Source organism: Rathayibacter sp. SW19 (assembly GCF_030866825.1).
GTDB lineage: Bacteria > Actinomycetota > Actinomycetes > Actinomycetales > Microbacteriaceae > Rathayibacter_A > Rathayibacter_A soli.
The window spans coordinates 3,441,898-3,498,450 of sequence record NZ_CP133020.1 but is presented as its reverse complement, the minus strand read 5'-3'; the positions used below and the strand labels follow the sequence as shown (position 1 = coordinate 3,498,450).

Genomic DNA, 56,553 nt, shown 5'->3' with positions numbered 1-56,553 from the left:
TTACGCTCGACACAACATGCAAGGAAAGGGCGCCGATGTTTCTGCTCGACGACACAGTGGTCACGAGCGCGAGCGATCTGACCGCCGCCTCCAACTGCGAGTTCGCCTTCTTGCGCACCCTCGACGCAAAACTTGGACGCATCGACCGCGTCGCGACCGTTCCAGATGCGATGTACGAGCGAACCTCTCGACTCGGCGACGAGCACGAACACCGGGTTCTCGAACGCTACCGCGAGCAATTCGGTGAGGGCACCGTGGAGATTCCTCGACCCGAACGGATGTCCCGCGCGGCACTGGATGCGGTCGCCAGTGACACTGATCGCGCGTTCGCGGCCGGGGCGAACGTCGTCTTCCAGGCCACGTTCTTCGACGACGGTGGTACAAACGTCTGCGCGTCGAACGACGCGATCGCTTTCATCGGTTTCGCGGACTTCATCGTGCGACAGCCTGACGGCAGCTACCTGGTGCAAGACACGAAGCTGGCGCGTCATGCGCGGGTGACGGCGCTGCTGCAACTTGCCGCCTACGCCGAACAGCTTGAGCGTATCGGCGTGCAAGCGGCACCGACCGTGCAACTGTTGCTCGGCGACGGCTCGGTCAGCGAGCATCGACTCAGTGACATCACGCCCGTGTTCCACAAGCGCCGCACGAGACTGCACCGCATCATCGCCGAGCGACTGGCCGACCCGAACAATGCCGCGGTCGCCTGGGGCGACTCGCGCTACGCCGTCTGCGGGCAGTGCGACGCCTGCGAGGCCGAGATCCAACGCACCCGCGACGTGCTGCTCGTAGCAGGGATGCGCGTGACGCAGCGTGCGCTGCTGGCGACCGCAGGCATCCGCACGATCGATGAACTTGCAGCATCCGCGGGGTCGATTGACGGCATTGCAGACAAGACCCTCGCCGGCCTGCGCGCGCAGGCGGCATTGCAAACCCAAGCACAACCGGATGCCCCGCCGCCGCTCGATATCTACAATCCCGCGGCGCTTGCCGCGCTCCCACACCCTGACGCGGGTGATATCTTCTTCGACTTCGAGGGCGACCCGTTGTACACCGAGGGTGAGATCAGTGCGAGCGCCGTCGGTGCTGCGGCCGGCGGTAGCACCGCGGGTGCGCCGACGCGCTGGGGGCTCGACTATCTTTTCGGGCTCGTCGAGACGGATGAACGTTTCCGAGCGTTCTGGGCGCACGACTTCGAGCAGGAGAAGACCGCTCTGCGCGGGTTCCTCGATTTCTTGGGGGAGCGGCGTCGACAGCATCCGGGAATGCACGTGTACCACTACGCCGCCTACGAACGCACGCACTTGCTCAGCCTGGCGGCCCGGCACGGAATCGGCGAGGACGAAGTCGATGGCCTGCTGCGGGACAACGTGCTCGTCGACTTGTACCCGCTCGTGCGCAATTCGTTCCGGGTCGGTTCGCGGTCCTACTCGATCAAGAAGCTCGAACCGCTCTACATGGGCGCCGAACTGCGCGAAGGTGACGTGACCAACGCCGCAGACTCCATCACGGAATACGCGCAGGCGCGCGAACTTGACGCGGTCGGCGACACCGAAGCAGGGCAGCGGATGCTCGACTCCATCGCCGATTACAACCGTTACGACTGCGTCTCCACGCTGCGCCTACGCGACTGGATGCTGCGCCACGCGGCCGAGCGCGGCATCCGCATCGGAGACGGCCGCAGCATCGAGCCGCCGGACGACCTCGAGCCGTCACCATTGCGTGACGGACTGCTCGCACTGGCTGCGCGCGGTGAGATAACCGGCGGCGCAGTGGGCGGCCACACTGCAGCGAGTGGCAGGCGCACAGCTGACCAGACCGCAGCGGCGTTTGCCGCCGCGGCGATCGATTATCACCGGAGGGAGCAGAAGAGTTTCTGGTGGGCGCACTACGCGCGGCTGATCGACCCGATCGAGGAGTGGGAAGACACCCGCGATGTGTTCGTCGTCGAACAGGCGACCCTCGAGCGCGATTGGTTTCGCGAGGGCAGGCAGCGGCGCAATCGCCGCCACCTGCGCCTGCGCGGCCGGTTGGCGCCAGGAAGCAGCATCCAGCCGGGCGACCAAGCCGGGCCATTCCTGTTGTATGAGTATCCGGGGCCGTTCGCAGTGCCCGGTGCCGAGCCCGGCGCCCGCACCGCGCGCGAGGTGACCGTGCTCGAGATGGGTGACGACGGCAGCTTCCTCATCGAAGAATTGCAACCGCAAGACGTCGAACCGTATGACGCGCTGCCCAGCGCCCTCACACCGGCGAAGCCGCCGCCCGCCGGAGCACAGAAGCCGGCGATCGACGAGTGGGCACAGACGATTCTGGACGCGCAGCCCGGCTGGCCCGCCGACCCGATGACGGACATTCTGCGACGCGTTCCACCCCGCACCCAATCCGGCACGCTGGCGGAGGCGGCATCACTTGAGGATCGAATCGCCGCGGTGACTGCGTCCGCACTCGAGCTGGATCAGTCATACCTGGCCGTGCAAGGTCCGCCCGGCACAGGCAAGACTTACCTTGGGGCGCACGCGATCGCCGCGCTCGTGCGCGACCATCGCTGGAAGATCGGTGTCGTCGCCCAGTCCCATCGCGTCGTCGAGACGCTGCTGACCGCGGTCGTGGCAGCCGGACTCCCTGCGGAACTGGTCGGCAAGGTGCCGCAGCGCGGCTCGGGCACGTCTTCCCACACGTTCACAACGCTTCCGCAGAACGGTCAGCTGCTCTTTGCCGTCGACAATGCCACCACGGGGTTCGTCGTGGGCGGCACAGCGTGGGACTTCAGCAATCCTGCCCGAGTCGAGCGGCACAGCCTCGACCTGTTGGTCATCGACGAAGCCGGCCAGTTCTCACTGGCCTCGACGATCGCCGCGAGCGCCAGCGCGAACAACCTGCTACTGCTCGGGGATCCGCAACAGTTGCCGCAGGTCAGCCAGGGCACCCATCCGGAACCAGTCGACCAGTCGGCGCTCGGCTGGGTCAGCGCCGGCCACGACGTGCTGCCACCGAACCTCGGCTACTTTCTGGCCGAGACTCGGCGGATGCATCCTGCGCTGACCGCCCCTGTATCGCGGCTGTCGTATGAGGGCCGGTTGAGGGCGCATCCGGTCGCATCAACGCGTGAGCTGGCCGGTGTCGCGCCCGGCTTGCACGTGGTGCCGGTCGAGCACGAAGGCAACGCGACCTCGTCACCGGAGGAGGCTCAGGTCGTCGTCGAAACCGTGCGCTCGGTGCTCGGCTCGGGCTGGAGTGACCCGACCGAGGGCCGATCGGGTGAGCCTCTCACAGAGGCCGACCTGATTGTGGTGACCCCGTACAACGCGCAACTGTGGTGTGTACGAGACGCACTCGCGGCAGCCGGTTTCCACGACATCCGCGTCGGCACAGTCGACAAGTTCCAGGGCCAGGAGGCTGTCGTCGCCATCGTGACGCTGGCTGCATCCGCGGCAGTTGATGTTCCGCGCGGCCTGGGCTTCCTGATCATGAAGAATCGCCTGAATGTCGCTATCTCACGGGCCCAATGGGCGGCCTACCTGATCTACTCGCCGCACCTGACCGAGGCTCTGCCCGTCACACCGGATGCAGTCGCCGAACTCAGCGCATTCATCACGTTGGTTGAGCAGCCGGAAAGTGTCGCAGTAGCGAGCTGACGCGCGGTCAGCCGTATGATTGCCTGGCTTAACGCCGTGCGCGCTTCGCCGACCGGCGCTTGCCGATGTAGGAACCGATCAACACTGCCCCGATCGCGGCGATCACGAATCCAGTCGGCTGCAGCCAAAGGATCCCAGGTGACGGTAGCCCAGTGCGAATTGCGGTTACGAGCTGAGGTCCGAAGCCAGCTGCCAGACCGAGAACAACCAGAACGATCCCGGTGGACAGCAACGCTTTCATGCCATTCAGCCTAACCGGCGGGGCGGGCAACGTTCTTGGATTCGACCGCCCACCAAGCGTTACGGCAAGGCACGTAAGCTCGAGGCGATGAGACTACTTCTGATCCGCCACGGGCAGACGATCGACAATGTGCGGGGTGCCCTGAGCACGGTCGTTCCGGGGCCGCCACTGACGGAACTCGGCTTCGCCCAGGCGGCTGAGCTCCCGGGCGCGCTTGCCGGCCAGCCGATCGAAGCGATTTACGCGTCGACGGCCCTGCGCGCTCAACTGACAGCCCAGCCGCTTGCTCGCGCACGTGGACTGCAGACCCAGGTGCTCGACGGCATCCAGGAGATTGCCGCGGGAGACCTTGAACAGCGCACCGATGACGAAGCCATCCAGGTGTACGTTGGCGCAGTGGTTGCCTGGCGGCAGGATCGAAGCGTGCGCATTCCAGGCGGCGAAGACGGTGCCGAGTTCTTTGAACGTTACAACGCAGCAGTCGAATCGATCGCATCCCGGCACGCGGGTGATGGCACCGCTGCGGTCATCAGCCACGGTGCCGCCATCCGCACCTGGACGTCTTGGGCTGCCGGCAACATCGATGAGGAATTCGTCCGCACGCACGGACTGGATAACACCGCCGTGGTGGTGTTGGAGGGCTCGCCGTCCGCCGGCTGGGTGATCACGAACTGGGCGGGCGAGCCAGTCAGCGGTGCACAACTACAGAACGCGAGCGCTTCGCATCCGAAGATCGACGCTGTGTAGCGGCGCATGCCGGGTGGTCGCAAACCGCCGGGCTCCTCTTAGTGACGGCCGGTTTGGCCCAACGGATGCCCGGCAGCGTATCTTTCCGCCGTTTGCATGAGAATCACGCTCGGGCTCGAGGGCCTGTCGCCGGCCCAAGTGGTCCTCGGCAGGCTCGTCACAGGCTCGGTGACGCTGTTGCTGATCGCGGCGCTTACCCGGCAGGTGTTTCCTCGTGAACTGGCCGTTTGAGTGCACCTGACCGTCGTGGCGATCCTTCTGTGTGTCGTGCCCTTTCTGCTATTCGCGTGGGCCGAACAGTACGTTTCCTCTGGCCTGGCGAGCATCTATAACGCGACAACCCCGTTGATGACCACGCTTGTGGCGGCGGCGGCGTTGCACCAGGAACGGTTCACGCTCCCGCGTGTAGGCGGTCTGATCCTCGGGTTCGTCGGGGTGATGGTAGTGATGGGTCCATGGCGAGGCGTCGCCGGCGGCTCTCTTCTCGGGCAAGGAGCATGCCTGCTGGCCACCGCGTGTTATGGTGCGACCTTCGTCTACCTACGACGATTCGTCTCACCGCGCCGACTGCCCGCTGTGGTCGTGGCTACTGTTCAGGTGAGCATCGGCGCCGTCATCATGCTCCTGCTCACACCGTTCATCGCCGCCCAACCCGTCCGGCTTTCGCTCCGGGTGGTGATCAGCGTGCTCTTGCTCGGCGCCATAGGTACCGGTCTGGCATATGTGTGGAACACCAACGTGGTAGCTGCCTGGGGGCAACCAACGCGTCCACCGTCACTTATCTGACTACGCTGGTCGGCGTCACACTCGGCGCCGCCGTTCTTGCCGAGCCGGTCGACTGGAACGAGCCGGTCGGAGCGCTCATCGTCATTATCGGCATCGCGCTCGGTCAGGACCGCCTCACCTCGTCTCGCTCGACCTGACGGCCGGCGAGGTTTTCGCCGACTTCACGTCAGCCAACCCGACGATCCTGCAGACCGCAGCGGACCTCCGCAGACTCCCGAGCTTCACGCAACTGAACGCCAGCGCACCGGCGTCACGTGGTCTTTGAGACAGCGGCAATCGTTCTGCGGATGTCATCGAGATGGTGCGTCCCCTCGTGCATGACCTGGCGCGCCAGCCACCGCGCGGTACGGGCTTCACCCGGCAGCCGGGTCACGATTCGACCCCATTGAGTGGTACGGACGTGGTTCGCTTCTTCACAGAACCCGGCAGCATTCGCGATCAGCTCGGGCAGGATGGCATACACGTCAAGCTGGTTGTATCTAAACCGCTGCGCGCGCAGGTCATTGAACATCGGCTCCAACACCGGCTCACTCTCGGTGACGGCCCGGTGCAGCCGAATCGTGTAAGTGGCGTACACGTCGCGCAGGTGGCAGACGTACTCCGTAATCGACCAGTACTGTGTGTTCGGGCGCACGCGACGAATTTGGGGCGGTGCAGCCGACACCACGTCCCGCACCTCGCCGGGCACCCGTCCGACCGACTCGAGTGCCTGTTCGACCGGCACCTCAGCAAAAAATACTCCGCAACGTGCACAGACGAAATCCTCGCCTGCCAACGGTGGCAGGGCACCGAGTGGCCCGCCACGACGATCACCCTGGTCGGACACAAAGGCCATTATCCTCGGGCTGAGCGCCCGCCCGCCGAGGGGCTCCTCACCTGCCGACACCGATCATCTCGGGGATCGGTCCGGCTCACTGCACCCCGATCACCCCGGCGGGCGCGCACGGCAAGCCCTGCGCACAGCACAACGGCGATCCCGCCGATGATCGTCGCCCAGCCCAATACCTCGTGAAGCAGGACTGCCGCCCAAATGATGCTGAGCACCGGTTGGATCAGTTGTACCTGGCTGACCTGCGCCATCGGTCCGATTTCGAGCCCGCGATACCAGGCGAAGTAGCCCAGGAACATGCTCACGACCGCCAGGTAGGCGAATGCGGCCCAATCGATCAGTGTTGCCGTCGGCGGCCGTTGCACGAGCGAGGCGATCGTCAGGATGAGCATCAGGGGTGAGGAGAGGACGAGTGCCCAGGACACGGTCTGCCATGCACCGAGCTCGCGGGCGAGCAATCCGCCCTCTGCATATCCGATCGCCGCTGCGATGACGGCGGCAAACAGTAGCAGGTCATTCCAGGTCAGTTGTGCGAAGCTGCCGCCTTGCAAGGCGGCAAAGACGACCGCCACGAGCGCGCCGATCCCGGCCATCAGCCAGAACGACCGCCCGGGGTGTTCCTTCCCTCGAATAACGACCATGACCGCGGTCGCGGCAGGCAGCAACGCGATCACAACGGCACCGTGACTGGCAGGAACCGTCGTCAGCGCGAAGGAGGTCAGCAAAGGAAAACCGATGACGACACCGCCGGCGACCACCGCGAGCCGCACCCACTGAATGCCGCGCGGGAGCAATTGCCGCGTCAAAACGAGAGCGGCGGCCGCGAGCACTGCGGCGACCACCGCCCGCCCAGAACCGATGAACAACGGTGACAACCCGCCGACCGCGACACGCGTGAACGGCACGGTGAATGAGAACGCCGCAACCCCGACGAGGCCCCACCACAGTCCGGCATGCGATGGCGATATCACTTGCTGTAAAATTGGAGTAGCGCTACTATTGTCTGTCATGAACCATGATAGCAGTTCGCGAATCGTGTCGGAGCTGGAGGATTGGATTTCTACTGCGACGGCGGGATCGAAACTTCCCGCGACCCGTGCGCTGGTCTCGCGTTTCGGCGCTAGTCCCGTCACTGTGCAGAAGGCGATGCGCACGCTGAACGCCCGTGGTCTGATCGAGAGCAGACCCGGCGCCGGCAACTTCGTTCGCGCGGTGCGCACGGCACGGCCGCTCGACTACGGATGGCAGACCTCCGCGCTGGGCTCCCCGCTCACCCGCATCCCGTCGGGCTCGGCCACGATGCGCAGTCCCGCGCACGGCGCAATCGCCCTGCATGCCGGATACCCGGATCGTGAGCTCCTTCCCGAGCGTCTCATCCGAGCGGCCCTCACCCGCGCCGCGCGCAGCGACGCTGCCGTCACCCGGTCACCGGGGCCAGGCCTGCCCGAGCTGCAATCCTGGTTCGCGAATGAGCTCGCCGAAGCGACAGCGGTCGGCATTACCCCGCCCACGGCGAGCGACGTCATCGTCCTCCCGGGTAGCCAGAGTGGGCTCAGCTCGATATTCCGTGCGCTCGTCACGACCGGCCAGCCACTCCTGATGGAGTCGCCGACGTATTGGGGTGCGATTCTCGCTGCTGCCCAAGCCGGTGTGCGCGTGATCCCCGTCTCAAGCGGCACTCACGGCCCCGATCCCGACGAGCTCGCGCGTGCGTTCGAGGAAACAGGAGCTCGAGCGTTCTATGCACAGCCGAACTACGCCAATCCCACGGGCGCACAATGGTCGGCAAGCACAGCCGGCCAGATCCTCGATGTCGTCAGCGCGAACGGTGCGTTCCTCATCGAAGACGACTGGGCGCACGACTTCGGAATCACTTCGACTCCGGCGCCAGTGGCCGCCCGCGACGACTCCGGGCATGTCATCTATATTCGCTCTCTGACAAAAAGCGTCTCGCCCGCCATCCGCATCGCGGCGATCGTGGCACGCGGCTCCGCACGCGAGCGCATCCTCGCCGACCGCGGGGCGGCATCCATGTATGTCAGCGGCATCCTTCAAGCCGCCGCACTCGACATCGTGACGCAGCCCGCCTGGCAAACCCACCTGCGAGGTCTACGTCAACAGCTCCGCGCACGCCGTGACCTTCTGATCGACAGCCTCACCGAGCACACACCGCTGGCCCACCTCACGAACATCCCACCAGGCGGACTCAACCTGTGGCTGCGCCTGCCCGACACCACCGACCTGGCGCGCCTCGTTCGAGAATGCGAAGACGACGGCGTGCTCATCGCCCCCGGAACAGAGTGGTTTCCAGCCGAAGCCTCGGGACACTTCATCCGACTCAACTACTCGGGGACCAACCCGGGCGCTTTCCCCGAAGGGGCCCGCATCATCGGCCGCGTACTCGAACACACCACCTGAACCAGAGGCTCGACCAGCAGCCACTCATGCCGCCAGCCAAGCGCTGCAAGAGGCTCCCGCGGGCCGCACGGGAATGCGGGTGCCGTGCCGCGTGTTCGTGAACTTCAACGACGATGTGTCCGACGGCGGGAGAGGAATCGAACAGTCATGGCTACGGAAGCTGATGGAGCAACGGTCACGATCCGTTATGTCGGCGGGCCGACCGCGATCCTGACGATCGGCGGTGTCCGGTTTGTCACCGATCCCACATTCGACCCGCCCGCCGACTACCCGATCGGTACCCGAGTTCTGAGCAAGACGGCCGGGCCGGCCTTCCCGGCCGAGCAGGCCGGCCCGGTTGATGTGGTGCTGCTCTCCCACGATCAACATCCCGACAACCTGGACGTGGCCGGGCGAAGTTTCCTGGCGACGGTTCCTCTCGTGTTATCCACCGCGGCTGCTCGCGGACGGTTGGGATCGACCGTGCAGGTGCTTCCGAATTGGGACCACGTGCAGCTTCCTCGTCCGGATGGCGGCCACCTGACCGTGACCGGGGTTCCCGCCCAGCATGGGCCCGACGGATCACTGGGCGCGGTCGGTGAGGTGACCGGATTCGTGGTGTCCGGAGACGGGGTGCCCACCGTGTATATCAGCGGGGACAATGCGTCACTGGAGATTGTGCGCGCCGTCGCGAAACGGTTCGCTCCCATCGACATCGTGTTGCTGTTCGCCGGAGCCGCCCGAACGGCGTTGATGGACGGCGCGCTCCTGACAATGACCAGCGCGCAGGCCGCCGAGGCTGCGCAGATCCTTGACGCCCTCCATGTGGTGCCGCTGCACTTCGAGGGTTGGGCGCACTTCACCGAGGACGCGGACAGTCTCCGTGTGGCGTTCGAGCGGGCCGGCCTCACCGACCGCCTGCACCTCTTGACCCCGGGCGCCCAATTCACGACCTGAAAACCCCGTAGGCCCACGGCTGGCGGCTTCCGGCCGACGGCTTGCGGCCAACGGCTTGCGGCTTGCGGCTTGCGGCACAGCTGATCAACTGCGGTTTGAAGGCGCCAGCATCCGCATCCGCACGGCGTTTCTCAATCGAGTCGGTAGATCTGGTATTCGATCTGGTGGTCTCCAGCGACGCGGCCCGCACCGATGAACAGGCTCTGGGTGAGCCACGCGTAGCGCTCGTCACCTGTGTCGAATTGGGCAACCATTCGCATGTGCTGATCCTCCACACTGGTTTCGCCGCCGTTGGCCAACGCCTTCATGAACGCGTCGCTTTCGCGGATAAGCGCGTTGTCGTAGGTGAGTGTCACGATCGCGGCGTCTGACGTTTCGAACACCAACCGTTGATCCTGGCGGCGGATGCCATCAGGCCCGAGCCGAATCCAGTCTGCGCCGGGCATCGCCGATCGCGCATCGATGCGATCTCCGCGAAGTGTCGCAGCTGTAACAGACCAATACAGTCGGGAACCGAAAGGGCTGCCCGTGCTCGGCCCCCACGGCCCGGCGATCGTCTCACAAAACGTCATCTCGGCGATCAGTCGTATCGGCCCATCCTGCCACCATCGCCTGCGCTCGGCAGGTCGGAAGCCGACCCGTTGCTCACTTGCGTGCAGACGATTGACGAATCTCGTTAATCGTCGCGACTGCGCCCCGATCTGGGGTCTCCATTGGTCGACCGCCGAGCTTGCCCAGAGTTGGGAAGTGTCCGCCCCGGAAGTGTCGCGTCACCTTGCAGTGCTTCGCGAGGCAGGTCTGGCCACTTCCAGCAGAGAGGGACGATTCGTGCTCTACCGCGCAGACGCCGTGGCCATCCAGCGCCTGGGTTCTGACCTGTTGTCGGGACTTCTGCGATGAGCGGCCAAGCAGTCCGGGCACCGCACCGGATGTCGATTGCCGATGTCCCTGCATCCGGCTCGCGTGCCACGGAATTGCTCCGGCACCTGGTGAGCCGATTCCACGGGTGACCGGAGCGACGGTCCGGGATGCGGGGGTTCTTATCGCCGCGGACCGGAGCAGGGCCAGACCGGCCATCAGTGCCGACACGCCGCGCGTCGAAGTCGGCGGAAGGTGGGGCAGAATCGTCAGTGATGCAGAATTCGACTTCTGGCCAGCCCGGCGCTGCCGAATACGGCGCTGCCGAATACGGTGCCGCCGAATCCGGTGCCGCCGAAAACAGCACGTCGCCCACGCGCGCCCGCGCGTTTCCGGAAGCGTCGCTTGACGCGGCCGCCCGCGGTGAGGACGAGTTCCGGGTCGACCTGGAACGCATCCGCTTCTCGCCGTATTTTTCGCGGCTTTCCGCCGTGACGCAGGTGATTCCACAGGCGGGCAGCGGCACGGTCGTGCACAACAGGCTGACGCATTCGCTCAAGGTGACCGCGGTCGCGCGTTCCATCGCGATGGGCCTGCGTGATGGAGTCGAACGCACCAGGGCTCTGCCTCCGCATACCGAACAGGCGCGCACGATCGAGGTGCTCGGCGGATGCGACCCCGTCGTCGTGCAGGCGGCCGCAAGCGCGCATGACCTCGGGCATCCACCGTTCGGTCATCTCGGCGAACAGACTCTCGACCGGCTGGCGCGCGGGCGCCTCGGCCTGCCCGACGGGTTCGAAGGCAACGCCCAGACGTTCCGCATTCTGACGACACTGGACACTAGCGACACCAGCGAACGCGGCCTCAATCTGACGGCGGCCGTGCGGGCGGCCGTGCTCAAATACCCGTGGACGCGAGGCGAGTGGACAGCTGCACCGCACGATCCGCAGCCGAACGGCCCTGCTCACCTGCTGCCTCGCGGCGTCGGAATTGACCGAGCGAACGGCGCGCAGAAATACTCGGCCTACACGTTGAACGCGCTCGAGATGGCGCAGGCACGGTCCGCGTACCCGGCGATCGGCCGGTATCAGCAGACCGTCGAGTGTTCGGTCATGGACATCGCCGACGACATCGCATACTCGGTGCACGACCTGGATGACTTCTATCGTGCCGGAGTGCTGCAGCACACGCCGGTCGCCGCCGAGCTGCAGAGTTGGCTGGCCGACCAGGGCGGCCTCGCCGGGCTGGAGCGCCGCCGCTTGGAGGATGCGTTCCGCACGCCGGGATATTCGCTCGAACTCGCCTGGCGGCGCACTGTGCAGAAGGATGCCTGGATCGCCGACGACGCTGCGTTCCGCGAAGCCGTGCTGCGGGTCAAGGAGGGCTTGGTCGACGGGCTGCTCGCGGTGCCGTACGACGGAGGCCTAGCCGCCGATCATGCCATCGCTGCGTTCACCAGACGGTGGATCGACCGGCTGAAAGCATCCATCGTTGTCGAGAGAAATCCGGATGTACGCAGCGGCCATGTGCGCCTTACCCAGGATGCCTGGCATGACGTCGTCGTGCTCAAGTTCGTGCACTCGCGCTTCGTGCTGGACCGGCCGGACCTCGCGATCTACCAGAAGGGTCAGGCGCGCGTCATCGAATCGCTCGTGTCGGGTTTCTCGGCCTGGCTCGAGGATCCGGATGACGCGGCCCGCGCCCCGCGGCGGCTCACGGATTCAGCTGAGGCGACGACCGAAGCGTATCGGCAATTGCGAGCGGATGCGCCCGAATTGCTCGGCATGCGTGCCGGTGAGCCGACGGATGATGAAGCGTTGGCCCGCTTAGGCCGCTCACGTGCGGTGATCGATTACATCGCCTCGTTCACCGACGCGCAGGCGCTGTCCGCTGCGGCCCTGATCGGTGGCACGTCCGATCGCCTCTGGGAAGACGGCCGCAGCCTGTAACCTCTCGCCGGTCGAGTTGCCCGCGAGCGCTAGCGAGCAGGCGTATCGAGACCCCCGCGCGTGAACTCACCCGGTCTCGATACGCGTATTCGCTGCGCTCATGCGCTACTCGACCACCGGTACCGGTACTCGTTGGTCGAGTAGCCCGCGAGCGCTAGCGAGCAGGCGTATCGAGACCCCCGGGCGTGAGCTGACCCGGTCTCGATACAGTCGCTGGCGCTCCTTACTCGACCAACGTACTCGTTGGTCGAGTAGCCCGCGAGCGCTAGCGAGCAGGCGTATCGAGGCCTCCGCAGGTCGGCTGACCCGGTCTCGATACGCGTATTCGCTGCGCTCATGCGCTACTCGACCACCGGTACCGGTACTCGTTGGTCGAGTAGCCCGCGAGCGCCAGCGAGCAGGCGTATCGAGACCCCCGGCGCGTGAGCTGACCTGGTCTCGATATGCGTATTCGCCGCGCTCGTGCGCTACTCGACCGGCGGTGGTGCCGGGCGCGCGTCCAGGTGGATGCCCGCGAGCATGCAGCGCACGGAACCTCCGGCGAGTTCAATCGTCGGCACGGCCAGCGGGACGATCATGCAACTGGCCTCGATAACAGCGCGCTGCGTTGCATCCAAGCTCGCCACTGCCCGAGCAGACATCGCCAGGATGCGTCCGTCGCGCCCCTGCAACTCGATTGCGTTGCCGGCAAACTCACGCACCTGTGCCGGACTCAACGCGACGATCGTGCGTCCCGGTGCGGCCAATCGCTCGACGACCTGGGTGCGGCGGAGCGCATCCGCTATGAAGTCCAACCCGATCAGCGCGAAGTCGGTGGCGATGCACATCAGCACATTGGTGTGATAAACGGGATGCCCCGTCTCGTCGATGGCGTCGAACGCCATGGGCTCGTAGCCGAAGTTCGTGCAGAATCGTTCGAGCGCGATCGGGTCTGCACGCGCCGACCGCACCGTGTACGCGACTCGACTCACGTGATCGAGCACCATGGCGCCGGTGCCCTCGAGGAACACGTCGTCGTATTCGAGCCCGGAATAGTCGATCACATCCTGCACACGGTAGTCGTGCTTGAGCAGCTCGATCACATCACTGCGTCGCTCGCTGCGACGGCTCGGCGACTGCATCGGAAACACAGCGATGTGCCCGCCGGAGTGCGTCGAGAACCAGTTGTTCGGGAACACCGCGTCGGGCCGGTCCATGCGTTCATCGTCGAACAGGTGCACGCTCACGCCGTGAGCGCGCAGCGTCGCAGCAACCTCGGTGACCTCCTGCCAGGCGGATGCCGCGACCTCCTCGAGCGCGCTCGCCGGCACTGCCGTCTGAAACGTGTTGTCGATCGTCGTGGCCGGGTTCGGCGCGAAATGGCGCGGCCGGATCACGACCACTGCCGACGGCGCCTGAATGGAGAGGCGCTGCATAACCTGGCGCGGATTGGATTGGCGCGGAGTAGAGACGCGTGGGATGGACATCCGGTCTGCCTACAAGGCTGGAACGGGGGCGTCGGAACCGACGGCGAAGCCGAACAGGTCCTTGGGGTCGTCTGGATCGACGATCAGGTCGATGTCCACGGAGAACTCGGTGCCGTTGGTCTTATCGCGCAAATAGCGCAGCACAGAGAAGTCTTCGATGGCGAAGCCAACGGAGTCGAACACAGTGATCTGCGACTCGGAGGTGCGCCCCGGCTCCTGCCCCGCCACGACCCGCCACAACTCTGTCACGGGGAAATCCGCTTCGAGTTGTTGGATCTCGCCCTCGATCCGCGTCTGCTCGGGGAACTCGACGAACACATCGGCCCGGCGCAGAATCGCGGCATCCAACTCTGTCTTGCCCGGGCAGTCGCCTCCGATTCCGTTGATGTGAACGCCCGGCACGACCATGTCGTCGGTCAGGATCGTGGCATTGGTCTTGTCTGCGGTGCAGGTCGTGATCACGTCTGCGCCGGCGACCGCGTCAGCGTCATCCGTCGCCACGTAGACGTCGAAGCCGAGCGGGGTGAGGTTGCGCACGAGTTTCGCAGAAGCATGCTCATCGGTGTCGAACACGCGCAGGCTGCGGATGCCGATCGCCCCACGCATCGCAATCGCCTGGAACTCCGCCTGCGTGCCGGCCCCGATCATCGCCATGGTGGTGGAATTCGGTCGGGCGAGGTGCTTCGCCGCCATCGCCGAAGTCGCCGCGGTGCGCAGCGCGGTCAGCACCGTCATCTCGGCGACGATCAGGGGATAGCCGCTGTCGACATCCGCCAGTACGCCGAAGGCGGTCACGGTCTGCAGGCCTTTGGCGGGGTTGGAAGGGTGGCCGTTGACATATTTGAAGCCGTATAAGTGGCCGTCGCTCGTGGGCATCAACTCGATCACGCCGATGGCGGAATGGCTGGCGACGCGCGGCGCCTTTTCGAACGACTCCCAGCGGCGGTAATCGTCGGCCACGTACTCGCCCAACTCGGCGAGGATTGTTTCGAGGCCGGTGGCCTGTATCCACCGCACCACGTTCTGCACGCCAACGAATCGGACCATTCCGCCTAGCTCCCTCGGGTTCGCTCTTCTCTTAACTCTTAACGCTAGGTAGGAAACCTGCATAGTCACAAGAGAGATTGCTGATCATTTATGGCAGCTGACTATATGTTGTGAGCAGTTCCTGCGTACAGTATGCGCATGAATGATTTAGATGACCTCGACCGACGCATGATCGCGGAACTGCGCACCAACGGGCGGGAGCCGGTCGCGGCATTGGCGCAGACGCTTGGCGTGACGCGGGCGACCGTCAACAACAGGCTGAGTCGCCTGGTCGCGTCTGGCACGGTGCTTGGATTCACCGTGCGCATCCGTGAAGAATCCGAGACCGATGTCATCCGCGCAATCACCTTGATCGAGGTCGAGGGTCGTTCCACAGATGATGTCATCCGACGGCTGCGCGGTTTTCCGGAAGTTCAGGCACTGCACTCGACGAACGGCGGATGGGACTTGGTCGCCGACCTGCGCACGGACACACTGATGGCCTTCGACCGGTTGTTGGGCCGGATTCGCTCGATCGAAGGGGTTGTCAACAGTGAGACGAGCATTCTGCTGAGTTCGGTGCTGCGTTAAGCAGCGCTGATCTTCAGCATCACCCGTCTCTTGGCGCCCGACCTGCCGCGGCGTTCGATGAACATGAAGATGCGATATTCGAGGCCAAGCTTCTTCAGAAAAACAGCCGACTGACGCTCCCGGGTCGCGTCGTCGTCGCAGATCACGGCGATGCCGGGAACCGAGACTACGCCGTCGGCGACTGCGCCGCGTCGGTTGCACGGGCGCAGTTCCACTCGGCCGTTGTGGCGCAACCGTTTGACTTTGCCGCTGTCTTTCGGCGTTGTGACAATCAGATTGTCGCCGTCACGGGCGATCCACACGGTTGTCGGGACCGGCACACCGGTCTTGCGGAACGTGGTCAGTGAGACGAAGCGCTCGTCGCCGAGCGCCAGAAATGATGCTGGAGCACTCACCGGAAGGACTCGAGTTCGCCCCGTACGAGTTCTCCCTGCCGCCCTGTTCGTTCTGCCTGAGCGAGCTTGAGCGCTTCGTTCTCGTCGCGCAGTCGGGCAATCGTGCTGCGGGCTTCGTCCATGACTTCGAAGGCCATCGGCAGCAGCGCGAGCAGCCGGGTGATTTTCTCGTCGGTGGTACCTTCGCCGTCCAGGATGCCGAACGTGTTGTCACGGAGCACCGCGTCGGAATGGCGGGGTTCAAGTTCATCGCTCATACAATCGATCTTCCTCCCGTCGTGCCCATGCGCCGTACGACTCACCCGCGCCGCCCGCTGACGCGCCCGCTAACGCTCCCGCGCTGACACTTCCGCGCCCGCCCGCCTACGCGGCGGTGGGCATCCGTCTCGCTCGAAGCACGTCGAGTCTGCGCGAGACGACGGCGCCGATCGGCCACCGTGAGGCGCGGCGCAGAAGCGTCTCGGCCATCCGCTCAGAGTTCCAGGGGCAGGTGCACTCCGGTCGACCGTCGTGGCACGCTTCGAGCGCGGCTACATAGTCTTCGATCGTGATGCCCTCGATGTCGCGCACCTGCGCGGTTGAGGTCACGCCGCCGGAAAACATTCCGGTGAACGTGACGCCGCACACGCAGGGACCGTCGGGATAGCGTGCGCTGAGTGGGCATGGTTCGACCATCCAGACGAGCTCGCCCTCGATGCACTCGCTCAGATCGCCCTTGCGGGCGTTCTGGGTCTGGCTCGTTGCCAACAATAGTTTCATCGGAGTCCTCCTGACTCGACTGGCACGAGCTGCGGAAGGTTGTACGAGCAGGCTACGGGTGGCCGCCGACATTCGTCAGAAGGCCCGCACTTGCAGAGCGCCCGCACTTGCAGAACGCCCGCACCTGCAGAAGGCTCGCACTGGCGAGAGCGCCCGCATTGGTGACCGTGCGCGCCGTTCAGAATCAGAAAACTTCGATGCGGCACAGGATGCCCGGCGCACGCGCGATGTGCCGATCGCGCGTCACCAACACGGCCGCAGTTTGCTCGGCGAGCGCGACGTACGCGCCGTCGTAGCTGCTCAGGTTCTCGCCGAGTTGCCAGACCCGGTTCGCGAGCACTTCCCACGGCCACAGTTCGACGGCCAGCTCGGCGAGTCCGTCGAAGGCGAGCGCGGCCTCCGCAGAGGACAGATGCCCGCCGTTGCGTCGGCGTCGCAGCACGTTCGCCACTTCGTATGGAAGCAGGCTCGGCGCAATGAGGTCTGCGCCGTCCAAACGGGCGGCGATCGCATCACCTTGCGCGCCGGGGTCGGCGAGCACCGTCACAACGACGGATGCATCGACGACGACCGTTTCACGCTTCGTCGTGTCGCTAGCGCCGGTCGGCATCGATGTCGTTCAGTAGGTCGCGCACGTCCATCGGTGGGTAATGAGCCGCTCGCATCCGTGCGCGCATGATTGCCTCGGATGCGCTCGGGCGCGCCGCCAACGCAGCCAGCTCGGCGCTGAGGTACTCCTGGAGCGAGCGACCCGAGCGCGCGGCACGGGCTGCGAGTTCATCGCGCACGTCGTCTGGTACCGCGCGAATGCTGATCGTGACGGGCATGCAATCAGTTTAGCGCTAGGGCATGCAGGATGCATGTACTAGCGCTAAACGCAATCTTTTCAAACGACCCGCACTGTTGAGTGGGGGAGCCTGGCTCTCGGGCGGAGGGGCTGGTTGCGGCGCACAGCACTCGTGTCGGCGGAATCGATGTGTGCGTTTGCCCTGTTTCAAATCCGCCTTATGTGAGGCGCATTTAACATAGCGAAAGCCGGCACATCGAAAACCGAGACAGCGAATGCTCCCCGGGCGGAGCCCCGTGGCCGACGACGAGTGCCGGTGCTCGGCGCGCTGATCAGCCTGAACGTCACGATCAACGTCTGGAACGCCACGATCAACGTCTGGAACGCCATTGGCGTCACGACCCGTTGCTGGACGGTGTCGCGCGAAGCCAACTGATCTCCGAAATTCATTGCGGCGATTTGTCGATCTTCCCTCGCGCTCGCCGTCGAAGTAGTGAAAGCTCGAATCGCGAGCTCCGTTCGAAGGGAGACGACATGTCTCAGTATTTGATCCTGATTTTCGAGGACGACAACATGGTGGAGGTCGCCGGTACGGATGTTGTGAGCGCCGGCTACCAGGAATTCATGGCACGCAACCAGGCGGCGCTGCGCGGTGGCATCGCTCTGGAGCCGGCGTCCATGGCGACATCGATCCGCCCGGACGGATCGGGCGGGTTCTCCGTGACCGACGGTCCGTTCGGCGAGTCCAAGGAGGCCGTCGGCGGGTATTTCGTCGTCGAGGCAGCCGATCTCGATGAAGCTCTGCGGATCGCAAAGGAAGTCCCGGGAACCACCGGCGTGGAAGTGCGTCCAGTTCGGATCGCCGGCTGATGTCGGACGCCGGCCGCACGCGCGTCGGCCCGCGTGCGGTCAGCGCGCGGCCGGCTACAGCTGCGGCTACAGCTGCCGCTAGGGCTGCTGCCACGTCGGAGGTCGCCGCAGCGGTCGCGGAGGCCCACCGAAGCGAGTGGGCCTTTGTACTGGCGGCGACCGTGCACATTGCCGGCGACGTGGACACCGCAGAAGAAGCCGTGCAAGATGCCTATGCGAGTGCGCTTGAAACCTGGGGCGTCCGCGGCATCCCGGATCGTCCTGGTGCATGGTTGACGGTGGCTGCGCGGCGACGCGCGTTGGACATCCGCCGTCGCGCGGCAACTGCGCAGCGTGCGCTGCCCAAGCTCGTTGAGCCTGACGACGCCTCGCCCGGCATGCCGGGCAACGATGACGACGCGATCGATGGCATCCGTGACGATCGTTTGCGTCTGATCTTCACCTGCTGTCACCCTGCGCTGGCGCTCGACGCGCAAGTGGCGTTGACGCTGCGCCTGCTCTGTGGACTCTCGACGGCGGATGTCGCGCGCGCCTTCCTCGTGCCGGAGCCCACGATGGCGGCGCGTATCACACGGGCGAAGAAGAAGATTCAGGGGGCGCACATTCCGTATCGCGAGCCGCCCGCATCCGAATTGCCGGAGCGCATCGACGGCGTGTTGAGCGTTGTCTATCTCATTTACACGACGGGGCATACCTCGCCGTCCGGCGAGAATCTGATGCGCCGCGACCTGGCCGAGCGCGGCCACGAACTGGCCCGGATGCTGCGTACCCTTCTCCCCGAGGACCGCGACGTTGCCGGGCTTCTCGCTCTCGTTCTGCTGACGGACGCGCGCCGCAACGCGCGGCTTGACGAGCATCGCGAGCTTGTGCTGTTAGCCGATCAGGACCGCTCCGTCTGGGATCGCGCCGCGATCGACGAGGGCATCGCGCTGGTGCGCGAGGCGCTCCGCGTGCGGCGGCCGGGCGGTCGGCCGAGCAGGTTCGCGCTGATGGCGGCGATCGCGGCGGTGCACGACGAGGCTGCGTCCTGGAATGAGACCGACTGGGGTGAGATCCTCGGGCTGTATGACGTGCTCATGGACATCTGGACGTCCCCGGTCGTGAAGTTGAATCGGGCCATCGCACTCGGGTTCGCGCGAGGGTTTGAGGCTGGGCTCGCCGGGCTTGACGAGCTCGGCGCAGACCCGCAGCTGGCCCGCTATCCGTATCTTGCGGCGGCGCGCGCCGACTTTCTGTCGCGACTCGGCCGCGCAGACTACGCACGCATCGCTTATCAGGAGGCGCTGGTGCTTACCGACAATGAAACGGAGCGTGCTTTCCTGCAGGCGCACCTCACCGCCAGATAGCACCTTCGCCGACCCGGATGGTTATCAGATCACGCTTCACGATCGCGCGTGAGACGCGGACTCCAGGTAGGCCACGACATCCGCCACCGCGAAGCGGCGATGGGTTCCGCGATACTGCACCGGCAGCTTGCCTGCGTCGGCGAGCCGCAAGAGATACGTGTGCGAAATGCCGATCATGTCGGCGGCCTGCGACGTGGTCAGCAATGCCTCGACTGAGCCGATCACGACGCTGTCGCCCGCCGCGAAGCGTTGCAGCACGTCAACGATCGCATCGCGAACGGATGCCGGCAGCTCGACGTTTGCATTGCCCACCTGAAGCGTCAACGCATCAGCGGATGCCGCGACTCGCGACAGCGCATTCCTCAATTTCGCAGCATGCTCGGCATCGGGCGCGGGCGCGGTGTGCGGCGCCTGAAGAGCCATGACGCACCTCCTCTTCGGCTCCTAACCTAAGGCATCAACAGGTCGGGGGCGGGGTCGATGGTACCGTAGCAACGCCGGACGGCGTGGCCGTGACCGTGGAGAAGTGCGGGCAGCGGCAGTACGAGAAAGACTGTCATGGCTCAAACGCAATCCCTATCGGCAAAATCTCGGCGCGCCCTCCGCGCGACGAGTATCGCGATCGCCGCTGTCGTGGCGTTCTCGGGTTGCAGTGCGGGTGCGGGCTCTTCGCCCGCTGCCTCCAGCACGGCAACCTCGACGAACGAGTTGAATCCGCTTTCGCACGCGGCTCTGGCTTCGGTGCTGGCGACATCGGCAAAGCAGAATCTCGTGCCGGGGGCATTCGCCGTGGTCACCACGCCGGACGGCACGGTATCGGCCGCCTATGGTACGACCGAGCTCGGTGCAAAGGTGACGCCGAAGGCATCCAATGTTTTCCGAATCGGATCAGTCACCAAGACGATGACCGCGGCCGTGATCCTGCAACTGGTGCGCGACAAGAAGCTGGCACTGACCGACCCGATCGATCAGTTCATTCCGGGTGTGCCGAACGGTGCAAACATCACGATCGCCGACCTGCTGCAGATGCGCAGTGGGCTGCAGAACTATTTGGACACCGACGGTTTTGCGTCCGTCTTCGATCAGGACATGACTCACGTGTGGACGCCCCAGCAGCTGGTCGATTTCGGCATCGGCTATCCCGCCGTATCCGCACCGGCGACCGCATTCGACTACTCGAACACGAACACGACACTGCTGGGGATGGTTGCGGAGAAGTTGGATGGCAAACCGTTGGCAGACATCTTCCACGATCGGTTGTTCGGCCCATTGGGCATGAGCGAAACCGAGTTGCCGAGCGCAGCCACGACGGCGCTGCCGAGTCCGCAGGTTCAGGGCTACCAGGACGGCATCTTCCCGATCAATCACCGCCCGCCGCTGTCGGCGGACCAGCAGGCCGCTGCCGCGACAGGCACGCTCAAGCCCAACAATGTGACCGTGCAGAGCCCGTCTTGGTCGTGGGCCGCGGGCGGCGTCATTTCTTCGGCGAAGGACCTGATGACGTGGGCGCACGTGCTCGGGAGCAGCAAACTTCTGGGCGGCACTCTGCACCAGGCCTGGCTCAACGACCTGAATCCGATAGATCCGTCGAACACGGCAAATGGCCCGCAGTATGGTCTGGGAATCGAGCAGATCCGGTTCGGGTCGAACCGAGTGTACTTTCACGAAGGCGAACTCCCCGGTTTCAACACTTTCGTCGCCACAGACCCCGCGCACGGTGTGACGTTCGTCGTCTGGACCAACCTCGCCCTCTCACCCGACGGGCAGCCCACGGCCAAGGCGATAGCGGGCTCCTTGATCTCGCAGTTGTATCGCACAAAGCTTGGCACAGCGGTGCTTCCGGCCACGGCCGAGGAGTGAGCTGACGGCGGCGTAACCCGCTATTGCCGAATGACGCTCCACCCGCCGTCTGCCACCTCGATCGCGAGTTTCGCGGGGATCTGCTCCTTCATCGCTTCGGCGTGCGAGATCAGCCCGACCGTGCGACCGCCGGCGCGCAGGGAATCGAGTGTGGCCATCGCGATCTCCAGGGTTTCCGAGTCGAGCGAGCCGAAGCCCTCGTCGATGAAGAGCGTGTCCAGCGTGATGCCGCCCGCGCGACTCGTGACGACCTCAGCCAGCCCGAGCGCCAGCGCAAGCGACGCGAGGAACGTCTCTCCGCCGGACAGTGAGTTCGTCGATCGCGACCGACCGGTATGCAGATCGAGAATCGTGACGCCGAGCCCCGACTGTGTGTTGCGAAAGCTCAGCGCATCCGAATGTTCCAGCAGGTAGCGCCCGCCGGTCATCTGCCGCAGTCGCCCGTTGGCGGCCGCAACGATCTCCTCGAGCTGCGCAGCAAGAACATATGCCTCGAGCTTCATACGTTTGGTGTTCGGTGTGTCGCCGTGCAAAGTTGCTGCCAGCTTGCGCACGATCTCATAGCGTTCGGTCAGCGCGGCCACGGCGGCGGTGGCATTCCGGGCATCCGTGGCGAGGCCGGTGGCCTGCTGCTCAGTAGCGATCAGCTGATCGCGCAGCGCTCGGGCGGTGTCACGCTGCGATTCCGCGGCTTCCAGCGCGGCGCGCGAGGTCTCGACATCAACCGTCTCGTCGGCGAGATTCTGCAGGTCGGGCTCGGCGAGCGTAGCGTTCGCCGCCACCAGCGCGTCGTCGTGCGTGCGGATGCCTACTCGCAGCTTCTCCTGCTCGCTCACGTTCGCCCGCGACCGCTCTGCCTCATCCTCGGTGTCGAACGCGGACGCACGCAGCTGCTCGGTGCATGCGGACGCGGCGGCGGTGAGCGTTTGCTGGGCCTGCGCGGACGCGGCGAGAGCCCGCGCCAGGGTGGTTGCGGCATCCGATTGCTCGGTCAACGCGGCATGTCGGGCGGCGACGGTCTCATACTCACCCCGGTGCGTGTTCGTCGTGGCTTCTGCGGCCGCAAGCGTCGTCTGCGCGGTCGTCAACTCGGCGGATGCCGCCTGCCGCACTTCACGCGCCGCTTCCAGTTGCTCGTCCAGCGCGCGTTGTTCCGTTTCGAGCTTCTGCAGTTCCGCGGCGGCGCGCACGGCCTCGTCGGCGGCTGCGCGGGCCGCGCGCAACTCGAGCTCGGTTGCGCGAATCAGCTCGTCGAGGTCGTCGACGCTGAGGTCGCCGGCCTTGGCCGTCTGCTCGCTGAGCTGCACGCGGAGCGCATTCGATGACTTCTCGGCGGCCTTCGCGGTTTTCTCTGCCGCAGCCAGTGCGTCTTCGGCGGCCTGGATGTCGGCCTCGGTGATCAGTGGTGTGTCAGAGTGTGCCGGTCGCGGATGCGCGCGCGAACCGCACACCGAACACGGCTCGCCGTCGACCAGTTGGGTCGCCAGCTCCGCGGCGTGACCGTGCAATCGACGATGGCGCAACTCGTCGAGGGCCGCGCTCGACGCGGTGCGGGCAATTCCGGCCTGAAGGGTCTGCTCCTCGGCGACCCGTAACTGGTCGACAAGCGCGGCGGCCAGCGCGGCGGCAGCGCGCGCGGCGGTGTGCCGGCCGAGAGTGGTCTGTGCCGACTGCTCGGTTGTGGCGAGCAGCTGGGCTGCGCTGAGGGTGCCCCGCACGGCGGCGAGGAGCGCGGGCAGCGCGGCCTGCCGCACGAGGTAGCCATCGACACGGGCGTCGGCGGCAGCGCGTGCGGCGGCAGCCGTGTCAACGTCCTTGCGGAGGGTGGGCAACGACGTCTCCGTCGTCAACGCCATTTCGAGGCTTCCGAGTAGTTTGCTGAGCCGGTCCACCTCGGCGGCGATGAATGCGGAGGTGAACGAGGCCGCGGAGACCGCCGCTTCGCCAGCGCCGAACACGGCATAGGAATCGCGCGCGGCGGTCTCCTCTGCCAGAGCAGTAGTCTCTTCGGATGCGGCCGCGCGGCGCGCCGTCACGAACGGCCAGACGGTGTCCGCGCGTTCGGCCGCGCGGAGCGCGACTCGATCTGCATCGATCGCTTCAGCCTGCTGAGCGAGTTGCGCGAGCGCGTTGGTCGCACGTTGCCTGCGCTGTTGTCGGTCATGCAGGGTCTTGCGCTCGTCATGGGCGAGTTGCGCCGCGCGGTACTGAGCATCGGATTCGGAGGCCGCGACGCCCGCATCCGAGACCGCATCGCGCAGCAGCACTAGTCCGGCATCGACGGACTCGAGGGTGGCTTCGACCGCCAGCAGAGGCGCGGCCTGCGTCAGATACTGCGACGCTTTCTGCTGCCCGAGTTCGACATCCTTGGCGAGTGCGGTGCTGGCGGCGAGCAGCGACTCCTCATAGTCCCTGAAGCGCCGGGTGCCGAACAGTGTGCGCAGCAAAGTTTGGCGTTGGTCGTTCTTGGCGAGCAGAAACTGTTGGAACCGGTTCTGTGCGAGCAGGATCACCTGCAGGAACTGGTCTTTCTTGAGGCGCACCAACTCGTCGACGGCGAGTGCGACATCGCGAGGACCGTCGTGAAGTCCGACCCAGCCGTCGCCCTCCATGCGAGCCAGCCGCGCCTCGGCGGGCGCGGTGGTCGTGCCCTCGCCGCGCTTCTTCGGCCGCTCGTAGTCTGGCGAGCGCTCAATGCGATAGCGGAGTTCGCCCACCGTGAACTCGAGGGTCACCAACGTCGGATCGTCCGGCCCGCAATGGTCGCTGCGCAATCGGGCCTCGGTGTCGTCGTAACGGGGCACCCCGTTGTAGAGCGCGTAGCAGATCGCGTCCAGGATGCTCGACTTGCCTGCTCCCGTTTTGCCGCCGATCAGAAAGATGCCGTCGTCGGCATATGCGTCGAAGTCGACGGTCTGCTCGTCTTTGTACGGGCCGAAACCTGTGATCGTGACACGGTTGATCCTCATGCGACGGCCTGCGCTGCCCGGTGCTCGCTGAGCACGTCGGCAATGAGTTCAGCCTCTGTCTCACTTGGCCCGTCGCCGTTACGCACGTGCTCGAGGAACCCGGTGATGATCTCGGTGTCGCTTCGTGCCTTGATGCGTTCCGCGTAGCTCGCAGTCGACACCTCCGCGACGGTCGCAGGCTTGTGGTCGATCGTGGCGCAGTGCGGAAAGCGCGCCTGCAGTTTGCGCATCGCGTCGATCGGCCGGGTCGTGTCGGTGAGGATCGCCGACACCCAGTGGCCTTCGAACCCCTCATACGCCGCATCCGTCAGCAGCTTGTCGAGTGTTCCGGTGAGCACGACCAGCGGGCGCGGCACGGGCAACTCAACCCACTCGACGTTGTGAAGTGCGGACTCGTCGTGAGCGTGCCCGCCCGCGCTGGTGTCAAGATCCACGAGCCAGACTCCGCGTGGTTTGCCCGCCTCGCTGAACGAATAGTGCAACGGCGCCCCCGAATAACGGATGCCGCGGGCCAGCTCCGCTCGCGAATGAATGTGCCCGAGCGCGACATAGTCTGGGCCGTCGAACGTACTCAGCGGCACGACATCGAGACCGCCGGCACGGATCTCCCGGTCGATGTCCGTGAGGATGTCGCTGGCCTCGACACCGGCAGCGAAGCAGTGGGTGAGCACGACGGAAGGTCGCTTGCGGATGCTGGGGGAGGCATCCGCTTTGCTTGCGCGGTCGGTCGAGGTCTCGGGCGAGCCGCCAGGCGCGGTTTCACCGGCAAGGCGAGATCGGATGCCGCCCATCGCGAATGCGATGACCTGCGCCTGGGTGCGCAACGTCGCATCCGGATACTTGTGCCGGATCAGGCTCGGCTCGAGATACGGGATGCCGAAGAAGTCGACACCGTCGATCGTGACCGGCTGGTCGTGCTGTTCGACGCGGGTGATCACGTGGATGCCGGCGAGGGTGGTGAACGCGGACTGAAAGCCGAGCCGCGTCGCCGAGTCGTGGTTGCCGCTGGTCATCACGATCTCGGCGTCGGCCGCGCGGATATCGGCGAGGGTGCTCGTGAGGAGTTCGAAACAGTCCGCCGATGGGGCGGCGGAGTCGAACACGTCGCCGGCGATCGCGACGACGTCGACGTTTCGTTCGGCGATGATCGCGGTAAGTGCGCGCAGCACTTCGCCGAGCGCGCCGAGCGTGGAGTGCCCATGAAAGGTGCGCCCGATGTGCCAATCGGAGGTGTGCAGGATCCGCATGGTGGAGAGTGTATGCGGTGGCGCCGACACCGCATGTCGACACTGCATGTCGGCACCGCACGCCGACATCGCATGCCGGCATCGCATGCCGAAACCGCATGCCGAAACCAGCGCCGACACCGGTGCCGGGGCGCCGGACCAACGGATGCCCGCGGCGCGTCGCGCGCGGGATCGATGTGTTCATCGTGGCTGTTTCAAATCCGCCTTATGTAAGGCGGATTTGAAACAGCAAAAACGCTGATGCACTTACCGAGCGCGGCCGGTGCACCGCGGGTGCACCGCGGGTGCGTGGCGGTGCACGGCGGGTGCGACGCGAGTGCGCCGGGACTGCGCGCGCTGCTTCATTCAGCAGGCGGCGGCATCCGGAGCGGGCTCGCCCAGACCGACGTGCAGTTCATCCGTCGTGATGCCCAGTGCGGAGCAGATCCGCGCGATTGTGAAGAATTCTGGTGAAGGGCTGCGGCCGGTCTCGATCTTGCGCAATGTCTCTACGGAAATCGAGGCGGACGATGCGACGTCGACCATTGTTCGTGCTCCGCGCGCCACGCGGAGCGCGGCACCCAGGTGCTGGCCGCGCTTGATCTCGGCGGCGGTGAGGGGAACGCGAACCATGGCACCAATGATAGTACCGGTATAGTAATACCAGTGTTTGAGTTCGCGCCTGCCGATGCAAGCGCAACAAAGCGGGTTGCAACAACTCAGGTTGCAAAAACTCAGATTGCAACAAAGTAGGGTGCTACGGCACAGGAAAGGCGAGATGATCGAGCTGCGCACGGCAGGTGAGATCGACCAGATGCGGGCTGCCGGTGAATTCGTTGCCGATACGCTGCAGGCGCTGAAGCATCGCGCGCAAGTTGGCGTGAGCCTGCTCGAGCTGGATGCGTTCACGCACGACCTCATTCGACAGCGTGGTGCAGAATCCTGCTATCTGGACTATGCGCCGTCGTTCGGCTCCGGACCGTTCGGGTACGTGCTGTGTACCTCAGTGAATGACGCCGTTCTGCACGGCAAGCCTGGCCCTTATCGTCTGCGCGACGGCGATCTGCTCAGCCTCGATTTCGCGGCGAGTGTCAACGGCTGGGTCGCCGACTCGGCGATCAGCATCGTGGTCGGGAAGGCCCGCTCCGAGGACCTCGAACTGATTGCACTGACCCAGCGTGCGCTCGCCGCTGGAATCGAGATCGCGGTCGTGGGCAACAAGATCGGTGACATCTCGCACGCGATCGGCAGTGTCGCGCACGAGGCCGGCCTCAGCGTCAACCTGGAGTTCGGTGGCCACGGCGTCGGCCGTACGATGCACGGCGACCCGCACGTGGCCAACGATGGCCGATCCGGCCGTGGTTATCCGCTGAAGCCGGGGCTTGTCATCGCGATCGAACCGTGGTTCATGCGCGGCACTGACAAACTGCGGGTGGACCCCGATGGTTGGACGCTGCGTAGTGCGGATGGAAGCCGCACCGCGCACTCGGAACACACCATCGCAATCACGGAGAGCGGGCCGATCGTACTCACGGGGCCCGTCCGCTGATCGCGCCGGCCAACCGGCGTGGATGCAGCACCGAGCATCACCGGCTCGTCCTCAACCGCCCTCCATTAGTTGGAGAGTACACAGTCTTGGCTTCACCCCGCGTAGCAGCACCCGCACCGCGCTACCGTGAAAGCAGGCCATAGACGAGAATGGAAGGGTGCTGCAGATGACCGAACCGCAGGTGTGGACGCTGATTGGCGTCTTCGCGGCCGCCGTCTTCGGCATGATGACGCTCGTATCAACTTTGTTCGTGCGGGTCATTCGCAGCGAGATCAATGGTTTGCGCGGTGAGCTAGGTGGGCAGATCGACGGTTTGCGAGGTGAGTTAGGTGGGCAGATCGGCGGCCTGCGTGGTGAATTGGTCGGTCTGCGAGGCGAAATGATCGCGCGGTTCGAGACAGTCGATCGCCGCTTCGAGGCGGTCGACAAGCGATTCGACTACCTGGATCGCGACGTGCAAGCTCTCACCAAACGTGTTTTCGGCAGTTCGGACTGACCCCGGCGCGCCTTCGGATGTGCGGATGTCGCCGCTATCTGTTAGACAAGCCGCGTGAGTCAAGATAGTACGGCGGCCTCGTTTGGGGTGTTCCGGCACCTCAATACGGACAACCGCGACCTGTATCGGCTTATTCTCGGCGCATTCGTCGACGCTAAGGAGCGATTCCAGGTTCATTTGCGACCGGCGGATGTCTTCGAGAACGTGCGCGACGCATCCGCTTCGGGCGATGCGCCGACGACGGTCGATTCGGTCACGGATGCGCTCGACCAACTTGTCGTGTGGGGGAACCTTTCCGCGTCGCCAGACACCGGTCGTGTCGTGCAGGTGGAGGATTTCTACCGCAAGCGACACCTGTTTCAACTCAGTCAGGAGGGCGAGGCCGTTGAAAAGGCCTTGCGTGTCTACGACGAGTCGTTGGGCCGCCGCGGGTCCCTGCAGGCTGTCGCGCTCGAGGACATCGCCGTCACTTTGCGTGAATTCATTGCGCTCGTCGACGCGGACGAACTCGACATCAGCATCCTCTACCGCAACGTCGAGTCGCTGACGCGCCGCTTCGGTGACCTGGCCGACAATGCCAGCGCGTTCATGTCGTCGCTTCAACGCACCATCGATCTCACCGAGACCGATGAAGAGGTTTTCATCGCCTACAAGTCGAGATTAATCGAGTATCTGGAGCGATTCATCCGCGATCTGGCGGTGCGGGGCCCTCAGATCGCCGCGCTTCTCGAGGGGCTCGATGCCGAAAAGGTCGATCGTGCACTGCAGGCTCTCGCAGAACGCGACGCTGCGGAGGCCGCGCCCGATCCCGACGATGCGGATGCGCGCGCCGAGTTGGCGCGAGCGTACGTGTCGTGGACCAACCGATGGGCCGGGTTGCGTTCGTGGTTCCTCAGCAGCGATGAACGCGGCGTCGGCAGCCGAGACAGCCAGGCGAGGCTGCTTCGGCAGACTGCGCTTGGCGCAATCCCGACGCTGTTGGATGCCGTGCGTGCCGTCAACGCGCGGCGCTCGGGTCGATCAGACCGGTCGGCAGACTATCTGGCACTTGCCGAATGGTTCCATGAGGCAGACACCGACGACGATCGGCATCGGCTTGCGCGCGCTGCGTTCGGCCTGTATCCCGCACGCCATCTGACGGCTCCGCCGGAAACCTGGCAGCGGTGGAGCGATGATCCGACGCTGGCTGGGCGACCGTGGTCGGAGGTTCCGCCGATCGAGCTGTCGCCGCAGCTGCGCCGCACCGGCAGTTACGAGCGTAAAGGCAGGGCGAACAAGATCATCGACCGGTCAGCGGCCCGGGCCGCACTGGCCTTGAAAGTGCGACAACAATCTGAGCAGATCGCCGCCGCCCGACGCCGGCTCGCGACCAACGGCGAGGTCGAGTTGCGCGACCTTGCTGGGCTGGATTCCGTGGCTTTCGGTCTGTTCCTCACACTGCTCGGCGACGCGCTCGTCGCTACGGGGGAGCACGGCAGCGCGGTACACACCGCGTCGAGTGACGGCACAATGAGCATTGACCTCACGCCGATCGCCGGAGAATCAGTCGCGCTCGAGACCGAGCGCGGCACGCTCTGGGGGCCGAACCATCTGGTGCGCATCGTCGACCTTGAAGCTGGCGATCTTGAAGTCGGCAGTGTTGAAGTCGGCAGTGTTGAAGTCGGCGCTGTTGAAGCCGGCACTGTTGAAGCCGGCGATGCGGACGCTGACGACCGTACCCTGGCGGAGGCGTCATGAGCGCGAGCGGGATCGACGATCAGCAGCGAGCCGCGCGCATCCTGCTGAAGCATCCGCTGGTGCGTGCAGTCGATGAAGAGCGCTACCGGCTCGTCAAGAAACACGCAACCGAGCTGCGCAACTGGTTCGACACCAACACCGGCTGGATGCTGCACATCGACAGCGAAGTCGTGCGCCTGTTCCGCGAACCGGCCACGCTGGACAACGCGACGCACCCGATCGGTGCGGCCAAGGACGTGCCGTTCTCGCGACGACGCTATGTTCTGCTCGCGCTGTGCCTGGCCGTGCTGGAACGCAGCGACGCGCAGATCGCGCTTGGCCGGATGGCCGAGCAGGTGATCGTCGTGGCCGCGACGCCGCAGCTGTCGCAGGCCGGGTTCGTCTTCACGCTCACCAGTTACGACGAGCGCAGCGATCTCGTCGCGGCGGTGCAGGTGCTGCTCAAGTGGGGTGTGCTCACCCGAGTGTCGGGCGACGAGCAGGAGTTCGTGTCGAACACCGGCGACGTACTGTACGACGTCTCGCGCCGCGTCCTGGCCTCACTGCTCGTGACGCGACGCGGGCCCTCGACCGTCGCAGCGACCGAACTTGACGAACGCATGATCGCCATGCGAGATCGCGGCACGCCGCCGACCGAGGAATTGCACAACCTGCAGCTTCGACACCGATTGACCAGGCGCCTGCTCGATGAGCCGGTGCTCTACTTCGACGAACTCGACGAGGATGAGGCAGCGTATCTGCGCGGCCAGCGTGCGCTGATCACGCGGCGAATCACCGAACTCACCGGGCTGGTCGCCGAGATCAGGAGCGAGGGCATCGCCATGATCGATCTGGAAGACGACCTGACGGATCTTCGCATGCCCGAGAAGGGCACGGACGGGCACATCGCCCTCCTGCTTGCCGAGTTTCTCGCACGCGCATCGACGCAGATCGTTCCCGTCGAGGATCTGCGGGCGCACATCCGTCAGATCCGGCCGCAATACACGGGATTTTGGCGCACGTCCGCACGAGAACCGGGCTCGGAAGGCGCGCTGGCCGAGACGGCCCTGAGCCGGCTCGCCGCGATGCGCCTGATCGATCGTGTCGGAGACTTTGTGCACATCCGACCTGCGCTCGCGCGCTTCACCGTCGCCGAGCCGACGATCATCGGAGGGAATCACTCATGACCGCGTTGAACGCACCTGTGGGTATCGAAGCGGATGCCACCGGCGACTTCAGCACAGCCGCCTTCAGCACCGCCGCCTTGAGAACCGCCGCCTTGAGCACCGGCGCCGAATTGCCTGAGCCGAAGACTGAGCGCTGGCAACCGCTTCGGCTCGGACTTGTCGACCTGTTTTATTACGAGAATGAGGTGTTCCCGTTCGTCGACGGTCGGCTGCTGCTGCGCGGCAACAACGGGGCGGGCAAGTCGAAAGTGCTTGCGCTGACGCTTCCGTTCCTCCTCGACGGCGATCTTTCGCCGCAGCGGGTCGAACCCGACGGCGACCGGCAGAAGAAGATGGAGTGGAATCTGCTGCTCGGCGGTGAGCATCCGAACAGTGAACGCATCGGCTACAGCTGGTTGGAATTCGGGCGCATCGACCCGGACGGAACGAGGCACTTCATCACGATCGGTGCCGGGCTGAAAGCGGCCAAGGCACGCGGCATCACCCGGCACTGGTTCTTCATCACGAACCGGCGCATCGGCGAGGACCTCTCGCTCATCGGCACCGGCCAAGTTGTGCTCGCCCGTGACCGGTTGGCCGAGGCGCTCGGTGAACGCGGGCGGATCTACGACACGAAGGGCGAGTATCGTCGTGCACTCGACGAGAAGCTCTTCGGCCTCGGCGAGCGGCGCTATGCGGAACTCATCGAGCTTCTGCTGCAGATCCGCGCGCCACAGCTGTCCAAACGGCCCAGCGAGACCGCGCTCTCCGAGGCGCTCACGCGTGCATTGACGCCGGTCGGCGATGATGTGATCACGTCAGTGGCCGACGGACTTCGCTCCCTCGACGAGGACCGAGAAGAGCTGTCGCGCCTGGTCGAGGCACGGCGCGCGGTCAACACATTCCTTGGGCACTACCGCGCCTACGCGCAGACACTGCTCAAGCGGCAGGCCGCAGGCCCGCGTGCACAGCAGGCCGAACATGATCGAAGCGGCCGGGCGATCATCGAGGTGAACGGCCTCGTGGACGCGCAACTGGCCGCATGCAACGCGGCACAACAGGAGCTGGCGGCACTCGAGTCCGAGCATCGCGACCGTGAGGCGCAGCAGACCGCATTGCGAGACAGCGAGCATGCGCAGAGTGAGCGGCAGCTCGCGCTGGCCGACGACGCCGCACGCCGCGCCGAAGAGGCACGAACCAGCGCTGAGCAGCGCGCAAACGCGGCGAAGGCCGCACTCGACAGCGCAGAACGGGATGCCGCGGGACACCGCGAGACTGTCGCGCGCCGCACCGAGTCCACGCATTCGTCACTCGCGGCGGCTGAACTGGCAGCGGGCAGTGCCGCGCTCGAACAGCAGCACGCCGATGCGGCGGCGGAGCCGGGGCCGAGCGGCGACACTTCCGCTGCTCTTGCCGCCGACCGCGCGGCCACGACGGATCGGATTGCGCGCCGTCGCGACAGCCTGGGGCGGGTCAGCGACCTGGTGCGCAGCGTCGACGAAGCCGATGCGCGACTGGCAACAGCGCTGGGCCAGGAGGACGCGGCAGCCAGCCGACTCGCCGAATGCAGCGCCGCTCGCTCGGAAGCCGATGCGTCGGTTGAGGCCGCGATCGACCGGTACATCTCCGATGTCGAGGGGATCGTTGCAGCATTGCGCGAGCTGACGGTGCCCGACCAAGACTTCGCCGACTTCACCGAGTGGGTGCGCCTGCGCGAAACGGAAAACCCCGTGACCGTGGCCCTGCAGCGGTGCGCAGCGCAGGTGCAGGTCGAGCTGCACACCTCCCTTGCCGCGGTGAAGAACGATGACGCCGCGTGCGACGTGCAGCGTGCCGTGCTCGAGGAGGAGATCACCTCACTGGAGAGCGGCGTCAGTGTCATGCCGCCCGCGGCGCACACCCGCACCGCAGACGACGGTCTTCCGCTCTGGCGTGCCGTCGGCTTCCACGACACGGTCGGCGATGCAGACCGGGTCGGCCTCGAGGCCGCACTCGAAGCCAGCGGTCTTCTCACGGCGGTCGTGTCTGCGGATGCTGCGCTGCGGCATCCGCAATCGGGTGAGGTCCTGCTGCGCGGCGACGCCCGGGTCACCGGAACATCGTTGGCGCAGGTGCTGCGGGTCGAGTTGCCGGAGGGCGCGGATGTCGACGCATCCGTCGTCGGGGGAATTCTCGCGTCAGTCGCGGTGGCGGCCGGAGACGACGACCCGGGGCCGGTGTGGGTATCGGCGAGCGGGCGATTTCGGATCGGGCCAGCGTACGGCGCATGGACGACGGATGCCGCACGCTATATCGGCGAAACTGCACGAGCCGCGGCACGCCAACGACGACTCGAGGTCGCGCGCGATGAGCGTGCGCAGCTCGAGGCACAGCAGACGCGGCTGCGTGAGGAGCTGGTCGCGCTTCACAGCAGGTTGAGTGTCGTTGAGGCGGAGCAGCGTTGCGTTCCGCGGCCGGGCGCCCTGGAAGCTGCAGACCGCGCCGCCGCGATCGCTGAAGAAGCCGAGCGCCGTGCGACTGCGCAACTCGCCGATGCCGTGGGCGTTCGTGAGCAGCGTGCCGCAGACAGCGCCGAGTGCGCGGCCGAACTCGCTGAGGATGCCCGGCTGCTTGGCCTGCCGGCCGACGCGAACGCGCTGCGCCGACTCAGTGACGCACTGGGCGCATACGCGGAACGCGCCGCCGACTTCTGGCACGCTGCCGAGTTGCTGAACGACGCGGCGCGAAACGCGCGCGACGCCGAGGCGCGATTGAACGGCGCCACGCGTGCCAGCGCATCCGCCGCCGAGGATCAGGTTGTCGCCAGCGCTGACGCGCAGAGCCAGAAGGCTTACGCCGACTCACTTCGCGCACAGTTCGGTGCGGCCGTGCAGGAGTACCGCGCCGAGGTGCACAAGGTGGAGACCGCCCTGAAGGCCTTGAAGAGGAGGCTGAAGGAAGTCGAGGCGGCCAGGCAGACGGCAGATATCGAGCATGCCGTTCTCGTCGAACGGTTGGTGGCGATGCAGTCCGAGCAGGAGAGGGTGGCAGCCGCGCGGGCGGCTGCCGTCGATGCTCTGCGCCGAACCACGGCGCTCGGCATCGCCCACGCCGCTGCACCCGCGTTGGATGCGCCGGCCACCGATGAGGAGTGGACCATCACTCGCGGCGTGCAGTTCGCTCGCGCCATCGACGCGGCCCTGGACGGCGTGGATGCCTCAGACGCACGCTACGACAGACTGCTCTCGCAGGTGCACACCGAGTTCACCGAACTTCAGCGCTCACTCGGCCGGCACGGTCTCGACGCCACGTACCTGCCGCACGAGGATGGAGTGCAGGTGGTCGCCGCGTTCTCCGGCCGTGACACACCGCTGGTCGACCTGGCCGACACGCTCGGCGACCAGATCGAACAGCACGAACGGCTGCTGAACGCGCGCGAGCGGGAGATCATCCAAAACCACCTGGTGACCGAGGTCGGTGCGCAGCTGTCCGAGTTGATCGGCGAGGCGGACAAACAGATCGACCGCTTGAACGACGAACTGCGCACACGTCGCACAAGCACCGGCATGATGCTGCGGGTGCTGTGGAAGCCGCAACCGGACGGCCCTGCAGGGCTGGCGGATGCGCGGCGGGTGCTTTCGACGACCGCCGATGTGTGGAACGAGGAGGACCGGGCCGGGCTCGGAGAGTTCCTGCAGGCGCGCATTGCCGAGGTGCGCAATGCCGACGAGTCCGGCAACTGGTACGACCATCTCGGCGAGGCGCTGGACTACCGCAGGTGGCACCGTTTCACGGTCGAACGGCACCAGGGCGGTTCGTGGAAGCCGGCGACCGGCCCGGCCTCCGGCGGTGAGCGGGTGCTGGCGGCGAGCATCCCATTGTTCGCGGCGGCATCGTCGCACTACGACACGGCCGGCAATTCCCATGCGCCTCGCCCAGTGATGCTCGACGAAGCGTTCGCCGGCGTCGACGATGCGTCTCGGGCGAACTGCCTCGGGTTGCTGGCCGAGTTCGATCTGGACGTGGTGATGACCAGTGAGCGTGAGTGGGGTTGCTATCCGGAGGTTCCCGGGCTGGCGATCGCACAGTTGACCCGTTTCGACGACACACCCGCCGTGTATGTGCAGCAGTGGCGCTGGGACGGCGCCCGCAAGACACTTGCGGCGGAGCAGGAGGCTGATGCCGCGGCAGATTCGCTGTGGTGAAGGGCGCTGTGGTGAGGGCGCAGTGGTGAGCGGCGCTGGCGAACACGCTGTGGTGAGCGAGCCCGGCGATATCGAACGGCTGCGGCGACTTTTGGGAACGCCGGACACGGCCTGGCTGCTCGAGCGAGTTCGACGCCGTCTGGCCTCGACGGGCGAGCTGCGTGGCACGGTCACGCTGCAGCACGCTTCGGTCGATGAGCGCAGGGCGCTCGCGCGCATCCTGAATCGCCAGGTTCGTGCAGGGCATTCGGCGACGGTGTCCCTCGAACTGCTCGACGCGGCTCTGCGTCGCGAGGCCTGGCCGGCCGGGCTCGCGTCGGCCGTCGTCGCTCTCGCCGGCCCGGTGGCGGATGCTGCTGCGCGTCTTGCCGAGCGCGAAGCGTGGCAACGCGTGAACGATCGGATGCGTGCGATCGGCGACGCGCATCCGGCTGCGGCCGGGTGGGCGGCCGCGGCGGTGCGGGCGGGCCTGCTCAAGCGTGCTTCTGGGTCGACTGAGGAGGCCGATCGGCTGGTCACGCAGTTGGCGCAGCTCGCAGACGCGCTGCCGGCGCAAAGCGAGGTGCTCGGCGTGCTGGCCGCCCGGCTGTTCGGCGACGCCCACGCGTTGGATGTGAAGACGGCGTTGGGCCCGCTGGCAGCGGGACTGGCGGCAGCGATCGGAGGCGTCGGCGTGGGATCGGGTGCCGCGGCGGGCTCGGGCTCCGGGGCTGGAGCAGGTGCCGGGGCGGACGTGGGTGCTGGCGTGGGCTCGGGTGCCGGCGCGGGCTCGGGTGCTGGCCCCGGTGCCGGCACCGCTACAGCCTCGGCAGCGGTCTCAGCCGCGCACTGGCGTCGTCAGGCCTGGCTCTCGGTCGGCGTCGTGGTCGATGAGTTGTCGTCGTTCGTGCTCACGCTGAATCTGCCAGGGGGTGCCGGGTCCGCAAGTGCTCGTGCGCTAGCCGAGTTGTCGGCGACGGGTCAGCCGGCCATCCTGTCCTATCGTCAGGTCGCGCTGGACGGCGTCGGCACCGCACCGCCCGTCGTCTTTGTGTGTGAGAATCCGGCTGTCGTCGCATCCGCTGCCGATCGGATCGGTGCGGATTGTCTGCCTCTGGTCTGCGTCGGAGGTCAGCCAGGGGCCGCTGCGGTGCGGTTGCTCGTTGACCTTGCCGCAAACGGGTCGCAGCTGCGCTATCACGGTGATTTCGACGCGGGCGGTATGACGATCGCGCGGGTGCTCGCCTCTCGTGTCGCATGGCGGCCGTGGCGGTTCACTGCTGGCGATTACGAGGATGCGTGCGTGTCGCTGTCCGGCCTCGCGCCCTTCACCGGGACCCCTGGAGATACGCCGTGGGACCCGAGGCTGGCTGAGGCGATGGGCCGTCACGGGCTTCGGGTCGAGGAGGAGTCGGTCTTGGACGGTCTGCTGCTGGACCTGGCGAGAGTGGACGCCTCGGCGGCCGCGATAACACCGTAAGCGAGCTGCCGCGCGTGCGTCCGTGCTTGTCGGTGGTCGAGTAGCGCCGCGAGGAACGAGCGCCGCGTATCGAGACCTGAGCCTGCGCGAGGGGAGATGCCATGGTCTCGATACGCTCGCTAGCGCTCGCGGGCTACTCGACCAGCGGTGGGGGACGCTCGCTGGCGCTCGCGGGCTACCCTTCGAGACGGCCGCGGGCGGCCTCCTCAGGGCATCGCTCGACCAGCGATGGGGGACGCTCGCTAGCGCTCGAATAGCGGGGCGGTGGGTCGAGTAGGCCGCCCGCGGCCGTATCGAGACCAACGAGCGCATCGAGACCCCCGCAGCACGGGTCACGTGCTCGGCGTTGCCTAGGCTGGGACCATGCCCACAGACTTTCGTAGCATTGCCGCAGCCCTCGCCAACGACCACGCGCGGCGCGCATTCGCCATGCTCGCACTCGGCGAGAGCGAGCAGGCGGTCATCGGTGACCTCGGCGCATCCCGCGCGACGAAAGCACTCGCAGCCCTCCGTCGGGCCGGCCTGATCGAAGCGGATGCCGCGAACCTGCAGCCCGCAGTCTTCCGCGACCTACTCGCGGCAGACGCATCCGCGCCGCGAGCGACCGGGGTCGATCGTTTCGTGTCCGGAGGGCGGATCGATCGTTACCCAGTGCAGGCGGCTGAGCGCGCCACCGTGCTGCGCTGGGCGCTCGAGCGGGTGATCCCACTCGAAATCGTGCTGAGCGAAGCCAACGTGACCGCGCGCCTGGCCACAGTCACAGGAGATCCGGCGATGCTCCGTCGCTTTCTGGTCGACGCGGGCATGATGAGGCGCACGGCATCCGGATCGGAGTACACGCGCGCGAGGAACTCGCCGTCGTCAGCCGACCCGGAGGCGTTGGCGGATGCTGATGTCTGGGGCGAGGTGCCATGGAGCGCTGGCACCTGGACGAACCGTCCGGTCGATGCGCGTGAGGTGGACCTGGGCGCATCCGTAGTTGGCGTGAGCGAGCCGGTAGCGCAGCAGGCTACCGTGCGCACGGCGCTCGACGGCACGGCGCTCGACGTCAGTGCTCTCGACGTCAGTGCTCTCGACGTCACCGCGGCCGAGGGCAGCGACGCGTGGCGCACGACGGCGTACGGTTTCGTGCACGACACCGAGCACGCACTGCTGGCGCCGTTCGTCCACGGCAGTGCCGTCGAAGTGTCATTCGTCGCCGATTTCGACGCTCAGTTCGACCAAGCAGGCGTATTCGTGCGCATCGGTGAAGGCAGTAGTGGCGAGCGCAATTGGGTCAAGGCCGGTGTGGAGTTTTCCGACGGGATGCCGCAGGTCGGTGCGGTGGTGACGCGCGAGGCATCCGATTGGTCGGTGGCACCTGTGCCCGAGTGGGCCGGCCGGAGGGTCACCGTGCGGGCGAGCTGGGACCTCGACGCGCTCACGATCCGCGCCCGCGTCGATGACGAGCCGTTCCGGTTGGTGCGTGTGGTTCCGTTGGAGCCGCGAGTCGCGGCATCCGCAGGTCCGTTCCTGTGCGCGCCGACACGCGCCGGGCTGACCGTGCGTTTCACCCGGTGGAGCGTCGGCGAGGTGGATGCTGCGCTGCACTGACCCGAGTCGTCGCAGTGCTCGCAGCTACGGACCACGCGATGCCAACGGTCGCGCCGGGCACGTTGGCCCGGGCACCGAGAGAAGAAGACGCACCGTGATTCACTGCAGGGTGAGCATGACCTCGGATTCGACGCGGGTCAGCTTCTGCGGGTTGCGCACATAGTAGAGGCCGGTAACGCCGGCATCTTCGATGCGCACCGCTAAGACGCCGTCAAGCTGGCCGCCGACACGCACGACCAGCGCAGGCTGACCATTCACCACGGTCGGCTCGGTGGTGAGCTGGGCCCCCGCTTTGGCGGAGGCGCCGAGGAAGAAGCGCACGATCTTCTCGGCACCGATGATCGGGCGCAGAGCAGCTTGCTTGAGGCCGCCACCATCGCTCAGCAGAACAACGTCGGGGGCGAGCACGTCGAGGAAGTCCTGCAGCTCTCCAGTGGCTACGGCGTGCTGGAACGACTCCAAGACCAACTTCGTGTCGCGTGCCGACACAGCCTCGCGCGGGCGACGGGCGTCGACATGCTGGCGGGCGCGATGCGCGATCTGCCGCACCGCGGCGGGGCTCTTGTCGACCGCGGCCGCGATCTCGTCATAGCCCACATCGAACGCTTCGCGCAGCACGAACACGGCGCGTTCGGTCGGTGACAACGTCTCGAGCACGAGCATGAACGCCATGGACAGGTTCTCGGCGAGTTCGGCATTTTCGGACACGTCCGGAGCGGTCAGCAGCGGTTCAGGCAGCCATGGGCCGACATACGCTTCCTTGCGGCGCGTGAGCGTGCGCAGCCGGTTCAATGCTTGCCGGGTGGTGATGCGCACGAGGTAGGCGCGCCGCTCGCGCACCTGCTCCAGATCGACCTTGACCCACCGCAACCAGGTTTCCTGGAGCACATCTTCGGCGTCCGCGGCCGATCCGAGCATCTCGTATGCGATGGTGAACAGCAGGTTACGGTGCGCGACGAAGGTCTCGGTCGCTTGCTCAGTACCATTCGCTGCCGCGTCGCCGGTCATACGTCCACCTTGGCCCGCAACAGCTCTCGGCGCGAATGGTCACCCGCCCAGCCTGGCACCCTGAGCAAACCGGGCTTCCTGGCCTCGATCGACAGCTGCTTCACGGTGCCCCGGCACACGAATTCCTTGAGCACGGCGCCGGCGCGACCGCCGATGTAGAACCCGACGGGCTTGTCGTTCTTGCGGGCGAACTGGAAGATTCCGCCACGACGGCCCAGGCTGATGCACTGACCGAAGAAGAGCATGCAAACGTGCGTCGGTTGCTCGCCGGCTATCCGGGCGAGCACGGTGTCCGCAGCGTGCCAGCCTAGGGGGCCGGCAGCCTGGCAGCTCATTCGGAACGGTAAGCCGGATGGTGATGCCGAATCCCCTGCGGCGACAATGCGGGTGTCATCGACGCTGGTGAGCGTTTCGTCGGTGAGGAGGCGACCCACAGCATCCGTGCTGAGACCGCTGCGGGCGGCCAGGTCGGGTACACCGAAGCCCGCGGTCCAAATGGTGACCACGCTCGGCAGCTTGCGGCCGACGACCAATTGCACGGCATCGGATGTCACCCCCGTCACGACCGAATCCGGCCCGTCGACCATCGTGACCCCGAGCCGCGCCAACCGGTTAGCCACCGAGCGTCGGCCGCGCGGATGCAAGTATGGGCCGAGTACGCCGCCACAGATCAGCGTCACCGCGCGCCCAGCTTCTGCGAGCTCCGCGGCGGTCTCGATGCCGCTCGGCCCAGCGCCGACGACCGTCACGGCGGCTGCGGAAGGGGCGGCGTCGAGTGCGCTTCGGAGCCGCTCCGCCTGCTCCAGGCTGGCGATCGGGTAGGCGAACTGGGCTGCTCCGGGCACTTGCGGGTGGGCGCTGCCGCTTCCCGCGGCGTAGATCAGATAGTCATACGCGATCACGGCGCCGCTCGCCAACGTCACGTTGCGCTCGGCCGCGTCGATCCCGGTCACGCTGTCCACGACCAGACGGATGCGCTCGGCCAACACATCGCGATACTCGACGACGGCGTCATCCGACCCGCCCACCAGCTGGTGCAGACGGATCCGCTCGACGAACCTCGGCCGTGCGTTGATCAGGGTCACGTTCATGTCGCCGCGCTGCGTGAGGCGGTTGGCCGCAGTGACGCCGGCGTATCCGCCCCCAACGACGACAACGTCGATGTGAGTCATGGTGTCTCTCCTTTGTTTGAGGGTTCGCCCATGAGACACCACGTGCCCGCGTGCTGTGACATCGGCAGTGTCGTTGGCGAGGTGGCGGTGGCGTTGCCGAGGGCTGCGTAGCCAACTGCAGATTCAGGCTTCTCTACCTGTTCGAAGGGCCCAATTGTTCCTCCGCAAATCGACATCAGGCAGAAGGCTAGTCGCCTGCAAGACTGGTACTGGTAAGCAGTTCGAAGAATTTCGTGTTGATCAAGAGACGGTCACGCCCCAGCTTCACGCTGCGCACGGCGCCGGCCTCCGCTAGCGCATTAAGCCATCCTGTGGCCGTCGGAGGTGACACGCCACATCGCTTCATGGGTCAAGGGGTTCCCGATGAACGTATCCGACAGCGTGCGGATGCCCGCGGCTCGCCCGTGGATGCCTGCGCACACTTCTAAAGTCGTCGTAGTTGAAAGAGGCCGGGACCTCATGCAATATCAACGAAACATGTAAGAAATGCGTTGATTATTTAGATGTCCGAATGAAATGCAAAGAGTTATTACGAGCAAATCCGGGTGCAACGACCGACGATGTGCACGACCAACTTGTCGCGTGAGGCAACCTGTGCGGGCCGCCCTCGCACGGGCATGATGTTGCGGATGCTCAGGGCTCTTCCGCGACAGGCTGTGCGGGTTCGGCGACCATTCGGCCCAGGATCTCGCCGAGCACCAGGTCGTCAACGGCGCCGAGGTGGGAGAAACGCAGCCGCCCCGACTTGTCGATCACGAGCGTCGACGGAGTGCCTTGCAGGTCATATCGCCGCATCGTGGCTGGCAACTGATGGCCGTCTTGGCGGTCGATGCCGACCGGAAAGTTGATGGCGAACTCCGACAGGAAAACCTTGAGAGCATCCGGCCCGGTCACCTCATGATGCTCGAAAACCGTGTTGAGCCCGATCACCGCTACCTCGGGGAGCGCTCGCTGAACGCGTTGCGCCTGCGGCAGCCCGTATCGCACGCAGCCTTGGCAGAGCATCTGAAACGCCTCGATCAAAACCACCCGCCCGCGCAGCGATTCGAGAGTGGATGGCGCGCCGATCCAGTCGGACACGTCCAGTTCAGGAGCCAGTGGTTCCACATAAGTGCTCATACCTCCACAATAGGTCGGCATCACCGCGGGTCACCTGCCGCGCGAGGCTAGCGCCGCCGGAACAGCTTCGCCGGCTTGCCGACGACACCTGGCTGATAGGCATCCGTCTCGATTAGCTGATCCCTCATGTGGCGGCGGAATGTGTCCTTCATCATCGGCCGCCCGGCGATCGCCTCGTGCAGCCGTAGCAGCTCGAGTAGTGTGAACGTCTCGCCGAGCAGCTGCTCCGGGTCGGCGAGCGCGGCGTAGGATGCGCGCAGGGTTTCCACCGCCATCCGGATGATTTGCTCGTGGTCGTAGACGAGGTCGTGCGCGGCGTCCCACGGTGTCAGCTCTACTCTTGGCACGGAGCGTGAGCTTGGCACGGAGCGTGAGCTTGGCCCGGTGCCGACAGCCGAGTCCGGCTCCACCAGCTCGACGGATGCCTGCGGCACCACAACGAGGTGCGCTACAGACAGCACCCAGCCGCGATCGTCGCGCTCGGGTGCGTCGAACACGTGCAGTTGGCGTGGACGCAGCCCCGTGATGCCGGCCTTGTCGCGCAGGGAGCGAAGTACGGCATCCGCGAGCGTCTCGCCCTCATGCAGGAACGTGCCGGGCAGGCGCCACCCGTCGAAGCCGGCTTCGGCCTTCTGCACGAGCACCACGCTGAGCCGCCCGTCGTGCACCGTCAGCACTGCCGTGTCGACGGCGACGGATGGCCGCGGATAGTCGGTCAGGCGCTTCTTCGAGCTGTCGCGGTAGGTCGTCATGCATCAATTGTCTCAGATCTGCGCTATTCTTTAAATAACGCAGAAACGATCTAATCGAATGAGCACCATTCAAGCGATGGAGACAGTATGACCACCTCTCGCAGCCACCTCCAGGATCGCGCCGTTGGAGCCGTGCTCGGCTCGGCAGCCGGTGATGCACTCGGCGCCCCGTACGAGTTCAAGCCATCGCTGCCCGATCACGTTCCCGTGGTTCTCAAGGCGGGCGGACCCTGGCAAGCAGGCGAATGGACGGACGACACCAGCATGGCTATTCCGCTGCTCCAGATGTTGGCCGACGGCGAATCGCTCGACGACGCTGCTGTGCTCGGGCGGGTTGTAGCCGACTGGCAAGGCTGGGCGCGCACCGCGAAGGATGTGGGCATTCAGACCCGCCAGGTGCTCGCGCGTGCGGCGAAACTCGATCACGATGCACCGGTCTCGACCGAGGTATCCGCTCGCGCCGCGGCCAAGGCGGTGCACCAGGCGACCGGCAGGTCCGCCGGCAACGGTTCACTCATGCGCACCGGCCCGGTCGCCCTCGGCTACCTGGGCGACCCTGCCGGCCTCGCCGTCGCCGCGCGCCGCATCAGCGACCTGACCCATTTCGAGACGGATGCCGGCGACGCCTGCGTCATCTGGAGCCTCGCGATCCGGCACGCGATCCTGACCGGGGAGTACGACATCCGCACGCAGATCGACGCGCTGCCCGCCGATCGGCAGGCCCGTTGGCACGGGCTGATCGACACAGCCGAGGCGGTGCAGCCGCGGGATGTTCCCGGCAGCAACGGCTGGGTGGTGGCGGCGTTGCAGGCGGCGTGGTCCGCGATCCACCGCGGCGACGGGCTGCTCGACACTCTTGAGCGAGTGGTGCGGTGCGGCAACGACACCGACACCGTCGCCGCGATCGCGGGAGCGCTCGCCGGCGCGAAGTGGGGCGGTTCCGCCGTGCCCGCGCATCTGCGCCGCGTGCTGCACGGCTGGCCTGGATTGCGCACGCGCGATCTCGTCGGCCTGGCAGTGCTGGCCGTCGACGCCGGCAAACCGAACAAGTCGGGGTGGCCACTTGTGGACCGGATGCCGCTGGGTGGCACGGATACTTTGGTGCAGCATCCGCACGACAGCGGCGTGTGGCTCGGCGACATCGCCGCGCTCGACCGACTGCCCGCCAACGTCGACGCCGTCGTGTCGCTGTGCCGGGTTGGCCGAATGCAGGTGCCGGCGCGCGTGGCGCCGGAAGATCACATCGAGGTTTGGCTGATCGACGAGGACGGCGCAAACCTCAACGTCGACCTGGTGCTCGCCGACACGGCGGATGCCATCGCATCGCTGCGCGCAGAGGGCCATACCGTGCTCGTGCACTGCTTCGAGGCACGGAGTCGCACGCCATCCGTCGCAGCTGCGTACGCGGTGAGGCAGCGGGGAGTGCCGGCAGCGCAAGTGCTCGCCGAAGTGCGCGTGGCGCTTTCCGACGCGGATCCGAAACCGTTTTTGCAGGAGGCAGTGCAGCGCGTCGTGCCGGTCGTCGAGCGCGACAAGCGGCAGCAGGGCACGGCGTGAGTGGCCGCACGCGGGTCGATTTGCCGCCAACAGGGCCACGAGAGCGAACAGCACAACACAGCGAACAGCACCACAATCCGAACAGAAGGAGCACTACATGAGTGAAGCGACAGCATCCGCACCGAAGAAGATCCTCTACGTTGACCTGGACAACACGCTCGTCGACTTTCAGAGCGGGATCGAACGGCTCGACCCGCGCATGCGCGACGGGTACCGCGACGACCTCGACGAGGCTCCCGGCATCTTCGCACTGATGGAGCCGCTGACTGGCGCGCTGGATGCCTATCGCGAGTTGGCGCGCCACTTCGACACCTACATCCTCTCCACGGCGCCGTGGAAGAACCCGTCGGCCTGGCACGACAAGGTCGAGTGGGTGCAGAAGCATCTGGCCATGGACGACCACGATGTTGCCTACAAGCGGCTGATCCTTTCGCATCACAAGAATCTCAACCGCGGCGACTTTCTCGTCGATGATCGCTCGAGCAACGGCGCCGCCGAATTCGAAGGTGAGTGGCTGCAATTCGGGCCGGGCGCACGGTATCCGACCTGGGCGGCGGTCACGGAATATCTGCTGTCGCGCGCTGCACCCTCGAAGCTGGATGAAGCTATCGCCCTCGCGCGCCGTGCCCACAGCGGCCAACGCGACAAGCTCGGCGTGACGTACATCTGCCATCCGTTGACCGTGATGAGTCGGGTCACCACAACGGACGAGAAGATCGTCGCCGTGCTGCACGACGTGGTCGAGGACACCTCGGTCACTCTCGACGACCTGCGTGAGCTCGGCTTCGCGCCGCACATTCTCGACGCAGTGGATGCCGTGACCAAGCGCCCAGGGGAGCCGCTCGCTGATTCCATGGCTCGCGTTCGCGCGGTACCGATGGCTTTGACGATCAAGAAGGCGGACATCTCGCACAATGCCGATCCTGTGCGGCAGGCTGGTCTGCCCGACGACGTGCGCGCTCGCCTGACCGTGAAGTACACCGAGTCGGCTCGACTGCTGGGCACGACGCTGGAGGAGGTTCTGGCGCCGTATCGGGTGCCCGCGCCAACCTCGCCGGCCTCGACTGCGACAGCGGATGCCGTGACAGCGGACGCCGTGACAGCGGACGCGAGGGCGGCATCGTGACCGGCCACGGCCCGTACGAGGACTACCGCCCGCCCGCGAACCGATTCCTGCACGCGCACACGTGGTGGATTGCGAGTGAGCTGGTGCGCAGGCATCCGCACCTGCGAATTGGCACGGTGCTGACGGACAGCAACGACCGATTGCTGCTCGTCTACGACGAACCGGATGCGTATCGGCTGCAGTTCGATTTAGTCGGCGGGGCGAAATACAAGCTGTCCGGCGAGGTGTATTCGATCAGCTGGATCGAGATGATGGCCGGCGACAACCCGCATGAGGTCATCAAGCGTCTCGAGGCTGCGACCGGTCTCGGAGTTCCCAAGAACACCCCCGCGACCACACCGAAGGCCCTTGTGTACCGGGTGGTCGCAAGCGCGCTCGCGGTGGGCGTCAACGATCGTCACGACTGGTACGCCGAGGAAGTGACGTATGATTTCCAGTCCAGGTTCGAGGAACAAGCGGTCTTCGCCCGATTCGCATCGGTGAAGAAGGCGGCGGGTGAGTACTACTTGCGCCACTTCGAGAAAGAACTGGTGGGTGCGCGCCCCGAAGTGTTCTTCCAACCGTTCGTCGCGCTCATGCGCGATCTGGTGCCCGTGGCCATCTTCGATATCGCGGGGGTCGCCCACACCGCAGACGGTTCGAAGGACTTGATGCATGTGTTCAACGACTATGGCCGTCGAGTGACGCCGACGATGGCCTATGCCTTGGAGCGATCGTTGTCATGAGCGTCGGCCGACCGAACGTGCAAATGGTCGATATTCGACGGCTCCACAAATCGTGGACTCGCGGCTCCCTAAATCGTGGACTGTCACCGCCTTCAACCCACGCAGCGACAAGTTGGGGGCAAACATCCACCGCGCCCGCAACTCAACGCAAGCACTCAGATCGAGATTGTGGATGACGATCTCGACACATGCGGAATTTCGTATTACATTATCATTATGGATGTGAACGAGACGATCAATGGCGTGCCGGTCACGGAAGAGCAAATCTCTGCGTGGTCGGCGGAGGCTGAAGCAGGGTACGACGTCGATGCGCTGAAGAAGCGTGGTCGCGGGCGGCCTGGACGAGGTGCCGGGCCATCGCAAGTCATTGCGCTACGGCTTACCTTAGAAGAGCTTGCAGCCGTCGACGCTCGGGCTGCGCGTGAGGGCAAGTCTCGTTCCGAGGTCATCCGCGATGCTCTGGCGGAATCTGCCGCGTGAAGGTTCATGACGCCGCACTCAGACACGGGGTTCTTTCCGCAGACGCGATCCAGGCGGCGACTTGGGCCATCTGGATAGCGGACCTTGACGAGGACGGTCCAGCCAGGCAGCTACGGCTTGGATTCGACACGCAAGGACGACTACTTGAAACCGTGGTCCTCGTATTCGATAGCGGAAACGAACTTGTGATCCACGCGATGAAGGCGCGCTCTCAGATGCTTGATTTGCTTCCATAGGCGCTCAGTGCATTGGGATTGCTGGGTTGCCTTCATCCGCTTTGATCAACTTGGCTCTGCCGCCACCCAAGCTCCGCTTCTGTGCGAGGTTCGCTCGCAGTCAGCAACTCAAACAGGAGTTTTACTTGCGGCTCGGACTTGAAGATCGAATTATGGATGAGCGCGTATCTGCGCCCGTCGTCATTGAGCCAGTTGGTGGGCGCGCTGGGTCGAGATCTTGAATGCACGTGCCGCTGCATCGAGCGTGTATCCATCGGCGCGGAGGGCATGAACTGCGGTGCGCTTGAGCATCGCCGCTTCGGCCTGTGCCTCGCGCGCGACAATCTCGATCTCCTGGGCGCGCTGCCAGGCTGCCTGAGCGTCTGCGGGAACGCGGATTGTGACGTTCACCTGGACATCGCTCGTGTCAACGTCTAGCCAGAGGGATGCGATTTCTGCAGCGGCCGAATCAATCTCCCGCACGCTTCGCGCCTGGCCACCGGTGCCGAGCTCAGGGATGTCTATGAACCACCATCTGCCTTCGCGGGTTGCCGTCGCTTCGAGCTGCCGCGGTACGGTCTTGGCTGCCATCTCTCGCATCTCCAATCGCCAATTTTCAGGGGAGTCCGGGATCGCGTTCATGATCTGCCTCACGACTCCCGGTACTTCACCGTCTTCACCAGCGTACAGATCAATCCCCTCTAGAACATGTAAATCAAGCCCTACTAGAACCATGCCATGAGTGCAATGGCTAATACGCTCACTTCACTGCAGGTGGTGTTGCGGTGCTGTCCGTAGGGACAGGTCGCGAGTGGAGCCGCAGACCTCGACGGCAACGATTTCAATCCGTCTCTCACGAAGGAGTAAGTCGATCTCTGCCTGCCGGCGTGGCCAGTGCGTCACGGCTGTCGTCATGATTCAGCAGCGTAATCGTCGGATTCGACCTGATATTTTGCAAGAACGGTTCTGTGGAATCTTGCCAACGTGCGCTGCTTGTGAAGGTGATGTTGATCTCACGACGAACGACGGATTCGACTGCGCTGGTGATCGAGTAGACGGCGGCACGGTCCACGTCTCCCACGATCAGAAGGTCAATATCGGCGGGAGACTGACCGGCTACACGTTCGGCGCGCGCGGCAAACGAACCGAAGATCAGTGCGTGCCGGATACCCCGGACGCTTGGCAATTGTTTCCGCAACAGCTGTGCCGGGCCGAGTGTGACCGATACGAGTGCTCGCAGTGGAGGGATCGCAGGGTTGCCGTCATCTGCAGTGATCAACTTGGCTCTACCGACCGCCTCGAATCGCAGGTAGCCACTGTCAATCAGGCGCGAGAGTTCCCGGTGCACTGACGGTTGTGGGCGTTCCAGCAGCCGCGCAAGGTCCGCTTCCGTGCGAGGCTCGCTCGTAGTCAGCAACTCGAACAGGAGTCTTGCTTGCAACTCGGATTTGAAGATCGGCAAGCTGTTGACGGCAATTTGGACATTCACAATGTTGATTATATCAATCGAAATGCTGATGTTTCCTTCAACAGAATCAGGAAGCGTGCCCCGCACTGGGGCAGAGCCAGCGCGTCAATCCTGCAAGTATGAAACGAGAGCACGGGCACTGTCGCCTTCGTGCAGATGGTTCGCAGCACCAGGAGGCCGCATGTACGTGCTCTGGCAACAGCGGGGCTGGGCACGCGCGCTTTCCCGGCAGCCGGACTGGAAGCTGGCGCTCGACGGCGACACACTCGTAGCAGAAGTCGGCAGTGAGTACCTACAGTGCGACCTCCGGCAGCTGCAGACGATACGTGTCGCAACCGGATTCCCCTGGTCGTCAGTCGAGCTCCATACTCGCGACCGGCAACTACGAGCAGGCGGGCTGCCGCACTGGCGCGCGAAACGCATCGTCGACACCATCCTTTCGGCGAAGGCCGACGTCGAGCGCCGTCGCGAGCTTGAAGCGCTGCAGGTCGCGTTCGGCGAGGCCGGGCAGCGGGTGCGGCAATGGGTCGCCGATCTCGAGGCCGCCGCGACCAAGCAATTGACCGAGCACGGCTGGCTGACGCGTGAGTTCACCGAACTCTGGACAGCCAATAAGGCCGCCACCGGCTTCGGCGAGCTCTACGGCAACCCCACGCTGCGCGCACACGTCGAAGCCGAGAGCGCGGCCGGCAGCGACGCCATCCGCCTGTGGTGCCACAGCCTGCCCGACTACATCACGCGCGCGAACGCAGCACGACTCGACAACGAACTCGGGGTCTGCCGCGACTTTTTCGACACCGTTGAAAAGTCACCGCTCACCGATGAGCAGAAGCGAGCGGTCGTCTGCTTCGACAATCGGATGCTCGTGGTCGCGTCCGCCGGATCCGGCAAGACCTCGACTATGGTCGCGAAAGCCGCATACGCAATGCATCGCGGGCTGATCGAGCCGGACAAGATTCTCATGCTCGCGTTCAACGCGTCAGCAGCGAAGGAACTCAAACAGCGCACGCTCGAGCGACTGACACCTCTCGGGCTCGACGCGAGCCAGGTCAGTGCCAAGACCTTCCACGCGTTCGGCCTGGAAGTCATCGGCAAGGCCACGGGCCGAAAGCCGTCGCTTGCACCGTGGCTGGAGGGTGGAGGCGATATCGAACGCTTGGGCCAGATCGTCGAATATCTCCGCGCCTCGGATCGCGACTTCCGTTACCACTGGGACTTCTTCCGGGCCGTGCTTGCGCGCGACTATCCGGCCGACAGCGCGGCTGCCGAGAACGGAAACGAGGGTGACGACGAGAACGTTGACGCAGCATCCGCCTCGGTCATTCGCACGGTTCGCGGCGAGGTCGTGAAGAGCGCTGGCGAGCGGATGATCGCCAACTGGCTCGCGTACAACGGCGTCGATTACGTATACGAGCGCACGTATGAGCGTGACACGGCCGATCCGGAGCACGGGCAGTACCATCCGGACTTCTACTACCCGGGCATCGATGTTTATCACGAACACTGGGCGCTGGATGAAAACGGGCAGCCGCCCGAAGACTTCACCGGCTATCTGGACGGCATGCGTTGGAAGCGCGACCTGCACCGCAAAAACGGCACGACCCTGGTGGAAACGACAGCGGGTGATTTGTGGAACGGTCGGGCACTGCGCGACTTGGCCGCTGAGCTGACGCGGCGCGGCATCCGGCTGCACCCGGACGCGGACCGAACATATGCCGGGCAAACCGTCGTGCAGAACCGCGAACTCGTGCAGACGTTCCGCAGTTTCTTGATTCACGCCAAGAGCAACTGCCTGTCTGACGAACAACTGCGCGAGCGGCTCGAGCAGGATCCGGCGGGGCGCAACTCCGATGGCGAGGTGCGGTACCGCGATCGCGCATTTCTCACCCTCTTCGTGGCGATTCGGCGGGTGTGGGAAGCGCGGCTCGCCGCAGAGGAGGTGATCGACTTCGAGGACATGCTCAACCTCTCCGCCGAGCATCTTGAGGCCGGCCGCTGGCAGAGCCCGTATGAGCTGGTCATGGTCGACGAGCTCCAGGATGCGAGTCGCGCGCGTTCCCGACTGGTGCGCGCGTTGGTTGCTCAGCCGGGCCGGCACCTGTTCGCGGTCGGCGACGATTGGCAGAGCATCAACCGTTTCGCGGGAAGTGACCTGTCGGTGATGACGCAGTTCGAGCAACAGTTCGGCCCGAGTGAGACGCTGCGGCTGGAGCGCACGTTTCGTTTTCCGCAGTCGATCGCGGATGTCTCCAGCCGGTTCGTGCAGAAGAACCCCGCGCAGCTTGCCAAGACGGTCGTGTCTTCCGGTGCAGAGTTTCCGCCGACGATCGGCGTCATGTCGGTTGCGAAAGAGGATGCTGTCGCATCCGCAATTCTGCATCGCTTGAAGACGTTGCGTAAGTTCGTGTTGAGTGGTGCCGTTCCGCCGTCGCACGGTCGCAAGCTCACTGTGCTCGTGCTCGGGCGGTACCGGCACCAGGCGGAGTATCTGACGCGGTCACGCGAGCTCGAGGATTGTCTCGATGTGCGTTTCATGACGGTGCACGCGTCGAAGGGTGCTGAGGCGGATTACATCGTGATCTTGGGTCTGGTGTCGGGTCGGTGGGGTTTTCCGAGCACGATTCCGGATGATCCGGTGCTGCGGTTGGCGATGCCCGGTGCGGAGAGTTTTCCGCGTGCCGAGGAGCGCCGGCTTTTCTATGTGGCGCTGACGCGGGCGCGTCGTGGTGTGTTGCTGGTGACGATCGACAAACGCGAGTCGCCGTTCTTGATGGAGCTGATCCGGGACTTCGGGTTGACCAGGACGAATGCGATCGGTGAGAGCCTCGAGTCGATCGTCTGCCCGCGGTGTGGACGTGCGTTCATGGTGCGCCGCGAGAGTAAGCGGCGTGGGCCGTTCTATGGGTGCGGGCGGTACCCGCGGTGCAAGGGTGTGCTTGCGGTTGAGAATGTGCACGGGCCGCAGGGCCTGTAGGTCGAGCGCGCTCGCGCGATCCGGCAGCTAAACGAGTGCTTGGTTCTCTGCTGAAAAGGAGATCCTGTTGGAGCGGCCGGGCGCTTCCGCGCATGACGAAGCAACGGCGGCCCAGGTTCGCGACGTGGTCACCAAGGGAGCTGGTGGCGGATGGCTCGCGTTCACCACCGACGACGTGCAGGGCACGTTTGAGAAGATCGCGGTGGCCGTGTGGAGATCACTCAGGAGCCGATGGAGCAGCCCAACGGAACGGGCTTCGCCATCCGGAACCCCTTCGGCAACAACATCCGTATCGGCTCGATCAAGCCGTGGGACCAGCAGGGATGACCGGCGGCATCGGCCGACGCGAGATCGGTTCCGCGAACCAGTCGATACCAGAAGACAGCTCTCACTGAAGCGCAGTTCCTGCATAATCGTCGCTATGAACCACGAGCCAGTGTCTGCGGGCCAGGTCGTCCTCGAGACGGATCGGCTGTTGCTGCGGCCGTGGCGTGTGTCGGATGCCGCGCTGCAGCGCGAGTTGTTGGCGGAGCGCGATCCGCGCGTGCCTCAGCATCGTCGAATCGGCCCGGACGGGCATCCGACGGTGGAAGATCTCGAGGACGTATCCGTCACGAAGCCGCGGCCACTTCGGGTGCATCCCTGAGGCTTTTGGCCGCGGAGCGAGGGGGCTCAGGCGCTGTCATCGGCTATTGCGGTCTGATTCCCAATGTGCACGGGCAGGATGGCGAGCCGGAGCTGGCGTATGAGTTTCTGCGTACAGTCTGGGGTCAGGGCTATGCGACAGAGGCGGCGCAGGCGGTGCTCGGCTGGGCGACCGAGTCGGGTTACCGGCGCCTGTGGGCCACCACGTGACTGGAACACCCCGTCTCGTCGCGTGATGGACAAGCTCAGGTTTGTCGAAACTGATCGGGTGGAGCCGGATGACGTCCACGGAGATTCGCTGTTCTACATGAAGGACCTGTAGAGGCTTCTGGGTCGGCCCCTGTGCCGCATGCCAGTGGCGAGATCTCGGCCAACTGGGTTCGTTGCCGTGGTGGTGCCGCTGACCCGTCGATGGCAGGCGTCACTGGTTGAGTTTTAGCCACCTGATCTTGCGTTCGCACCCCGCGACCTGAGAGGGTTGGGGCCCCTCGTATACCGGTCATGCCCTGCGAGGTCAAGAAGGGCACCACGGGAGGCGGCGCCGTGGCATTCCAGGGTTTGTCGGTTCCAACTGCCATGCTGGTCCTGTGGCCGAAGATTCCGAAGTCGCCGATGACGAACCGCCGTTCGTCCAGCCGATCCACCTCGTTGGCGGGGTCAACTTCACGACCTGGCCCAACCTCAAGTGGAGTCGGGGGAACTCGCACGTGGCCCTTCTTCAATCGAAGTTCGGCGAGTGGCACGCCAGCGCGCCGGTCTCGATAGATGCCGTGTTGCGCGAGGACCGACTGGGGATCGACCTAGTGGCCCGAGTGCCCAAGGGGATACCCAAACACGACTGGTCGCTGGACCTCGGCGACGCGCTCCACAACCTCCGGAACGCATTCGACGCCGTGGCTTGGGGCATGGCGCATTTCAACGATGTCCAGCCCACGAGGCCAAAGTCGGTCTACTTCCCGATCTGCACCGAGGAGAAGCAGTGGAAGAAGGCGCTCAACGACTGGGTGAGCGAGATCCCGCCGGAGTTCCAAGAGCGGCTCCGGATCATGCAACCGTTCACCTACGTGACTTCCGAAGGGGTGTCGGTGCTGTCGATGCTCCACGACCTCGACATTCAGGACAAGCACCGCGACATCTTGACGGTCTCGGCAGACGTGCAGGGGATCAACCTCGGCGGGTCCTTCGAGTACGACGACCACGGCACCCAGGCGGTACCTCGTGTGGACATGAAGGACGACGTGAAGTTCGCCGACGGCGTGGTGCTCGGGACGATCCACGCTGGAGCGCCAATCCGCATGGTCGGCCAGATGATCCTACGCCCGGCCATGAAGGTGCAGCTCACCCACCGGGACACAACCTACGACGTGATGCCGATGCTCCAGCAGTTCATCACTGAGACGCGACGGTGCCTCGACATCCTGTTGTTCGGGCTGGCCCCTCCTGACGAACCGGAGGGCGAGTGGTCGCCGGTAGAGATGGGGCCACCCCTGGCGTAGAACCGTCGGGTTTGCCGTAGGCAGGTACATGCCCCGATGGCTGTGGGAGGCCACCGACCTTGGCTCAGTTGTGTCGGTAGTTGTAATCCGCGACTCGGAGTCTCTCAAACCAGCGCGCCGTGTGGATGATTCGGTCTAAATCGCCCCCACGCGACGCAAGGAGCTGTGACCGCGACAGCTGGCTCAGGTCCTCCCAGTCGCCGTACGTCAGGTACAGCGCGTTCCCGACCCGGGGATTCTCGAATGCCACGAAGTCCTCGCCGAACATGTAATCGATGTGGCGCTGGAGCCCTGACCAGCCGAGCAATCGCTTCTCGAGTAGCGAGGCGAAGTCACGTCCCCACCGGAGGCATCTACGAAGCTGAGGGCGAGGCCGAAGATGCCGATCACAGTCTGTCGAGCCCCTGCCCAGTAGGGGTCATCTTCCTCGAACACGAGGGAGGGACATACAGGGGCGTGTTGGTGCTCACCTCGCGGTCGAACCAGTTGTCGTCGCCGTCTCGTTCGACGGCGAAGAAGTCCGTGAATCGCATCCGTTGCCCCCTCGTCCCACAACGCATCGTCAGGGCGGAAACGGCGGGTCTCGCACCCCGCAAGGTGGCAGCGGTAATGGGTCCCATGCCACTAACCAAGATTGACGAACTGAGGTTCATGCGGGAGTGCCGAATGCGAGCGCCCGTTGACCGAGTCACTTTCGGGCTACTTGCGGCCGTCTACGTTGGCGAATGGCTGAGCTAGATGCACTCGCGCAAACTCGTCCAGATAGTCCCTTTCAACATCTTGAGGGTCCATGCCAGGTGTCTTGATCCAGCAGATCAACAGTTGATCTACGTCATCAAGTTGCCAGATCGATCTCCCCCCGGAATGGCTGCGAGCCTTCCGGCCGAAGGGGTTCAGCCGAGACTTGAGACCGCCTTTGCTGGTCGGGCTGCCGGCCTTGCCGATGTAGACGATGGGAGCACCCGGGATCCACCGTCTCTCCAGATCCTCCAGCGTGTATCGGTCAAGCGGACTGTGTTCTAGAAGCGTGTACGGCGCGTCCGAGTTCGGCCGAAGTACGGCATATATGCCCTTTTCTGGAGTCACCTCCTTCATAACCAGACCCACTAAGGGGACAAAACCCTCGAAACCTGCAGCAGCCAGACCTTTTCGATCCCAAGAAGTGGGTAGTGGGAAGTTCGTCCGGCGCATACCGTGATGGTATCGAGCGTGTCCGCGAGTGTGGGTCCACCAGCAGGTATCCGCTGACTGGCCGACGCAGCAGCGCCACCTAGTCTGGAACGCAAGGTCCCCGTCGCGGTGCTGCCGCAACCAACGGTCGTGTTTGCGTGTCCACGCCTCACCGTCGTCATCGACGAACCCGTGCATCAGTAACAGTTTCGACAACCGGTGCCGGGAGGCCATCAGATCCTGCCGGGTATCCTCCCGGGTGCGCACCAGATCCCGGGAGGTCTCCTCCTCGATCGAGGGAACCGTCACCGCCACGATCTCGTCCAATTTGAGCAGCCGGGCCAGATGGAACGCATCCCGCTGATCGGTCTTGACCCGATCCCCGGAGGGCCGTTGCAACTTCGACGGCGCCGCGACCACACACCAGATCCCGGACTCGATCAGCCGACGATACAAGCCGAAACCGGTCGGGCCGGCCTCATACGTCACCTGCGTCGGACCCGGCAACGAGGCCACCCAGAACACGACCTCGGCCAGGTCGTACCCGAATCGTCGTCGCAGCACCTCACCGGTATCCACATCGATAGCGCACCCCACGATCGTTCGGACGTGCACATCCAGACCAACGAAACTACGATAGATAGTCAACTGGGGCCTCCAAAGCTCACCTGTCGGATCGGTCAACCTTTCACCTGTTGGCAACCCACGTCTATGTGAAACGAGGCCCCAGCCTCAAAGACTGACCACCCTCATATGGTCTAGCATTCGGAAATGACCAGACCGGCTCCCATCGAAGACATCCCGATCGGTGGTGAGGCCATTCACCTCGGGCAGTTCCTGAAGTTCGCTGCGCTCCTCGAGTCTGGTGGAAACGCGAAACAGCCCATCGCCGATGGCGACGTGGCGTGAATGGCGAGGTCGATCGCCGCCGCGGACGGCAGTTGCAACTCGGCGACGTCGTCACTTCTGAAGGGGCGTAGCGTCTGCGTCTCTCGGTAGCCAGTCGCATAAGCATCCACTTGCGTACGGTTGACTGCAACGCGGAGGGCGCGCGTGGCGGGAGCGCGATCCGCGAAGATTCAGGCTGGGATGTGCCGGAGTCCGAGCTGGCGGTGATCGCCAAACCGCACAGCATTGAGGCGGCCAAGCGCAGGCTGCAGTGATGGCCGGTGGCGTCTCGATGCGGTCGCGCGCGCCCGAACTGGCGGATGTCGCGAATGCCGCGCTGGTCGAGCCGTGCGGCGGTCAACCGCATTCTGATGAAGCGTGCGATCGGGGCGAACTGCAGCCTGGAAACCCTGGCTCTGATGAGCCCGTCGATGGCCGCCTATCCGGTACTGATCCTGCGGAAACCGGTCGACCGCGCCTTCCTGCTGTCACTGATAAACAGTGTGATCTTGCCGGCGGTTGGGCTGGGTCGCGCGGACAGGGCCGGTGCTGAAAAAGCCAAAGCGGCTTCGAGTGCTGACGCATAGTCGTCGCCAGACCTTCGGGTTGCCTTTTGGAGTATCTCAGGCCTGTTTCCGGCACGCAGTCGGCGTGCTTGGCACGGTCGATCTTGGCCGGAGATTTCGAGCCTCGGGAGAGGCCTGGACAGCGTGTTGAGGAGCGCCAAATCGGGCGAATGTTTGTCGACGCATGCTCCCATCTCCCGCGAGAGTGCCCAACATTCGTTAGAGTGCGATTATGACTTTGAAGGGCGACTTCGACTGGATCGAGCTTCAAGACGGAACCGTCGACATTTACACGCGTGACCGCAAGATCGCTCACATTGCGCAAGGCGATCGTGGGTGGCATGTGGCGTCCGATCCGGCCCACCAGTTCGACGATGTCGAGGTACTACTTCGCCTCATCGACCGGGGCCAGCGCGACGGCTTCAGTCCGCAAGATCGCTGAGTTTTGACGTTGGACGTAGTTTTCGAGGCCGTCGAGGGCGCCATGCGCGTGTCGATAAAAGCACACATCATCGCTAGGTTTCGAGATGACACTATTTCGGCCTTGCACATAAGTCGCCCAAACGCGTCGGGCCGAAACTCGAGCACGGGATCGCGGTCGTGCCGGACCATACGACCACAGCGGCGTTGGCCCGCACGCCCGCCGACCTGGTGGACTGGCTGTTCCGAGCCGAGAACTTTCCGGATGGTGCGTGGCTGTCGACCGGGACCGGCATTGTTCCGCCGGACGATTTCACGCTGCGCGTCGGCGATGCCGTGACAGTGACGGTCGATGGTGTGGCCACGACCACCAATCGCGTGGATAGCGGGCGCCGCGTGTGGGACTTCTTGGGGGCGCGCTGCCCTAGAAATCGCGCAAGTTCCTGGGTCGATCAGCGAAAACACTTAGCCACGTCAAGGTGTCCCCGACGCATATCAGCGATCTTCCAACTCGTGCGGGCTGCGAGGCACGCAGAGCCATGCGAGATCGTCAAAGCCACTGTCGCCTGAGTGATCGTGCGTGCATTCGAAATGGTTATGCCGAATGTCGTTTGCCACTTGCTCGATCCGCGCGGCGATCCCCTTGAGCAATTCTGGACGCACGGCTTCGCGAGTGTTCTTACCCTCTTCGTCAAGGTTCAGCACTTCGATCAAGTCAGCTGACTCGCCAGTTAATTCGCGATAGCCCAAGGCGTACACATGGAGCTGGTCGCGGGTGACATCTTCGGCCTGAGCGCGATCGGTCGACTTGAAGTCGACGATGGATACCTCGTCCGTCGCCAGGCGCTTGATCAGGTCGATTCGCCCGTCGACGGTAACGCCTGGCCCCACCTGCACCTGGATCTGTTTCTCAGA

Annotated in this window: 55 protein-coding genes and 2 pseudogenes (1 of these 57 only partly in view); 33 read left to right on the top strand and 24 right to left on the bottom strand. The window is 65.1% G+C overall.

Going from position 1 to position 56,553, the window contains the following annotated elements; translation table 11 throughout:
* The first annotated feature begins 35 nt into the window (after positions 1-35).
* Entirely contained in the window at positions 36-3,635 is a 3,600-nt protein-coding gene (locus QU604_RS16370) for a TM0106 family RecB-like putative nuclease (RefSeq protein WP_308465682.1), read from the top strand.
* A 28-nt stretch (positions 3,636-3,663) separates the two neighbouring features.
* On the opposite strand, the gene QU604_RS16365 is transcribed toward QU604_RS16370, so the two are convergent.
* Entirely contained in the window at positions 3,664-3,876 is a 213-nt protein-coding gene (locus QU604_RS16365; RefSeq protein WP_308465681.1) for a hypothetical protein, read from the bottom strand.
* An 87-nt stretch (positions 3,877-3,963) separates the two neighbouring features.
* Here QU604_RS16365 and QU604_RS16360 point away from each other — a divergent pair, with 87 nt between their 5' ends.
* The 3 genes from QU604_RS16360 (at position 3,964) to QU604_RS16350 (ending at position 5,409) form a co-directional block, all read left to right on the top strand.
* On the top strand, positions 3,964-4,623 hold the full coding sequence (locus QU604_RS16360; RefSeq protein WP_308465680.1) for a histidine phosphatase family protein: 660 nt from the start codon (positions 3,964-3,966) through the stop codon (positions 4,621-4,623).
* A gap of 96 nt (positions 4,624-4,719) precedes the next feature.
* On the top strand, positions 4,720-4,854 hold the full coding sequence (locus tag QU604_RS16355; RefSeq protein ID WP_308465679.1) for a hypothetical protein: 135 nt from the start codon (positions 4,720-4,722) through the stop codon (positions 4,852-4,854).
* A 15-nt stretch (positions 4,855-4,869) separates the two neighbouring features.
* Entirely contained in the window at positions 4,870-5,409 is a 540-nt protein-coding gene (locus QU604_RS16350; RefSeq protein ID WP_308465678.1) for a DMT family transporter, read from the top strand.
* A gap of 250 nt (positions 5,410-5,659) precedes the next feature.
* On the opposite strand, the gene QU604_RS16345 is transcribed toward QU604_RS16350, so the two are convergent.
* Positions 5,660-6,133, bottom strand: coding sequence for a DinB family protein (locus QU604_RS16345; RefSeq protein ID WP_308465677.1), 474 nt, complete (start codon positions 6,131-6,133; stop codon positions 5,660-5,662).
* A gap of 110 nt (positions 6,134-6,243) precedes the next feature.
* Entirely contained in the window at positions 6,244-7,248 is a 1,005-nt protein-coding gene (locus QU604_RS16340) for a DMT family transporter (RefSeq protein WP_308465676.1), read from the bottom strand.
* Between QU604_RS16340 and QU604_RS16335 the strand changes: the two genes are divergently transcribed.
* Positions 7,247-8,656: an aminotransferase-like domain-containing protein gene (locus QU604_RS16335; protein WP_308465675.1), complete on the top strand. Its 1,410-nt coding sequence runs from the start codon at positions 7,247-7,249 to the stop codon at positions 8,654-8,656. The two genes, QU604_RS16340 and QU604_RS16335, sit on opposite strands and share 2 nt — an antisense overlap.
* Positions 8,657-8,803: 147 nt before the next feature.
* On the top strand, positions 8,804-9,592 hold the full coding sequence (locus tag QU604_RS16330) for an MBL fold metallo-hydrolase (protein WP_308465674.1): 789 nt from the start codon (positions 8,804-8,806) through the stop codon (positions 9,590-9,592).
* 131 nt (positions 9,593-9,723) lie between these two features.
* On the opposite strand, the gene QU604_RS16325 is transcribed toward QU604_RS16330, so the two are convergent.
* A complete protein-coding gene (locus QU604_RS16325) occupies positions 9,724-10,164 on the bottom strand; it encodes a DUF3237 domain-containing protein (protein ID WP_308465673.1) in 441 nt (146 codons plus the stop codon).
* On the opposite strand from QU604_RS16325, the gene QU604_RS22235 reads away from it, so the two are divergent.
* The gene (locus QU604_RS22235; protein ID WP_409349976.1) at positions 10,055-10,492 is read left to right on the top strand and encodes an ArsR/SmtB family transcription factor; all 438 of its coding nucleotides are present in this window, start codon (positions 10,055-10,057) and stop codon (positions 10,490-10,492) included. The two genes, QU604_RS16325 and QU604_RS22235, sit on opposite strands and share 110 nt — an antisense overlap.
* Positions 10,493-10,725: 233 nt before the next feature.
* A complete protein-coding gene (locus QU604_RS16320; protein ID WP_308465672.1) occupies positions 10,726-12,399 on the top strand; it encodes a deoxyguanosinetriphosphate triphosphohydrolase family protein in 1,674 nt (557 codons plus the stop codon).
* A 467-nt stretch (positions 12,400-12,866) separates the two neighbouring features.
* Here the strand turns inward: QU604_RS16320 and ctlX are convergent, their stop codons facing one another.
* Positions 12,867-13,865: a citrulline utilization hydrolase CtlX gene (gene ctlX, locus QU604_RS16315; RefSeq protein ID WP_308465671.1), complete on the bottom strand. Its 999-nt coding sequence runs from the start codon at positions 13,863-13,865 to the stop codon at positions 12,867-12,869.
* 9 nt (positions 13,866-13,874) lie between these two features.
* Positions 13,875-14,912, bottom strand: a complete 1,038-nt coding sequence (locus tag QU604_RS16310; protein ID WP_308465670.1) for an ornithine cyclodeaminase — start codon at positions 14,910-14,912, stop codon at positions 13,875-13,877.
* A 138-nt stretch (positions 14,913-15,050) separates the two neighbouring features.
* On the opposite strand from QU604_RS16310, the gene QU604_RS16305 reads away from it, so the two are divergent.
* Positions 15,051-15,482, top strand: coding sequence for an Lrp/AsnC family transcriptional regulator (locus tag QU604_RS16305; protein ID WP_308465669.1), 432 nt, complete (start codon positions 15,051-15,053; stop codon positions 15,480-15,482).
* On the opposite strand, the gene QU604_RS16300 is transcribed toward QU604_RS16305, so the two are convergent.
* The 5 genes from QU604_RS16300 to QU604_RS16280 form a co-directional block, all read right to left on the bottom strand.
* Positions 15,479-15,877 (bottom strand): PPOX class F420-dependent oxidoreductase, encoded by a 399-nt coding sequence (locus QU604_RS16300; RefSeq protein WP_308465668.1) that lies wholly within the window; start codon positions 15,875-15,877, stop codon positions 15,479-15,481. The two genes, QU604_RS16305 and QU604_RS16300, sit on opposite strands and share 4 nt — an antisense overlap.
* Positions 15,874-16,134 carry a hypothetical protein gene (locus tag QU604_RS16295; RefSeq protein ID WP_308465667.1) on the bottom strand — a complete coding sequence of 87 codons (261 nt, stop codon included), beginning with the start codon at positions 16,132-16,134 and terminating at the stop codon, positions 15,874-15,876. The genes QU604_RS16300 and QU604_RS16295 overlap by 4 nt, the downstream gene beginning before the upstream one ends.
* 106 nt (positions 16,135-16,240) lie before the next feature.
* Positions 16,241-16,636 carry a DUF7715 family protein gene (locus tag QU604_RS16290; RefSeq protein WP_308465666.1) on the bottom strand — a complete coding sequence of 132 codons (396 nt, stop codon included), beginning with the start codon at positions 16,634-16,636 and terminating at the stop codon, positions 16,241-16,243.
* 184 nt (positions 16,637-16,820) lie between these two features.
* Positions 16,821-17,246 carry a type II toxin-antitoxin system VapC family toxin gene (locus QU604_RS16285; RefSeq protein ID WP_308465665.1) on the bottom strand — a complete coding sequence of 142 codons (426 nt, stop codon included), beginning with the start codon at positions 17,244-17,246 and terminating at the stop codon, positions 16,821-16,823.
* Positions 17,230-17,463 (bottom strand): FitA-like ribbon-helix-helix domain-containing protein, encoded by a 234-nt coding sequence (locus QU604_RS16280; protein ID WP_308465664.1) that lies wholly within the window; start codon positions 17,461-17,463, stop codon positions 17,230-17,232. The genes QU604_RS16285 and QU604_RS16280 overlap by 17 nt, the downstream gene beginning before the upstream one ends.
* Positions 17,464-17,957: 494 nt before the next feature.
* Between QU604_RS16280 and QU604_RS16275 the strand changes: the two genes are divergently transcribed.
* Together QU604_RS16275 and QU604_RS16270 are read left to right on the top strand one after the other, a co-directional pair.
* The gene (locus QU604_RS16275) at positions 17,958-18,293 is read left to right on the top strand and encodes a YciI family protein (RefSeq protein WP_308465663.1); all 336 of its coding nucleotides are present in this window, start codon (positions 17,958-17,960) and stop codon (positions 18,291-18,293) included.
* Positions 18,293-19,639 (top strand): RNA polymerase sigma factor, encoded by a 1,347-nt coding sequence (locus QU604_RS16270; protein ID WP_308465662.1) that lies wholly within the window; start codon positions 18,293-18,295, stop codon positions 19,637-19,639. The genes QU604_RS16275 and QU604_RS16270 overlap by 1 nt, the downstream gene beginning before the upstream one ends.
* Positions 19,640-19,675: 36 nt before the next feature.
* Here the strand turns inward: QU604_RS16270 and QU604_RS16265 are convergent, their stop codons facing one another.
* Complete coding sequence (locus QU604_RS16265) at positions 19,676-20,062, bottom strand: helix-turn-helix domain-containing protein (protein WP_308465661.1); 387 nt, start codon at positions 20,060-20,062, stop codon at positions 19,676-19,678.
* A gap of 135 nt (positions 20,063-20,197) precedes the next feature.
* On the opposite strand from QU604_RS16265, the gene QU604_RS16260 reads away from it, so the two are divergent.
* Entirely contained in the window at positions 20,198-21,499 is a 1,302-nt protein-coding gene (locus QU604_RS16260; protein ID WP_308465660.1) for a serine hydrolase domain-containing protein, read from the top strand.
* Between the two features lie 20 nt (positions 21,500-21,519).
* Here the strand turns inward: QU604_RS16260 and QU604_RS16255 are convergent, their stop codons facing one another.
* From QU604_RS16255 to QU604_RS16245, 3 genes are all read right to left on the bottom strand, one after another.
* Positions 21,520-24,468: an AAA family ATPase gene (locus QU604_RS16255; RefSeq protein ID WP_308465659.1), complete on the bottom strand. Its 2,949-nt coding sequence runs from the start codon at positions 24,466-24,468 to the stop codon at positions 21,520-21,522.
* Positions 24,465-25,715 carry an exonuclease SbcCD subunit D gene (locus QU604_RS16250; protein WP_308465658.1) on the bottom strand — a complete coding sequence of 417 codons (1,251 nt, stop codon included), beginning with the start codon at positions 25,713-25,715 and terminating at the stop codon, positions 24,465-24,467. Before QU604_RS16250 ends, QU604_RS16255 begins: the two co-directional genes overlap by 4 nt.
* A gap of 345 nt (positions 25,716-26,060) precedes the next feature.
* Complete coding sequence (locus tag QU604_RS16245; RefSeq protein ID WP_308465657.1) at positions 26,061-26,327, bottom strand: helix-turn-helix domain-containing protein; 267 nt, start codon at positions 26,325-26,327, stop codon at positions 26,061-26,063.
* A gap of 145 nt (positions 26,328-26,472) precedes the next feature.
* On the opposite strand from QU604_RS16245, the gene map reads away from it, so the two are divergent.
* From map to QU604_RS16205, 8 genes and pseudogenes are all read left to right on the top strand, one after another.
* Positions 26,473-27,243: a type I methionyl aminopeptidase gene (gene map / locus QU604_RS16240; protein WP_308465656.1), complete on the top strand. Its 771-nt coding sequence runs from the start codon at positions 26,473-26,475 to the stop codon at positions 27,241-27,243.
* Between the two features lie 166 nt (positions 27,244-27,409).
* A complete protein-coding gene (locus QU604_RS16235; RefSeq protein ID WP_308465655.1) occupies positions 27,410-27,739 on the top strand; it encodes a hypothetical protein in 330 nt (109 codons plus the stop codon).
* A 54-nt stretch (positions 27,740-27,793) separates the two neighbouring features.
* The gene (locus QU604_RS16230; protein WP_308465654.1) at positions 27,794-29,476 is read left to right on the top strand and encodes a TIGR02677 family protein; all 1,683 of its coding nucleotides are present in this window, start codon (positions 27,794-27,796) and stop codon (positions 29,474-29,476) included.
* A complete protein-coding gene (locus tag QU604_RS16225; RefSeq protein ID WP_308465653.1) occupies positions 29,473-30,642 on the top strand; it encodes a TIGR02678 family protein in 1,170 nt (389 codons plus the stop codon). The genes QU604_RS16230 and QU604_RS16225 overlap by 4 nt, the downstream gene beginning before the upstream one ends.
* Positions 30,639-34,805, top strand: coding sequence for a TIGR02680 family protein (locus QU604_RS16220; RefSeq protein ID WP_308465652.1), 4,167 nt, complete (start codon positions 30,639-30,641; stop codon positions 34,803-34,805). The genes QU604_RS16225 and QU604_RS16220 overlap by 4 nt, the downstream gene beginning before the upstream one ends.
* Before the next feature lie 25 nt (positions 34,806-34,830).
* Positions 34,831-36,264, top strand: coding sequence for a TIGR02679 family protein (locus QU604_RS16215; protein ID WP_308465651.1), 1,434 nt, complete (start codon positions 34,831-34,833; stop codon positions 36,262-36,264).
* 363 nt (positions 36,265-36,627) lie between these two features.
* A pseudogene (locus tag QU604_RS16210) lies at positions 36,628-37,095 on the top strand (DUF2087 domain-containing protein); the annotation flags it as partial.
* A gap of 126 nt (positions 37,096-37,221) precedes the next feature.
* Entirely contained in the window at positions 37,222-37,857 is a 636-nt protein-coding gene (locus QU604_RS16205) for a DUF1349 domain-containing protein (RefSeq protein WP_409350037.1), read from the top strand.
* A gap of 99 nt (positions 37,858-37,956) precedes the next feature.
* Here the strand turns inward: QU604_RS16205 and QU604_RS16200 are convergent, their stop codons facing one another.
* The 4 genes from QU604_RS16200 to QU604_RS16185 all read right to left on the bottom strand — a co-directional run bounded on the left by QU604_RS16200 (position 37,957) and on the right by QU604_RS16185 (position 41,908).
* Complete coding sequence (locus QU604_RS16200) at positions 37,957-38,865, bottom strand: RNA polymerase sigma-70 factor (protein WP_308465650.1); 909 nt, start codon at positions 38,863-38,865, stop codon at positions 37,957-37,959.
* Positions 38,862-40,037, bottom strand: coding sequence for an NAD(P)/FAD-dependent oxidoreductase (locus tag QU604_RS16195; protein ID WP_308465649.1), 1,176 nt, complete (start codon positions 40,035-40,037; stop codon positions 38,862-38,864). The genes QU604_RS16200 and QU604_RS16195 overlap by 4 nt, the downstream gene beginning before the upstream one ends.
* Positions 40,038-40,670: 633 nt before the next feature.
* Positions 40,671-41,156, bottom strand: a complete 486-nt coding sequence (locus QU604_RS16190; protein WP_308465648.1) for a TlpA family protein disulfide reductase — start codon at positions 41,154-41,156, stop codon at positions 40,671-40,673.
* A gap of 47 nt (positions 41,157-41,203) precedes the next feature.
* Positions 41,204-41,908, bottom strand: coding sequence for an NUDIX domain-containing protein (locus QU604_RS16185; protein ID WP_308465647.1), 705 nt, complete (start codon positions 41,906-41,908; stop codon positions 41,204-41,206).
* A gap of 87 nt (positions 41,909-41,995) precedes the next feature.
* On the opposite strand from QU604_RS16185, the gene QU604_RS16180 reads away from it, so the two are divergent.
* From QU604_RS16180 to QU604_RS22230, 5 genes are all read left to right on the top strand, one after another.
* A complete protein-coding gene (locus QU604_RS16180; protein WP_308465646.1) occupies positions 41,996-43,465 on the top strand; it encodes an ADP-ribosylglycohydrolase family protein in 1,470 nt (489 codons plus the stop codon).
* 97 nt (positions 43,466-43,562) lie between these two features.
* Entirely contained in the window at positions 43,563-44,591 is a 1,029-nt protein-coding gene (locus QU604_RS16175) for a 5' nucleotidase, NT5C type (protein ID WP_308465645.1), read from the top strand.
* Positions 44,588-45,316 (top strand): TY-Chap2 family putative peptide chaperone, encoded by a 729-nt coding sequence (locus QU604_RS16170; RefSeq protein ID WP_308465644.1) that lies wholly within the window; start codon positions 44,588-44,590, stop codon positions 45,314-45,316. Before QU604_RS16175 ends, QU604_RS16170 begins: the two co-directional genes overlap by 4 nt.
* 168 nt (positions 45,317-45,484) lie before the next feature.
* Entirely contained in the window at positions 45,485-45,796 is a 312-nt protein-coding gene (locus QU604_RS16165; protein ID WP_308465643.1) for a ribbon-helix-helix domain-containing protein, read from the top strand.
* Positions 45,793-46,032 (top strand): toxin, encoded by a 240-nt coding sequence (locus QU604_RS22230; RefSeq protein WP_409349975.1) that lies wholly within the window; start codon positions 45,793-45,795, stop codon positions 46,030-46,032. The genes QU604_RS16165 and QU604_RS22230 overlap by 4 nt, the downstream gene beginning before the upstream one ends.
* Positions 46,033-46,212: 180 nt before the next feature.
* On the opposite strand, the gene QU604_RS16160 is transcribed toward QU604_RS22230, so the two are convergent.
* Together QU604_RS16160 and QU604_RS16155 are read right to left on the bottom strand one after the other, a co-directional pair.
* The gene (locus tag QU604_RS16160; RefSeq protein ID WP_308465642.1) at positions 46,213-46,602 is read right to left on the bottom strand and encodes an antitoxin HicB; all 390 of its coding nucleotides are present in this window, start codon (positions 46,600-46,602) and stop codon (positions 46,213-46,215) included.
* Between the two features lie 262 nt (positions 46,603-46,864).
* A complete protein-coding gene (locus QU604_RS16155; protein ID WP_308465641.1) occupies positions 46,865-47,500 on the bottom strand; it encodes a helix-turn-helix domain-containing protein in 636 nt (211 codons plus the stop codon).
* A gap of 160 nt (positions 47,501-47,660) precedes the next feature.
* On the opposite strand from QU604_RS16155, the gene QU604_RS16150 reads away from it, so the two are divergent.
* The 4 genes from QU604_RS16150 to QU604_RS16135 all read left to right on the top strand — a co-directional run bounded on the left by QU604_RS16150 (position 47,661) and on the right by QU604_RS16135 (position 52,594).
* Positions 47,661-50,453 (top strand): UvrD-helicase domain-containing protein, encoded by a 2,793-nt coding sequence (locus QU604_RS16150; RefSeq protein ID WP_308465640.1) that lies wholly within the window; start codon positions 47,661-47,663, stop codon positions 50,451-50,453.
* Between the two features lie 421 nt (positions 50,454-50,874).
* Positions 50,875-51,099 carry a GNAT family N-acetyltransferase gene (locus tag QU604_RS16145; RefSeq protein ID WP_308465639.1) on the top strand — a complete coding sequence of 75 codons (225 nt, stop codon included), beginning with the start codon at positions 50,875-50,877 and terminating at the stop codon, positions 51,097-51,099.
* 5 nt (positions 51,100-51,104) lie between these two features.
* Positions 51,105-51,308, top strand: coding sequence for a GNAT family N-acetyltransferase (locus tag QU604_RS16140; RefSeq protein ID WP_345784272.1), 204 nt, complete (start codon positions 51,105-51,107; stop codon positions 51,306-51,308).
* A 377-nt stretch (positions 51,309-51,685) separates the two neighbouring features.
* Positions 51,686-52,594, top strand: a complete 909-nt coding sequence (locus QU604_RS16135; RefSeq protein WP_308465637.1) for a hypothetical protein — start codon at positions 51,686-51,688, stop codon at positions 52,592-52,594.
* A gap of 386 nt (positions 52,595-52,980) precedes the next feature.
* Here QU604_RS16135 and QU604_RS16130 read toward each other — a convergent pair whose 3' ends face one another.
* A complete protein-coding gene (locus QU604_RS16130) occupies positions 52,981-53,127 on the bottom strand; it encodes a hypothetical protein (RefSeq protein WP_308465636.1) in 147 nt (48 codons plus the stop codon).
* Positions 53,128-53,293: 166 nt separating this feature from the next.
* Positions 53,294-54,412: an IS110 family transposase gene (locus QU604_RS16125; RefSeq protein WP_308465635.1), complete on the bottom strand. Its 1,119-nt coding sequence runs from the start codon at positions 54,410-54,412 to the stop codon at positions 53,294-53,296.
* Positions 54,413-54,535: 123 nt separating this feature from the next.
* On the opposite strand from QU604_RS16125, the pseudogene QU604_RS16120 reads away from it, so the two are divergent.
* From QU604_RS16120 to QU604_RS16105, 4 genes and pseudogenes are all read left to right on the top strand, one after another.
* Positions 54,536-54,744, top strand: a pseudogene (locus tag QU604_RS16120) (RNA-binding S4 domain-containing protein).
* Between the two features lie 39 nt (positions 54,745-54,783).
* On the top strand, positions 54,784-54,927 hold the full coding sequence (locus QU604_RS16115; protein WP_308465634.1) for a hypothetical protein: 144 nt from the start codon (positions 54,784-54,786) through the stop codon (positions 54,925-54,927).
* Positions 54,928-54,981: 54 nt separating this feature from the next.
* Positions 54,982-55,239, top strand: coding sequence for a hypothetical protein (locus QU604_RS16110; RefSeq protein WP_308465633.1), 258 nt, complete (start codon positions 54,982-54,984; stop codon positions 55,237-55,239).
* A gap of 211 nt (positions 55,240-55,450) precedes the next feature.
* Entirely contained in the window at positions 55,451-55,660 is a 210-nt protein-coding gene (locus QU604_RS16105) for a hypothetical protein (RefSeq protein ID WP_308465632.1), read from the top strand.
* Between the two features lie 473 nt (positions 55,661-56,133).
* On the opposite strand, the gene QU604_RS16100 is transcribed toward QU604_RS16105, so the two are convergent.
* Positions 56,134-56,553 carry the 3' portion of an ATP-dependent helicase gene (locus QU604_RS16100; RefSeq protein ID WP_308465631.1) on the bottom strand. It continues 2,373 nt past the right edge of the window, so 420 of the gene's 2,793 nt are visible here — the last part of the coding sequence; its start codon lies beyond the right edge, outside the window; it ends in the stop codon at positions 56,134-56,136.

Coding starts and splice junctions, on each gene's coding strand:
- QU604_RS16360 (WP_308465680.1), top strand. CDS start 3,964: ATGAGACTACTTCTGATCCGCCACGGGCAGACGATCGACAATGTGCGG.
- QU604_RS16145 (WP_308465639.1), top strand. CDS start 50,875: ATGAACCACGAGCCAGTGTCTGCGGGCCAGGTCGTCCTCGAGACGGAT.
- QU604_RS16370 (WP_308465682.1), top strand. CDS start 36: ATGTTTCTGCTCGACGACACAGTGGTCACGAGCGCGAGCGATCTGACC.
- QU604_RS16185 (WP_308465647.1), bottom strand. CDS start 41,908: ATGACGACCTACCGCGACAGCTCGAAGAAGCGCCTGACCGACTATCCG.
- QU604_RS16260 (WP_308465660.1), top strand. CDS start 20,198: ATGGCTCAAACGCAATCCCTATCGGCAAAATCTCGGCGCGCCCTCCGC.
- QU604_RS16255 (WP_308465659.1), bottom strand. CDS start 24,468: ATGAGGATCAACCGTGTCACGATCACAGGTTTCGGCCCGTACAAAGAC.
- QU604_RS16130 (WP_308465636.1), bottom strand. CDS start 53,127: ATGCGATTCACGGACTTCTTCGCCGTCGAACGAGACGGCGACGACAAC.
- QU604_RS16365 (WP_308465681.1), bottom strand. CDS start 3,876: ATGAAAGCGTTGCTGTCCACCGGGATCGTTCTGGTTGTTCTCGGTCTG.
- QU604_RS16310 (WP_308465670.1), bottom strand. CDS start 14,912: ATGGTCCGATTCGTTGGCGTGCAGAACGTGGTGCGGTGGATACAGGCC.
- QU604_RS16335 (WP_308465675.1), top strand. CDS start 7,247: ATGAACCATGATAGCAGTTCGCGAATCGTGTCGGAGCTGGAGGATTGG.
- QU604_RS16235 (WP_308465655.1), top strand. CDS start 27,410: ATGACCGAACCGCAGGTGTGGACGCTGATTGGCGTCTTCGCGGCCGCC.
- QU604_RS16320 (WP_308465672.1), top strand. CDS start 10,726: ATGCAGAATTCGACTTCTGGCCAGCCCGGCGCTGCCGAATACGGCGCT.
- QU604_RS16225 (WP_308465653.1), top strand. CDS start 29,473: ATGAGCGCGAGCGGGATCGACGATCAGCAGCGAGCCGCGCGCATCCTG.
- QU604_RS16180 (WP_308465646.1), top strand. CDS start 41,996: ATGACCACCTCTCGCAGCCACCTCCAGGATCGCGCCGTTGGAGCCGTG.
- QU604_RS16275 (WP_308465663.1), top strand. CDS start 17,958: ATGTCTCAGTATTTGATCCTGATTTTCGAGGACGACAACATGGTGGAG.
- QU604_RS16110 (WP_308465633.1), top strand. CDS start 54,982: ATGCCGCGCTGGTCGAGCCGTGCGGCGGTCAACCGCATTCTGATGAAG.
- QU604_RS16250 (WP_308465658.1), bottom strand. CDS start 25,715: ATGCGGATCCTGCACACCTCCGATTGGCACATCGGGCGCACCTTTCAT.
- QU604_RS16245 (WP_308465657.1), bottom strand. CDS start 26,327: ATGGTTCGCGTTCCCCTCACCGCCGCCGAGATCAAGCGCGGCCAGCAC.
- QU604_RS16270 (WP_308465662.1), top strand. CDS start 18,293: ATGTCGGACGCCGGCCGCACGCGCGTCGGCCCGCGTGCGGTCAGCGCG.
- QU604_RS16280 (WP_308465664.1), bottom strand. CDS start 17,463: ATGCCCGTCACGATCAGCATTCGCGCGGTACCAGACGACGTGCGCGAT.
- QU604_RS16340 (WP_308465676.1), bottom strand. CDS start 7,248: ATGACAGACAATAGTAGCGCTACTCCAATTTTACAGCAAGTGATATCG.
- QU604_RS16265 (WP_308465661.1), bottom strand. CDS start 20,062: ATGGCTCTTCAGGCGCCGCACACCGCGCCCGCGCCCGATGCCGAGCAT.
- map (WP_308465656.1), top strand. CDS start 26,473: ATGATCGAGCTGCGCACGGCAGGTGAGATCGACCAGATGCGGGCTGCC.
- QU604_RS16200 (WP_308465650.1), bottom strand. CDS start 38,865: ATGACCGGCGACGCGGCAGCGAATGGTACTGAGCAAGCGACCGAGACC.
- QU604_RS16105 (WP_308465632.1), top strand. CDS start 55,451: ATGACTTTGAAGGGCGACTTCGACTGGATCGAGCTTCAAGACGGAACC.
- QU604_RS16295 (WP_308465667.1), bottom strand. CDS start 16,134: ATGAGCGATGAACTTGAACCCCGCCATTCCGACGCGGTGCTCCGTGAC.
- QU604_RS16195 (WP_308465649.1), bottom strand. CDS start 40,037: ATGACTCACATCGACGTTGTCGTCGTTGGGGGCGGATACGCCGGCGTC.
- QU604_RS22235 (WP_409349976.1), top strand. CDS start 10,055: ATGCGATCTCCGCGAAGTGTCGCAGCTGTAACAGACCAATACAGTCGG.
- QU604_RS16285 (WP_308465665.1), bottom strand. CDS start 17,246: ATGCCGACCGGCGCTAGCGACACGACGAAGCGTGAAACGGTCGTCGTC.
- QU604_RS16160 (WP_308465642.1), bottom strand. CDS start 46,602: ATGGCAGCCAAGACCGTACCGCGGCAGCTCGAAGCGACGGCAACCCGC.
- QU604_RS16150 (WP_308465640.1), top strand. CDS start 47,661: ATGTACGTGCTCTGGCAACAGCGGGGCTGGGCACGCGCGCTTTCCCGG.
- QU604_RS16220 (WP_308465652.1), top strand. CDS start 30,639: ATGACCGCGTTGAACGCACCTGTGGGTATCGAAGCGGATGCCACCGGC.
- QU604_RS16175 (WP_308465645.1), top strand. CDS start 43,563: ATGAGTGAAGCGACAGCATCCGCACCGAAGAAGATCCTCTACGTTGAC.
- QU604_RS16325 (WP_308465673.1), bottom strand. CDS start 10,164: ATGACGTTTTGTGAGACGATCGCCGGGCCGTGGGGGCCGAGCACGGGC.
- QU604_RS16290 (WP_308465666.1), bottom strand. CDS start 16,636: ATGAAACTATTGTTGGCAACGAGCCAGACCCAGAACGCCCGCAAGGGC.
- QU604_RS16305 (WP_308465669.1), top strand. CDS start 15,051: ATGAATGATTTAGATGACCTCGACCGACGCATGATCGCGGAACTGCGC.
- QU604_RS16355 (WP_308465679.1), top strand. CDS start 4,720: ATGAGAATCACGCTCGGGCTCGAGGGCCTGTCGCCGGCCCAAGTGGTC.
- ctlX (WP_308465671.1), bottom strand. CDS start 13,865: ATGTCCATCCCACGCGTCTCTACTCCGCGCCAATCCAATCCGCGCCAG.
- QU604_RS16330 (WP_308465674.1), top strand. CDS start 8,804: ATGGCTACGGAAGCTGATGGAGCAACGGTCACGATCCGTTATGTCGGC.
- QU604_RS16190 (WP_308465648.1), bottom strand. CDS start 41,156: ATGAGCACTTATGTGGAACCACTGGCTCCTGAACTGGACGTGTCCGAC.